The organism is Chitinophaga dinghuensis, from assembly GCF_003259435.1.
GTDB classification, from domain to species: domain Bacteria; phylum Bacteroidota; class Bacteroidia; order Chitinophagales; family Chitinophagaceae; genus Chitinophaga; species Chitinophaga dinghuensis.
This window is the reverse complement of record NZ_QLMA01000002.1, coordinates 1-57,671: the sequence shown is the minus strand read 5'-3', so window position 1 is coordinate 57,671 and position 57,671 is coordinate 1. Positions and strand designations below refer to the sequence as shown.

44 protein-coding genes and 3 tRNA genes (1 of these 47 running past the window's edge) are annotated in these 57,671 nt (G+C 44.2%); 21 read left to right on the top strand and 26 right to left on the bottom strand.

Going from position 1 to position 57,671, the window contains the following annotated elements:
• From CLV59_RS05445 to CLV59_RS05435, 3 genes are all read left to right on the top strand, one after another.
• Positions 1 to 468, top strand: partial view of a DEAD/DEAH box helicase gene (locus tag CLV59_RS05445; protein WP_111591010.1) — the final stretch only. Its footprint begins 3,273 nt before the window's first position; only the last 468 of its 3,741 coding nucleotides appear in the window; its start codon lies beyond the left edge, outside the window; its stop codon occupies positions 466 to 468.
• Between the two features lie 168 nt (positions 469 to 636).
• Positions 637 to 1,818 (top strand): hypothetical protein, encoded by a 1,182-nt coding sequence (locus CLV59_RS05440; RefSeq protein WP_111591009.1) that lies wholly within the window; start codon positions 637 to 639, stop codon positions 1,816 to 1,818.
• A complete protein-coding gene (locus tag CLV59_RS05435; protein ID WP_111591008.1) occupies positions 1,796 to 2,389 on the top strand; it encodes a hypothetical protein in 594 nt (197 codons plus the stop codon). The genes CLV59_RS05440 and CLV59_RS05435 overlap by 23 nt, the downstream gene beginning before the upstream one ends.
• Positions 2,390 to 2,441: 52 nt before the next feature.
• Here the strand turns inward: CLV59_RS05435 and CLV59_RS05430 are convergent, their stop codons facing one another.
• The 3 genes from CLV59_RS05430 to CLV59_RS05420 all read right to left on the bottom strand — a co-directional run bounded on the left by CLV59_RS05430 (position 2,442) and on the right by CLV59_RS05420 (position 4,810).
• Positions 2,442 to 2,978 carry a DUF3267 domain-containing protein gene (locus CLV59_RS05430; RefSeq protein WP_111591007.1) on the bottom strand — a complete coding sequence of 179 codons (537 nt, stop codon included), beginning with the start codon at positions 2,976 to 2,978 and terminating at the stop codon, positions 2,442 to 2,444.
• Positions 2,979 to 3,000: 22 nt separating this feature from the next.
• Positions 3,001 to 3,876: a tetratricopeptide repeat protein gene (locus CLV59_RS05425; protein ID WP_111591006.1), complete on the bottom strand. Its 876-nt coding sequence runs from the start codon at positions 3,874 to 3,876 to the stop codon at positions 3,001 to 3,003.
• A 139-nt stretch (positions 3,877 to 4,015) separates the two neighbouring features.
• Complete coding sequence (locus CLV59_RS05420; protein WP_111591005.1) at positions 4,016 to 4,810, bottom strand: tetratricopeptide repeat protein; 795 nt, start codon at positions 4,808 to 4,810, stop codon at positions 4,016 to 4,018.
• Between the two features lie 220 nt (positions 4,811 to 5,030).
• Between CLV59_RS05420 and CLV59_RS05415 the strand changes: the two genes are divergently transcribed.
• The 8 genes from CLV59_RS05415 (at position 5,031) to CLV59_RS05380 (ending at position 13,896) form a co-directional block, all read left to right on the top strand.
• On the top strand, positions 5,031 to 5,372 hold the full coding sequence (locus CLV59_RS05415; protein WP_111591004.1) for a DUF7674 family protein: 342 nt from the start codon (positions 5,031 to 5,033) through the stop codon (positions 5,370 to 5,372).
• A gap of 128 nt (positions 5,373 to 5,500) precedes the next feature.
• Positions 5,501 to 5,578 (top strand): potassium-transporting ATPase subunit F, encoded by a 78-nt coding sequence (locus CLV59_RS29405; protein WP_111591670.1) that lies wholly within the window; start codon positions 5,501 to 5,503, stop codon positions 5,576 to 5,578.
• A gap of 7 nt (positions 5,579 to 5,585) precedes the next feature.
• Positions 5,586 to 7,304: a potassium-transporting ATPase subunit KdpA gene (gene kdpA / locus CLV59_RS05405; protein WP_111591003.1), complete on the top strand. Its 1,719-nt coding sequence runs from the start codon at positions 5,586 to 5,588 to the stop codon at positions 7,302 to 7,304.
• Between the two features lie 21 nt (positions 7,305 to 7,325).
• Entirely contained in the window at positions 7,326 to 9,371 is a 2,046-nt protein-coding gene (gene kdpB / locus CLV59_RS05400; RefSeq protein ID WP_111591002.1) for a potassium-transporting ATPase subunit KdpB, read from the top strand.
• Between the two features lie 24 nt (positions 9,372 to 9,395).
• Entirely contained in the window at positions 9,396 to 9,959 is a 564-nt protein-coding gene (locus CLV59_RS05395) for a K(+)-transporting ATPase subunit C (protein WP_111591001.1), read from the top strand.
• 17 nt (positions 9,960 to 9,976) lie between these two features.
• Positions 9,977 to 11,059: a porin gene (locus tag CLV59_RS05390; protein ID WP_111591000.1), complete on the top strand. Its 1,083-nt coding sequence runs from the start codon at positions 9,977 to 9,979 to the stop codon at positions 11,057 to 11,059.
• A gap of 9 nt (positions 11,060 to 11,068) precedes the next feature.
• Complete coding sequence (locus CLV59_RS05385; RefSeq protein WP_111590999.1) at positions 11,069 to 12,193, top strand: sensor protein KdpD; 1,125 nt, start codon at positions 11,069 to 11,071, stop codon at positions 12,191 to 12,193.
• Positions 12,190 to 13,896 carry a sensor histidine kinase gene (locus CLV59_RS05380; RefSeq protein WP_111590998.1) on the top strand — a complete coding sequence of 569 codons (1,707 nt, stop codon included), beginning with the start codon at positions 12,190 to 12,192 and terminating at the stop codon, positions 13,894 to 13,896. The genes CLV59_RS05385 and CLV59_RS05380 overlap by 4 nt, the downstream gene beginning before the upstream one ends.
• Here the strand turns inward: CLV59_RS05380 and CLV59_RS05375 are convergent.
• Entirely contained in the window at positions 13,872 to 16,481 is a 2,610-nt protein-coding gene (locus CLV59_RS05375) for a PAS domain-containing hybrid sensor histidine kinase/response regulator (protein WP_111590997.1), read from the bottom strand. The genes CLV59_RS05380 and CLV59_RS05375 overlap by 25 nt on opposite strands.
• 318 nt (positions 16,482 to 16,799) lie before the next feature.
• On the opposite strand from CLV59_RS05375, the gene CLV59_RS05370 reads away from it, so the two are divergent.
• Positions 16,800 to 17,501, top strand: coding sequence for a porin family protein (locus CLV59_RS05370; protein WP_111590996.1), 702 nt, complete (start codon positions 16,800 to 16,802; stop codon positions 17,499 to 17,501).
• A 70-nt stretch (positions 17,502 to 17,571) separates the two neighbouring features.
• Here the strand turns inward: CLV59_RS05370 and CLV59_RS05365 are convergent, their stop codons facing one another.
• Both CLV59_RS05365 and CLV59_RS05360 read right to left on the bottom strand, forming a co-directional pair.
• Entirely contained in the window at positions 17,572 to 18,348 is a 777-nt protein-coding gene (locus CLV59_RS05365) for an enoyl-CoA hydratase-related protein (RefSeq protein ID WP_111590995.1), read from the bottom strand.
• A 30-nt stretch (positions 18,349 to 18,378) separates the two neighbouring features.
• Positions 18,379 to 20,409, bottom strand: coding sequence for a S9 family peptidase (locus tag CLV59_RS05360; protein ID WP_111590994.1), 2,031 nt, complete (start codon positions 20,407 to 20,409; stop codon positions 18,379 to 18,381).
• Between the two features lie 115 nt (positions 20,410 to 20,524).
• On the opposite strand from CLV59_RS05360, the gene CLV59_RS05355 reads away from it, so the two are divergent.
• Positions 20,525 to 21,601 (top strand): carbohydrate-binding family 9-like protein, encoded by a 1,077-nt coding sequence (locus tag CLV59_RS05355; RefSeq protein ID WP_111590993.1) that lies wholly within the window; start codon positions 20,525 to 20,527, stop codon positions 21,599 to 21,601.
• Positions 21,602 to 21,606: 5 nt separating this feature from the next.
• Complete coding sequence (locus tag CLV59_RS05350) at positions 21,607 to 22,686, top strand: family 10 glycosylhydrolase (RefSeq protein ID WP_111590992.1); 1,080 nt, start codon at positions 21,607 to 21,609, stop codon at positions 22,684 to 22,686.
• A 90-nt stretch (positions 22,687 to 22,776) separates the two neighbouring features.
• Here the strand turns inward: CLV59_RS05350 and CLV59_RS05345 are convergent, their stop codons facing one another.
• Together CLV59_RS05345 and CLV59_RS05340 are read right to left on the bottom strand one after the other, a co-directional pair.
• Complete coding sequence (locus CLV59_RS05345; protein ID WP_111590991.1) at positions 22,777 to 25,065, bottom strand: GH92 family glycosyl hydrolase; 2,289 nt, start codon at positions 25,063 to 25,065, stop codon at positions 22,777 to 22,779.
• 59 nt (positions 25,066 to 25,124) lie between these two features.
• Complete coding sequence (locus CLV59_RS05340; protein ID WP_111590990.1) at positions 25,125 to 26,339, bottom strand: glycosyltransferase family 87 protein; 1,215 nt, start codon at positions 26,337 to 26,339, stop codon at positions 25,125 to 25,127.
• A gap of 321 nt (positions 26,340 to 26,660) precedes the next feature.
• Here CLV59_RS05340 and CLV59_RS05335 point away from each other — a divergent pair, with 321 nt between their 5' ends.
• Both CLV59_RS05335 and CLV59_RS05330 read left to right on the top strand, forming a co-directional pair.
• Positions 26,661 to 28,136 carry a retropepsin-like aspartic protease gene (locus CLV59_RS05335; RefSeq protein ID WP_111590989.1) on the top strand — a complete coding sequence of 492 codons (1,476 nt, stop codon included), beginning with the start codon at positions 26,661 to 26,663 and terminating at the stop codon, positions 28,134 to 28,136.
• A 16-nt stretch (positions 28,137 to 28,152) separates the two neighbouring features.
• Positions 28,153 to 29,976 (top strand): ABC transporter ATP-binding protein, encoded by a 1,824-nt coding sequence (locus tag CLV59_RS05330; protein ID WP_111590988.1) that lies wholly within the window; start codon positions 28,153 to 28,155, stop codon positions 29,974 to 29,976.
• A 235-nt stretch (positions 29,977 to 30,211) separates the two neighbouring features.
• On the opposite strand, the gene CLV59_RS05325 is transcribed toward CLV59_RS05330, so the two are convergent.
• The 6 genes from CLV59_RS05325 to CLV59_RS05295 all read right to left on the bottom strand — a co-directional run bounded on the left by CLV59_RS05325 (position 30,212) and on the right by CLV59_RS05295 (position 34,622).
• A tRNA-Gly gene (locus CLV59_RS05325) sits at positions 30,212 to 30,284 on the bottom strand.
• A 53-nt stretch (positions 30,285 to 30,337) separates the two neighbouring features.
• The gene (locus tag CLV59_RS05320; protein ID WP_111590987.1) at positions 30,338 to 30,730 is read right to left on the bottom strand and encodes a VOC family protein; all 393 of its coding nucleotides are present in this window, start codon (positions 30,728 to 30,730) and stop codon (positions 30,338 to 30,340) included.
• Positions 30,731 to 31,138: 408 nt separating this feature from the next.
• Positions 31,139 to 31,738, bottom strand: coding sequence for a hypothetical protein (locus CLV59_RS05310; protein WP_146616132.1), 600 nt, complete (start codon positions 31,736 to 31,738; stop codon positions 31,139 to 31,141).
• A 66-nt stretch (positions 31,739 to 31,804) separates the two neighbouring features.
• Positions 31,805 to 31,878 (bottom strand) — tRNA-Asn (locus tag CLV59_RS05305).
• A 101-nt stretch (positions 31,879 to 31,979) separates the two neighbouring features.
• Positions 31,980 to 33,041 carry a glycosyltransferase family A protein gene (locus CLV59_RS05300; RefSeq protein WP_146616131.1) on the bottom strand — a complete coding sequence of 354 codons (1,062 nt, stop codon included), beginning with the start codon at positions 33,039 to 33,041 and terminating at the stop codon, positions 31,980 to 31,982.
• A 51-nt stretch (positions 33,042 to 33,092) separates the two neighbouring features.
• A complete protein-coding gene (locus CLV59_RS05295) occupies positions 33,093 to 34,622 on the bottom strand; it encodes a rhomboid family intramembrane serine protease (protein WP_111590983.1) in 1,530 nt (509 codons plus the stop codon).
• Between the two features lie 195 nt (positions 34,623 to 34,817).
• Here CLV59_RS05295 and CLV59_RS05290 point away from each other — a divergent pair, with 195 nt between their 5' ends.
• Positions 34,818 to 35,786 carry a terpene synthase family protein gene (locus CLV59_RS05290; protein ID WP_111590982.1) on the top strand — a complete coding sequence of 323 codons (969 nt, stop codon included), beginning with the start codon at positions 34,818 to 34,820 and terminating at the stop codon, positions 35,784 to 35,786.
• A 76-nt stretch (positions 35,787 to 35,862) separates the two neighbouring features.
• Here CLV59_RS05290 and CLV59_RS05285 read toward each other — a convergent pair whose 3' ends face one another.
• From CLV59_RS05285 to CLV59_RS05260, 7 genes are all read right to left on the bottom strand, one after another.
• Positions 35,863 to 36,534: a nucleotidyl transferase AbiEii/AbiGii toxin family protein gene (locus CLV59_RS05285; protein WP_111590981.1), complete on the bottom strand. Its 672-nt coding sequence runs from the start codon at positions 36,532 to 36,534 to the stop codon at positions 35,863 to 35,865.
• Entirely contained in the window at positions 36,489 to 36,800 is a 312-nt protein-coding gene (locus CLV59_RS29400; protein ID WP_394336929.1) for a DUF6922 domain-containing protein, read from the bottom strand. Before CLV59_RS29400 ends, CLV59_RS05285 begins: the two co-directional genes overlap by 46 nt.
• Before the next feature lie 96 nt (positions 36,801 to 36,896).
• A tRNA-Asn gene (locus CLV59_RS05280) sits at positions 36,897 to 36,970 on the bottom strand.
• Positions 36,971 to 37,111: 141 nt separating this feature from the next.
• Complete coding sequence (locus tag CLV59_RS05275; protein ID WP_245950804.1) at positions 37,112 to 38,722, bottom strand: ArnT family glycosyltransferase; 1,611 nt, start codon at positions 38,720 to 38,722, stop codon at positions 37,112 to 37,114.
• 70 nt (positions 38,723 to 38,792) lie between these two features.
• The gene (locus tag CLV59_RS05270) at positions 38,793 to 39,134 is read right to left on the bottom strand and encodes a Rieske (2Fe-2S) protein (protein ID WP_111590980.1); all 342 of its coding nucleotides are present in this window, start codon (positions 39,132 to 39,134) and stop codon (positions 38,793 to 38,795) included.
• Complete coding sequence (gene hflX / locus CLV59_RS05265; RefSeq protein WP_111590979.1) at positions 39,134 to 40,324, bottom strand: GTPase HflX; 1,191 nt, start codon at positions 40,322 to 40,324, stop codon at positions 39,134 to 39,136. The genes CLV59_RS05270 and hflX overlap by 1 nt, the downstream gene beginning before the upstream one ends.
• A gap of 53 nt (positions 40,325 to 40,377) precedes the next feature.
• Positions 40,378 to 42,423 (bottom strand): M13 family metallopeptidase, encoded by a 2,046-nt coding sequence (locus tag CLV59_RS05260; protein WP_111590978.1) that lies wholly within the window; start codon positions 42,421 to 42,423, stop codon positions 40,378 to 40,380.
• Positions 42,424 to 42,541: 118 nt separating this feature from the next.
• On the opposite strand from CLV59_RS05260, the gene CLV59_RS05255 reads away from it, so the two are divergent.
• The 3 genes from CLV59_RS05255 to CLV59_RS05245 all read left to right on the top strand — a co-directional run bounded on the left by CLV59_RS05255 (position 42,542) and on the right by CLV59_RS05245 (position 44,447).
• Complete coding sequence (locus CLV59_RS05255; protein WP_170137653.1) at positions 42,542 to 43,729, top strand: DUF5009 domain-containing protein; 1,188 nt, start codon at positions 42,542 to 42,544, stop codon at positions 43,727 to 43,729.
• A 202-nt stretch (positions 43,730 to 43,931) separates the two neighbouring features.
• Positions 43,932 to 44,171 carry a hypothetical protein gene (locus CLV59_RS05250; RefSeq protein ID WP_111590976.1) on the top strand — a complete coding sequence of 80 codons (240 nt, stop codon included), beginning with the start codon at positions 43,932 to 43,934 and terminating at the stop codon, positions 44,169 to 44,171.
• A 21-nt stretch (positions 44,172 to 44,192) separates the two neighbouring features.
• Entirely contained in the window at positions 44,193 to 44,447 is a 255-nt protein-coding gene (locus CLV59_RS05245) for a hypothetical protein (protein ID WP_111590975.1), read from the top strand.
• Position 44,448: 1 nt separating this feature from the next.
• On the opposite strand, the gene CLV59_RS05240 is transcribed toward CLV59_RS05245, so the two are convergent.
• From CLV59_RS05240 to CLV59_RS05220, 5 genes are read right to left on the bottom strand one after another with little or no spacing between them, the layout of a single operon-like run.
• The gene (locus CLV59_RS05240) at positions 44,449 to 46,344 is read right to left on the bottom strand and encodes a monovalent cation:proton antiporter-2 (CPA2) family protein (protein WP_111590974.1); all 1,896 of its coding nucleotides are present in this window, start codon (positions 46,342 to 46,344) and stop codon (positions 44,449 to 44,451) included.
• 1 nt (position 46,345) lies between these two features.
• A complete protein-coding gene (locus CLV59_RS05235) occupies positions 46,346 to 46,951 on the bottom strand; it encodes an NAD(P)H-dependent oxidoreductase (protein WP_111590973.1) in 606 nt (201 codons plus the stop codon).
• Between the two features lie 20 nt (positions 46,952 to 46,971).
• Positions 46,972 to 48,822, bottom strand: a complete 1,851-nt coding sequence (locus CLV59_RS05230; RefSeq protein ID WP_111590972.1) for a chloride channel protein — start codon at positions 48,820 to 48,822, stop codon at positions 46,972 to 46,974.
• 16 nt (positions 48,823 to 48,838) lie between these two features.
• A complete protein-coding gene (locus tag CLV59_RS05225; protein WP_111590971.1) occupies positions 48,839 to 49,747 on the bottom strand; it encodes a transglutaminase domain-containing protein in 909 nt (302 codons plus the stop codon).
• 26 nt (positions 49,748 to 49,773) lie between these two features.
• Positions 49,774 to 52,371, bottom strand: a complete 2,598-nt coding sequence (locus CLV59_RS05220) for an NACHT domain-containing protein (protein WP_111590970.1) — start codon at positions 52,369 to 52,371, stop codon at positions 49,774 to 49,776.
• A gap of 600 nt (positions 52,372 to 52,971) precedes the next feature.
• Here CLV59_RS05220 and CLV59_RS05215 point away from each other — a divergent pair.
• On the top strand, positions 52,972 to 57,671 hold a 4,700-nt coding region (locus CLV59_RS05215), incomplete at its 3' end, for a beta strand repeat-containing protein (RefSeq protein ID WP_211323750.1).

The following is a 57,671-nucleotide window of genomic DNA, read 5'->3' as shown; positions in this document are numbered from 1 at the left end:
ATTGGTAATCACAAAGTACTGGTGTTCTCACAGTTCCTGGGTATGCTGGGTCTGATCAAAGAAAGACTGCAGCACATGAAGATTCCATTTGAATACTTCGATGGAAGTACTTCTACTATGGATCGTGAAAAGGCTATTCAGAACTTCCAGAACAATGATGATTGCAGGGTATTCCTGATTTCATTGAAAGCTGGTGGTGTGGGTCTGAACCTGACTGCTGCGGATTATGTATACATAGTGGACCCATGGTGGAACCCTGCGGTAGAACAACAAGCTATCGACCGTACTCACCGTATCGGACAAACGAAAAATATATTCGCATACCGAATGATCTGTAAGGATACCGTAGAAGAAAAAATCCTGCAATTACAAGAGAGAAAGAAATCGCTTGTAAAAGAAATCATTGCAGATGATAACGGTTTTGTGAAGAAACTGACCAAAGAAGATGTACTGTATCTCTTCAGTTAATCAATAATTAGCACCAGATAATTTTGTAATACAAAAACAAGGAAAGTTGAAATGCTTTATATGCATAATCAACTTTCCTTGTTTTTTTTATGCATTAAAATTGTATTAAATGGTATGATTTTGATATATCTTGCATACTCATTATAAACTTATAAACAAATCCTACCTATGTACCTAACCCGCTATAAGGGAGTTCTGGCTGGCGCCGCCCTTTCTTTCGCTATGATTACCGGATGTGGAAGCAAAAATGAAGAAGGTCCACAAAAACCCACTACCGTAGAAGAAGACAAAAGACAGTTAAACCAGACTCGTACCAACTTATTCAATTGCGTTAAAAACATTAAGGATGGTCAGTTCATGCAGTCTATACTGAATACCGTTGGTCTGAAAGATGGTGATATTGCAAATGAACAATGGTTGAATGACGTAACCGAGGCACTGGACCTTGCAATAGGCGATGTAGAAGTAGGACCTGACTCCCGCTTTGATTTTGCACACTATGCAGGTAAATATACCTGGAATCCTGCTACGAAGAAATTCGACAAAACAGCTTCCAGCGATATCGTAGTTACTTTCCCTTCTGATCCGGCAAGTACTAAAAATAATTACGAATTCACTATCACTGGTTATAAAGATGATAAATACCAGGTGAATGCGGAAAACGTTTATCTCCCTACAGCTGCCAAAGCTACACTGACAAAAGATGGTACTCAGTTGTTCCGTCTGGAATTCGCTGGTAGCTATGCAAAAGGTAACTTCCCTATTCCTCAGAATATCACCCTGAAGTTCAGCCTGGCTCCGCATGATTACCTCGTTAAAGTGGATAAAATCACCAACACACAGTTTAATGCCATCTTTGAAATGCAAACCGGTTCTGACTGTGTGACTGCATTCAATGGTAAATTCACTTTCGCAAATGATGACTACAACAACCTGTCACTGCATGACGACCTGGTATCTGTTGAAGGCGGCGTGAAAAAAGGCGACCTGGCTATCAAAGGTTCATGGGATGCGAAAGCATACTTCAAATTATCTTCTGATAAAGCTGTAGACGTAAATCCAACCTTCAGCGTATTTGCTTACAACAAAGATGCTGCTATCGGCGAATTCCGTTTCAAAGACAATGCATCTAACGGTCGTGACCTGATGGTATTCTACAAAGACAAAACTTCTGAGAATGCAATGGTGTACAGCGATCCTTTCATCTCTGATCTGAAAGGCCTGCTGAAACCATACTTCGGTACAGATGTGAATGATTGGTTCAATAAGAGAGCTGAATCTAACGGTAGCTTCTCTAAAAAAATTACCAAACTTAAAAACAAGCTGAGTGACTGGGTTAACAGCAAGTAAGAAAATATTCCTTTTAACAGCGATACTGGTTTGTACCAGTATCGCTGCTTTCTGCCAGGATACCACTAATGTAAAGTATAGGTATCAGCATGAATTAGGCATCGATATTGCCAACATCCTAACTTTCCTGAAGAAGAATCAGCAGTCTTATATGATCAACTACAAATGGCACTATCGCCATAATAAGGCTGCAAGAGTAGGTATTAACCTTGAATTAAGTAATGAGAAGTCCGAAGGACTTTACCCAGATGTCAGGTTAGGACATCAATGGGGACATGTAATCGACGACTGGTTGCTGTACGGCGGCGCTGATGCATCTGTTGCATATAGTAAGTCGAATACCACTGGTATCAGTGTCTGGCGTTTTGGTGTAAGTCCCGTAGTAGGCTTGCAATATTATTTCGGAAGACACATTTCGCTCGCCACTGAGATCTCTCTCAATAGCTACTACTATAAGCCCAATGATCCCAAGTCATTTGATCCCGATGCCAACAATCCATACTACCGTGTAAAAATCGGATCAGTAGGTATGTTAATGATCAGCTATCATTTCGGGAAAGTGAAGAAGTAATTATACAATAAACATTTTTGCAGGCCAGACTTCATGTCTGGCCTGTTTTATTTTATGCAATAAGTTTGATAATCCACAGCGGCAGGAATACGGCAACTCCGACTCCATAAGCGAAATCCAACCAAATGACAGATCCGATTGCCCCAATATAGATAATGACCACTATAGGGAAGCAAAGGATTTTCAACCATAGTGGCGTATTTTCTCCATGGACCACTATTTGCCAAATGGAATTGGCATCGCCGGTACTGGGGAATGCATGTATAGCAATGCTTACGCCCAGGTATATCATCAGGTAGTCAAGCATATTAGGCTCTCCAAACTGTGCAATAGGCAAGATAGCAGGAAATGCGATGAGGATGCCCAATATGGTATTCAGGAAAAATGGCCCTATACTGATCAATAATTGATGAACAGGGTTTTTAGGCTGTTCATGAATCACGTAACCAGCAGGATTACCAACCTGAAAATATTTCACCTCAAACACTGCTACCCCAAAAAGGCGACAGAATAGCTGGTGTGCCAGTTCGTGTACTACCACGCCAGGAAATGTGAGAATTGTAATTAGAATACTAGGTATAAAGAACATGTGTATGAATTATGAAGGGATACTAAAGGGTTGATGACTTACCATCTGTAGAATTTAACGCTGCATGGATTTTTTGTTGCATCGTCATGGCAAATTCATCTTCTGGAGAATCTTTTAATATAAGCGCAGCATAAGCTGCTGCCTCTTTATATTTCAACTGCAAAAAATAGCTGTTCAACACTATCTTTTGTGCCAGCATATGATGAGGATAAATGGCTAACAGCCGTTTGCCGAGTGTTTCATATTCCTGGTAATTATCCTGGCTTAAGGCATACCTGGCTCTTGTTAAGAGTAATCCTTCATTGTTGGATGCTTTGGCAAGACAGGAGTCTAAAAGCTTAATATACTTTGGGTCTGATTCTTCTACGTTATCCAACAATGTTACATGTTCGTCATCTAATCGGTAATGATTGAGCTCATCACTAAGTTGTTGCGCTTTTTTCAATAGTCCATTATCCGAAAAGGATACCTTGGATAATTTTTGAATCATACTGTCGGCTTCCGGAAGGTGTGATGAATATAATAACGCTTCAGTATAAGCAATTTCAACTTCCAACTCTTTACTATACTTCTGAGCAATAGGTTCCAGCAAATTTAAGGCGGACTTGTAGTGGTGTGTCTCCATCATCTTAAGCGCCTGGGCATAGTTCAGTCCCAGCTTCATTCTTGCTGGTAAGAGTGTCAGCGAAAAAATGAAGATTGCCAGCACCAGGAGCGCTCCAATTTTCACTTTTTTGTCGATTGGGTACTGACTTAATTTTTTCCGGCATTCGGTGCAGAGCTTAGTGCTATATCCATCTTCATATGAGGGACTGTGGCAACTGATGCAACAATTGGTGGGCGCCTGCATTTCCTGATCATGAAATGCTTCCATGCCCTCTTCCTGTTCGTATTCCATAGGTAGTTAAAAATGTTTTAGGGATGTGACAAGATAAATCATCATTTTGGGAAAGTGGAAAAGTAATTTGTCGCATAATGAAATAGAAAATGCCAGCAATGCTGGCATTTTCTATTTCATTATGCTGAGTAGCCTTTGGTTAACTTCTACTGGCGGAAATGAATTCGTGTCCATTAAGGCCAGGAGGTATTTGTGCCGCTTTTGTACTGTCTTGTTGCTGCTGGTATTTTGCGGCAGGTAGCAAGACGCTGGCCAGGCCATCATCTGGCAGCGATTTCAGAATAGCCACCGCTTCTGTCTGTACAGCGATGAAATTTTTCTGTTTAAAATAGGTGCGCATCAATTCCTTTCGTGCAGGTATATTCCTTGGATTAATGGCTAATATCTGCATTAGTAATGCGCTCCTTTCACTATCGCTAAGTTGGGTGTTGACGGATGCTTTGCAGAATAGCAGTCCTTCTGAATGAGGATGCATTGCAAGACTGGAATCTATTATCTGAATATATCTGGGATCAGTATATTTCACAGATAACAGTAAATTTTTCACTTCGACTGGAATACTATAATGAGCATACTCCTGCTTCAGTTCCCCGAATTTTTTAAGCTGGGCTTTATCCTGAAACTGTTCTTTTTCCAGAACCGTCATCAGGGAATCTGATGGCCAATAGCCACAATATACCATTGCTTCTGCCAAAGCCAGTTTTACATTCAGGTCCTTGTTGTTTTCCGCAAGAGGCATCAGTAGTGTGAATGCAGCCCCATACTTATGGGCTTTCATCAGCGCCAGCGCTTTCTGATAGCCCTCGTTCTCCATATTCTTCCTTCGAACCTGGATAACTGTTAATGAAATGATGGCTGCGATTACCAGCGAGCCAATGATTAGTGTTTTACGGATGGGAAATTGGTTGTTGGATCTGCCCTGATTTTGCTCCATAGGTAAAGAATATTTTGGTGACCGAAATTAAACTGACTTTTTCAGTTTTTGCATGTACCCTACCGTTTTTGCATGGTTTTAACTTGTGTTAAGTAGCCATGTCTCTCTAAAATAAAAATATAAAACAATGGTTATTAATTAGTTAGTTATTTTTTCCGGTATGCAGTACAGCATGTGGCATTCCGCTGGCAGGTGTAATAGAACAAAAACTAATATTACCATGTTACCTGATTCAAAGATCTCCCGGTTACTAGGCCATCAGATTGTAGGTCTTACAGTTGCGATGGAGCAACATAATGGGAGAGGTAAAGTCAGCAAAGTGATACACAGCTTTGCCGATTATACCGGACAGATGATTCGCCTTGGTCGAACGGAAGAAGTAAGGCGTTGTTTCACCATGGCAGCGGTACTGTATCATAATGGTAGCGCCGTGCTGAAAAATGCGATTGAGAGCGTGTATGTATACGCGTTATCACCCCTGATCCAGAATAATGTGAGAACGCTCCTTCCGGCTACATTACGTCAGATCCGTACGCATCACCTGCAAACTCCCGGAGTATAAAACATTTAAAATATAACAACATGTTACTCACCATTTTGCTACTGATTCTCGGACTGCTCTTTTTTGTGCTATTCTTTAAATCAGTAGACTATTTCGAAAACATTTAGACCTGCTTAACACTCACCAATATGACAGCACTCTTTGTCTTATCCATACTGGTATTCTTATACATGATATATGTACTGCTGAAGCCGGAAAAATTCTAACTAAAAGATGAACACAGAAATATTAGGCGTTATCGCCACCTATGGACTAACATTACTACTTGCCTGGCCACTTGCGAGATACATTGTCAAGGTTTTCAGAGGAGACAAGGTATGGTCCGATTTTATGTCGCCGCTGGAGAGACTCTTCTATAAGTTTTCCGGCATTAATCCTAAGGAGGAAATGGATTGGAAACAGCATATGAAAGCGCTGTTGACCATTAACCTGGTATGGTTTGTTTATGCTTTTTTTGCATTACTGTTCCAGGATAAACTGCCACTCAATCCGGATGGAAACCCAGGACAGTCGCCTGATCTGGCTTTCAACTCGGCAATCAGTTTCCTTGTAAACTGTAACCTGCAACACTATTCCGGCGAAACGGGCGTCACCTATTTCACGCAGCTTTTTGTACTGGCCTTCCTGCAATTCGTAAGTGCAGCCACAGGTATTGCGGCGCTTATAGTTGTATTTAAGGCATTTAAAGAGAAAACAGTTACCAAACTGGGTAACTTCTGGGAAATCTTCCTGAAAACGATTACCCGCATCCTGCTGCCGCTTTGTTTACTGATTGCAGTGATACTGATATTCAATGGTACGCCAGCCAGTTATGCCGGTAAAACCAGTGTAGTAACATTACAGGGAGATACAGTGAATGTTTCCCGTGGTCCTGCGGCTGGTTTCATTGCTATCAAACACCTGGGAACTAATGGTGGTGGATGGTTTGGCGCTAACTCTGCGCATCCGTTCGAAAACCCTAACTATATTGGCTATATCACAGAAATGGTGGCCCAGGTAGTGATTCCTATTGCAATGGTTTTCGCCCTCGGCATGTTCATACAACGTAGAAAATTCGCTTATGTCATCTTTGGTATAATGACCATTGGGATGATATGCCTTCTGATACCCACCATGCAGGCAGAAATGAGCGGAAATCCTGCCCTGGCGCATATGGGGGTACAACAACTAACCGGTTCCATGGAGGGTAAGGAAGTTCGCTTCGGCCCCGCAGGAACAGCCTACTGGAGTACCGTCACGACGATTATTTCCACTGGTTCCATCTGCGGATTCCACGACAGTATGATGCCTATGAGCGGCCTGATGGAATTGCTCGGCATGATGCTGAACTGCCTCTATGGCGGATGCGGCGTAGGTATTCTGAACTACTATATCTATGTAATTATCGCGGTATTCATTTCAGGATTGATGGTAGGACGTACGCCTGAATTCATGGGACATAAACTCGAGGCCCGCGAAGTAAAAATTGCAGCGCTGATTACCTTGTTGTCTCCTTTCCTCATCCTTGCCGGTACTGCCATTGCATGTTATGTATTTGTACATCATCCAAATGCAGATTGGGCGGTGAAACCGAGTAGCTGGCTGAATAATCCCGGTTATCACGGATTTTCAGAAATGCTCTACGAAATGACCTCCTCCAATGCCAACAATGGTTCCGGTTTTGAAGGACTCGGAGATGGTAATATGTTCTGGAATATCAGTACCGGATTTGTATTGATTTTAGGAAGATATCTGCCGATTATAGGTCCAGTGGCAATTGCAGGTATTATGGGCGCCAAGAAACATATTCCCGAATCTGCTGGTACGCTGCGTACGGATTCACTCACTTTTGGCGCGATGACATTTGCAGTGATTGTGATATTAACGGCGTTGTCTTACTTCCCTGCACTGGCATTGGGCCCGATTGCAGAGTATTTTTCGCTGTATAAATAATTATCCATAAGATATTTCGAGATGAATAAAGATAATAAACTGTTTCCGAGAGAGCAGGTACTGGAAAGTCTGAAGCAATCTTTCGTGAAACTGAATCCGAAACTGATGATCAAAAACCCGGTAATGTTTACCGTGGAACTTGGCACTGCAGTTATGCTTGTTGTGGCCTTATACGCCCTGTTTACCAAGAATACAGACCAGGGTAGCGCAGGTTACAACATAGCCGTTTTCCTGGTACTATTCCTCACCGTGTTGTTTGCCAATTTCGCGGAAGCGATCGCAGAAGCGCGTGGTAAAGCACAGGCAGAAAGCTTGCGCAAAACCAGAGAAGAAACGCCCGCCAAAAAAGTGGAATTGATCGGAGAGATTTTCACCAATGAAATCAAAATAGTATCCTCTTCTCAACTGCGTAAAGGAGATATTTTTGTTTGTGATCCGGGAGACATTATTCCTGCCGACGGAGAGATCGTTCAAGGGCTCGCCAGTATCGACGAGTCGGCTATTACGGGAGAAAGCGCGCCAGTGATAAGAGAAGCGGGAGGAGATAAATCCAGCGTGGTAGGCGGCACAAAAGTACTTTCTGATCATATAAAAGTACGCGTGACCACCGAACCTGGCGAATCTTTCCTGGATAAAATGATTGCCCTGGTAGAAGGTGCAAGTCGCCAGAAAACGCCGAATGAAATCGCGTTAACCATTCTGCTGGCGAGTTTCACACTGGTATTCATTATCGTTTGTGTGACCCTCAAACCTTTCGCTGACTACGCGAACACACCGATCACTATAGCGGCATTCATCTCCCTGTTCGTTTGTCTGATACCTACTACCATCGGCGGATTATTATCTGCGATCGGTATTGCAGGTATGGACAGAGCCCTGCGGGCGAATGTGATTACCAAATCTGGTAAGGCTGTAGAAACAGCGGGTGATATTGATGTACTGTTACTGGATAAAACAGGTACCATTACTATCGGTAATCGTAAGGCGACTAACTTTTATCCTGCTAACGGAGTGGATATGAACGCTTTCGTGCAGCTCTGCGCTATTAGCTCCCTCTCGGATGAAACGCCGGAAGGTAAGTCGATCGTAGAACTGGCCGGAAGAGATATCGTTTCCAAATTGAATACTACTGGCGGTGTGCTGGTGAAATTTACCGCCGAAACCCGCAGTAGCGGTATAGACCTGCCTGATGGAAATAAAATCCGTAAAGGCGCTTATGATGCCATCAGGAATCTTGCAGAAAGAGCCGGAAATCCTTTCCCGGCAGAGATTACCAGTCGCGTAGAATCGATCTCCAAAGATGGCGGTACGCCGTTGGTAGTAGCGCTGAACGGTAAAGTACAAGGCGTAATAGAATTACAGGACATTATCAAACCGGGTATCAGCGAGCGTTTCGACCGTCTGCGCAGGATGGGTGTGAAAACAGTGATGGTAACGGGAGACAACCCCCTGACAGCTAAATATATCGCCACTAAGGCCGGAGTGGACGACTTCATTGCAGAAGCCAAGCCGGAAGATAAAATGACGTATATACGTCGCGAGCAAACAGAAGGCCGACTGGTAGCTATGATGGGAGACGGTACCAACGATGCTCCTGCCCTCGCCCAGGCGGATGTAGGCGTAGCCATGAACAGCGGTACACAGGCTGCAAAAGAAGCCGGTAACATGGTGGACCTGGACAACGATCCCACCAAACTGATTGAGATCGTAGAAATCGGTAAACAGTTGCTGATGACCCGTGGTACACTCACCACTTTCTCCATCGCCAACGACGTAGCGAAATACTTCGCAATCGTACCAGCCTTATTTGTGGCCTCTATTCCTGCATTACAAGGTATCAATATCATGAAGCTGCATAGTCCTGAAACGGCTATTCTCAGCGCTGTGATCTTCAATGCGATCATCATCCCGATGTTGATTCCACTGGCACTACGAGGCGTAGCCTACAAACCAATAGGCGCCAGTGCATTGCTGCGCAGAAACCTGCTGATCTATGGTGTGGGTGGCGTAATTGCTCCATTCATCGGTATCAAAATTATCGACATGGCGATTGCCCTGTTTATGTAAGCTGATTAAATTAAAAAGAAAGTCATGAAAAAATATCTCTTGCCCTCTATAAAACTGACCGTACTGCTGGTAGTATTACTTGGTGGAATTTATCCTCTGCTGCTGGCAGGCATCGCGAAACTGGCTCCTGGTAAAGGAGATGGTGTAACGGTCATGCATAATGGAAAAGTAGTGGGCTTTGAACAGATTGGTCAAAAATTCACAGAAGATAAATATTTCTGGAGCCGCCCGTCAGCAGTTGATTACAACGCTGCCGGCTCCGGAGGGTCCAACAAAGCTGCCAACAATCCTGACTACCTGAAAGTAGTACAGGAACGTATCGACACTTTCCTGGTACATAACCCGGACGTGAAGAAATCTGAGATCCCTGCAGAGCTGGTAACCGCGTCTGCCAGCGGCTTAGATCCTCATCTCTCTCCTGCCGCCGCCAATATACAGGTTGCGCGTGTAGCTAAAGCCAGAGGCATAGCTACTGATAAACTGAAACAACTGATAGCCGACAATACCAAAGCGCCTGTATGGGGCATGTTTGGAACACCTACTGTAAACGTACTGAAACTCAATGTAGCTCTGGACGAATTGAAATAACGACGAACTGACTCTATATGAAAAAAGCCTTAATGGTTGCAGGCATATTGTCTGCGACACTGAACCTCTATGCGCAAGACTCTACTAAAACCGTTGAAAATGCAAAAGGAAGTTTCACCTTTTCCGGATATGCAGAAGCTTATTACAGCTATAATACTGGTCAACCATCCAACCATTTGGCTCCAGGATTTCTGTATAACTTCAACAGACATAACGAACTAAACCTAAACCTGGCAATGGTGAAAGCCAATTACACCAGTGATCGTGTACACGCCAACGTTGGCATCATGGGTGGTACTTATACGCAGTATAATATGGCTGCCGAACCAGAAGCGCTGCGATACCTCTATGAAGCCAATGTGGGGGTACGATTTGGGAAAGTATGGATTGATGCCGGCCTGATGCCCTCTCATATTGGCTTTGAAAGCGCCATCGGAAAAGATTGCTACACCCTTACCCGTAGCATCATGGCGGAAAATACGCCTTATTTCGAAGCCGGCGCCAAAGTTACCTGGGCGCCTAATGATAAATGGACTTTCGCTGCATTATACCTGAATGGATGGCAACGGATCAAAAAAGTGGATGGCAATCAAACGCCTAATTTCGGTACCCAGATTACCTTCAAACCCAATGCCCGTATCTTGTTGAACTGGAGCACTTATGTAGGGAATGATTTTCCTGATAGTACCCGTAAAATGAGATACTTTAACGACCTTTACGGTACCTTTAATATCACTGATAAATTCAGTTTTATTGCAGGCTGTGACTATGGCCTGCAACAAAAAGAAAAAGGCTCCAGCGACTACTCCACCTGGTACTCTCCTATTATAGTGGCCAGGTATGCATTCACAGAAAAGTTTGCAATGGCCGGTCGCGCGGAATACTATAATGATAAAAACGGCGTCATCATCGCCACGGACACCCCGAATGGATTTAAAACCACCGGCTTTTCGTTAAACGCAGATTTCACTCCTGTCAACAATATTATGTTACGCCTGGAAGGCAGACTATTTGATGGCAGAGACAAAACTTTCCTGAAAAAGGATACTCCTACCAGCACCAATGACGCTATTACCGCCTCGCTGGCAGTATGGTTTTAATAAATCATCATGACAGATAAAGAACAATCGGTCGCGCACTTCCTGCAGCTCGCTAATAAATCGGGCAGAGGTCAGTTTAAAATCTATATCGGTATGAGCGCCGGCGTAGGTAAAACCTTCCGTATGCTGCAGGAAGCGCATTCTATGCTCAGAAATAATGTCAATGTACAAGTAGGCTATATAGAAACCCATGGCCGTAAGGAAACCCAGGCCCTCGTAGAAGGACTACCCGTAATTCCCCGTAAGCAAGTGTTCTATAAAGGCAAACTGCTGGAGGAAATGGACCTCAATGCGATCCTTTTGTTGTCGCCAGACTGGGTAATAGTAGATGAATTGGCCCATACGAATATCCCCGGTTCCAAAAATGAGAAACGCTGGCAGGATGTAGTGGAAATACTGAATGCAGGGATTAATGTGATCTCTGCCGTGAACATCCAGCATATTGAAAGCATTAACCAGGAAGTGAAATCCATTACTGGCGTGGAAGTGCAGGAACGTATACCCGATAGCGTGCTGCAAATGGCCAATGAAGTAGTCAACATTGACCTCACTGCGGATGAACTAATCACCCGACTGAAAGAAGGAAAAATATACGACCAGTCGAAGGTAGAAACGGCCATGCGCAATTTCTTCCAGGCGGAGAAAATCTTACAACTGAGAGAGCTCGCTCTTAAAGAAGTAACTACTCAGGTAGAGCGAAAGGTGGAAACGGAAATCCCGCGCAGCCAGCAGATGCGCCATGAAACGTTTCTGGCCTGCATCTCTTCCAATGATGAAGTAGCCAGAAAGGTGATCCGAAAGACCTCCCGACTGGCTGCTTATTATCATGCAGACTGGTACGTTGTTTATGTGCAGACGCCGAGGGAAAGTGCAGATAAAATCGCCCTGGCATCTCAACGACATCTCATTAATAACCTCAAACTGGCTACAGAACTTGGAGCGGAAGTAATACAAGAGCATAGTGCCAATATTTCATCAGCTATCATTAACATTGCACTGGAGAAACATGTAACAACGGTATGCATCGGAAAACCGCATATCAGTTTGTTCCGTATCATCCTGCGTACAAACATGTTTAATCAGCTGTTGAAAACGCTTTCTTCCAATGATATAGACCTCATTATACTGTCATGAGTAACATTAGGCTGAAAACGAAGATCACCCTGGGGGTACTTTTCTTATATATCATGCTGCTCGTCGTCAGCGTGCTGGGCTACTACTACCTGAGCCGCCTAAACGAAAAAGCAAAAATTATCCTCAAAGATAACTATGAGTCTGTCGAGTATGCGAAGAACATGCTGGTAGCCCTGGAGGAACTGCCCCAGCATCGCGACTCTGCCATCCAGCTATTCAACTCCAGTTTACACCGGCAACAAGCGAATGTTACCGAACAAGGAGAGATGCGTGCTACTGCTGCCGTAGCTGCGGCCTTTAGCCGGGTCGCACAGGACTCCGCCTACGCTCCTGCTGATATTGCCGCCATCAAGAAGAATATCTACATCATTATGGACCTGAATATGGCGGCCATCGTGGGAAAGAATGAAAAAGTGAAAATGGCCGCCGATAAGGCGTTGTTATATATTGCTATCATCAGTGGTGTTTGCTTCCTCGTAGGACTCACCTTCGTTTATAATTTCCCCGGATATATTGCCAACCCTATTCATGAACTGACAGAAGGTATCAAAGGGATCGCCGATAAACAGTATAGCAAAAGGCTGCACTTCAAATCCGGCGATGAATTCGGAGAACTGGCCACTGCATTCAATACCATGGCGCAACGACTGGACGAATATGAGCATAGTAATATTGCTCGTATTATGTTTGAAAAAACGCGTGCAGAAGCTATTATCAGTAGCCTCAAAGATGCCACAATCGGTTTTGACACCCGGAATACTATCCTTTTTGTGAATACGCAGGCATTGCAGTTGTTGAATATGCAGGAAAAAGACCTGGTAGGACATCCAGCGGAAGAGGCAGGTAAATACAATGATCTGCTGAAATACCTGGTAAACAACCAGGAAAATACGCCGCTGAAAATTGTGGTGGATGGGAAGGAATCCTTTTTTACCAGAGAGGTGGCAGACATCAAGCATGAAAAAGAGCGTATAGGCTATGTCGTTATATTGAAAAATATAACCGCTTTCAAAGAGCAAGATATTGCTAAAACACATTTCATCGCTACTATTTCCCATGAACTGAAAACGCCCCTCGCCTCCTCCGACTTCAGTCTGAAGTTATTAGAAGATGATCGCGTAGGGCAGTTGTCCACTGAGCAGAAAGAGCTGGTAGACAGTTTGAAACAGGATAATCGCAGGATGATTAAAATTGTAAGTGAGTTGCTGGATTTATCGCAGGTAGAAAGCGGCAATATCCAGCTGCAGCCACAGCCAGTTGCAGCGCGGCAGGTGGTGGAATATGCTTTGGATACTGTTCAGAAGCAGGCGTCTCAACGGGAAATAGCCATAGTGCCGGTAGTTCCAGAGAGTTTACCTTTAATAGTAGCGGATGTGGAAAAGACTGCCTGGGTACTGGTCAATCTGTTGACCAATGCTATACGTTATTCCAAGCCTAAATCGCAGATTGATTTACAAGTGACCGCGGCAGAAGGAAACGTAGTCTTGTTCTCCGTACGTGATCACGGAAAAGGAATACCTGCTGCATTTACGGACCGGATTTTTGAACGCTTTTTCCAGGTGCCTGGCGTTAGAAGTGCCAAGGGTAGCGGACTAGGCCTCGCTATCTCAAAAGAATTTATTGAAGCGCAGGGAGGCCATATCGGCGTTACGAGTGAAGAAGGAAAAGGCAGTACTTTCTACTTTACATTGCCAACAGCCTGATTGGCGGCCATTTTCAATGCAGGCAGGAATGTATGCCAGGCCTGCATCAGATTCCCGACACGATGGGGAATAGTGGCCAGATTTTCCCGTGTCTGCGCATCGCGCTCAATAGACAAACTAAGGCTCATCGCTTCCTTGAATTGCAGTAAAGTGAACAACGTTTTCAGTTGGTGAGCCAGCATAAACACTTGCTCCCAGTTTTGTTGCTGAACATTTTGCTGTAATTCTTCCAGTTTGTTGGGGAATTCTGTGAGCATATCCTGATAGAGGCCCAGTATTTCCTGGTCATCCAGGCCTACTTTATCGCGAAGGTAATCGCTATCGGGGCCAGCAGGAATTACTTCCTGAACTGGTGCTACAGACGGCATGGGAGCAGGAACCCAGGAGCCGGTTGCTTTGAGGATTTTGGTGTACAATTCTTCTTGTTCGTATGGTTTGGAGATATAATCATTCATACCGATTTCCAGGCATCTTTCTTTTTCGCCTTTTAATGCGGAGGCAGTCATAGCAATAATTGCCGTAGTGATACCATTTTTGCGTATTAGTCGGGTGGCTTCATAGCCATCCATTCCTGGCATCTGTATATCCATGAGGATACAGTCATATTTCTGGAAAAGCAGCAATTCTACGGCAACGCGGCCATTTTCCACCATATGCACCCTGGCGCCTCCTTTGTTGAGGGCATGCCAGGCCACTTTCTGGTTGATCAAGTTATCTTCTACTACCAGAATTGATTTGCCCAGCAATGGTTTTCCTTTCAGTATATGGGGAGACAACTGTTCTACTTCCGGCGACAGGCTATTATCATACAGGAATGGTTGTACTACCCGGAAACGGGAACCTTTCCCTGGAGTGCTGTCCAATGTGATGGCGCCGTTTTGCATTTCCACGAGTTCCTTGCATATGGCTAGTCCCAGGCCGGTTCCGCCGAAGGTCCGGTTATTATCCGCATGTGTCTGGGTGAAGCTGTCGAATACGAATTGCTGTTTTTCCTGGGCGATTCCTATGCCCGTATCTGTTACCTCATAAACCAGGCTTACACTTTTTTCATCGGCGTCCAACGCGGAAACATATACGCTCACGCTACCTCTGGCGGTAAACTTGATGGCATTTTCCACCAGGTTGACTAATACCTGTAGCAGGCGGATTTTATCACCGATCAAACATTTAGGAATATTTTCATCTATGACCGTGATAAAGTCCAGTTTTTTCTCTTGTGCCTGATGTTTCAGGGGGTACAAGGCTTTTTCAATTTCTTCGCGGAGGATGAAAGGTTTCTCTTCCAGCTTGAGTTTCCCCGCTTTTATTTTAGAGAAGTCGAGGATTTCATTAATGATTACAAGCAAATTTGAGGCGGATGTCTGGATGGCATGTACAAATTCCATCTGATTCTCCTGTAAGCGGGTATCCTGCATTAAGAGTCTGGTCATACCCAGGATACCATTCATGGGGGTACGAATTTCATGGCTCATATTGGCCAGGAAGGTTTCCTGTGCTCTCTTGGCCTCTTCCGCTAACCGTTGTGTTTTGACAAGTTCTTTGATATAGTTCTTTCTTTCCGTCACATCATGGGCGGTACAACAGATACCGATCATTTCGTCGTATGCATTACGCAATGGGAACTTGGTGATATAATAATGTGTTTGTTCCCCGTTTATTTCGAGGGTATCATCCATGGTGGCGGGATGGCCGGTACTGATAACCTGGGCGTCCAGTCGTGCATAGCGGCTCACCCAAGGGTAAGGCAGATCGTCGTCTATCTGCCCGATGATATCATCTTTTCGTATACCCATTACATCGAGGAAGCGCCTGTTGGTAAGAATATAACGGCCAGTCATATCTTTAATAAACATCATGGAAGGAGTAAAATCAATCACTGCTTCCATTCTTTCCCGGATATAATCCCCGGAATAGTCGGCCTCCTTGCTACTATACAGATCGCGGACAACGCACTGGAATTCCGTCACGCGGCCATCATCATCTCTGATGGCGGATACCAATTGCTCTACGAATTTCCTTTCTCCACTGCGGGTAATGATTTCGAACTGGGTGGAGGAATAGTCCTGGTAGCCTTTCATCTGCTGTACATAGAAGGGCTGTAGCTGTTCGAACGTCTTTTTATCAAGGAACATGGAGTAATGTTTACCTACTACTTCCTCGGCGGAGTAGCCGGTAATATCTTCCACAGCATCATTTACGAAGGTGAAGTACCCTTCCGGAGAGGAGGTATACATGATAGGGCCGGCTTGTTGGGCCAGGCGTTTGTAGGACTGGGCATTTTTATGCATGCGGTTGGCCCTTTCTCTCAGTCGGGAAATATGCCAGGATATCTGGCGGGCTTCCACGCAGAGGAAAACGATGGCGAGGAAAACCACAAACATGATAAATAGGAAACTGTAACTGGTGTAGCTCAGGTCCTTTTGAATATAGACATGTAACTGTTCGCGGGAGATACTTTTATTGAGGAGCAGAGCGGCGGCCGCCTGTGTTCTCTGCCTGATGTTCCAGGCATAAAAGAGAAGCACGCACAGTACCAGTCCGATAGTAACAAAAAGCCAAATAACGCTATTAACAATTTTTTTCATTACCAAGAATGTTCAAAAACTCTTAAAAATTGTACAACAGTAAATTGTCAGCGTTGGCAGGGGTTAAGTCCCGAAAGACCGATTTTATTTCAAATTAAGGATTATTTATACCATTTTGCCTGTTCATTTTGTTCATTTTGCACAACCAAAGTAAAAGAGTAGCAAGGAAAGAATATGATTATCAATATGAGTTTTTATGTAACTTCCATCTCCGGAATGAGTAATTTAGGGGTTGTTTTTGCAATATTTTAACCAATCATTTTATAATCATTCCATTAAATTTGCCTAATATTCTTTTTCTTAAGTATTAAGATTTTTATGAAAAAAATAATTTTTACCCTTGGGCTCATAGCCGCTTCATTAGGAGTTTTCGCACAGGATGCTGGTTCGCCGATGAATAAAGCGATGAATTCTGTTACCCATTCCAGGGATTTCCTGATGATCCAGGTGGCTTATGATGGCTGGGCCGGATCTCCAGACAGTGTGAAAACCGGTTTCAACAGGGGCTTTAATATTGCATTCATGTATGACATGCCTCTTAAGAAGTCTAACTTCAGTATTGCTCCTGGTATTGGTATCAGCACCAGCGGCGTTATGCTGAAAGATCACAGCATGGATGTAGCAGGTCGTGTAAATGCAACAGACGTTACTTTCCCTTACACTACTACTAATAAGAGATATAAAGTAGCTACTACTTATATTGAGATCCCTGTTGAGCTGAGATATCGTTCCGTTCCGGACAATGCCAACAAAGGTTTCAAAGCAGCTCTCGGTGTGAAAATTGGCGCCTTAGTAGATGCGCACACCAAAGCGAAGTTCACTGGTCCTAACGGCGGTAAAACCACCGACAAGGAAAGAAACAAGGAGTTCTTCAACCCATGGCGTTTTGCGGCTACTGCCCGCGTAGGTTATGGTAACTTTGCCCTCTTTGGCAGCTACTCCCTGAATCCGTTGCTGAAAAACAGCGACAAATACGATATCAGATCTTACCAGATTGGTATCGCCCTGAGTGGTCTTTAATACCAATAAACGAATATAAAAAAACGCGTCCTGCCTTGGCGGGACGCGTTTTTTATTGGGAGGAGCTGCATTATTTTCCGGTAAATACCGGCTGGCGTTTTTCCAGAAATGCCGTCACTCCTTCTGTATTATCTGTTGAATTACCGGCAATTTCCTGGCAATAGGCTTCATATTCCAATACCTCATCCAGGCTTTCTGTCATGCCTTTGGTGAGCATTTTCTTCATGAGGGCAATTGCTTTCGTAGGGGCGTTGGCGTAATACTTCGCCTCTTCTGCCACTGCCTCATCCAGCGCGGTGGCTGGAACTACCTTATTCACCAGACCCATTTTCAGGGCTTCTTCTGCGCTCACTTTGGTGGCTTTGGTAGCCAGTTCGAAGGCCCGGTGATAACCTACAGTCCTTGGCAGGAAGTAGGAAGAGCCGGAATCCAGTACCAGTGCAATATTGATGAAAATCTCTATCATACTGGCGGTTTCGCTGGCAATGATGACATCGCAGGCCAGGGCCAGGGAACATCCTGCACCGGCAGCCACGCCATTCAGTTTGCAGATCACGGGTTTGGGCATGTTCCTGATGGCACGGATAATTGGATTATACCGTTTATGCAGAGATTCGCTCAAATTCCGCTTGCCGGCCTCCATGGATGCTTTAAGATCCTGACCGCTACTGAAAGCCTTTCCAGCTCCAGTGAGTACTACTACCCTAACGGCAGCATCCCTTTCTACTTTCTTTAATGCGTCCTGTAGCTCATAGCTGAGCGGATCATTGAATGCGTTGTATACTTCCGGTCGGTTCAGGGTGATGGTAGCGATACCATCCTTGATGTCAAGCGTTAAAGCAGTCATGGAGATTATTTTGGTGTGAATGAATGAAAATTAGAGTGTTTCTTTCAGCCAGTTGAAGAACTCACGCTGCCATACGATGGCATTCTGAGGTTTAAGTACCCAGTGATTTTCTTCAGGGAAATACAGCAACTTACTCTTGATACCTTTCAACTGTGCCAGCTGGAATGCCTGCAAGCCCTGCTCGATAGGTACGCGGAAGTCAATACCACCCTGGATGATAAGAATAGGCGTATTCCATTTGTTGGCGTGCTCACTTGGGTTGAAGTTCTTATAAGTGTCGGCATTGGCTTTATCCCAATATGCTCCGATATCCCAGTTGGCAAACCAGAGTTCTTCGGTAGTGCCATACCAGCTTTTCAGATCGAAAAGACCATCATGTGCAATAAAGGTTTTGAATCTGTTTTCGTGTACGCCTGCCAGCATGTACACAGAATATCCGCCATAGCTGGCGCCAACAGCACCCAGTCTGTTCTTGTCTACATAACTTTCTTTACTCACATCATCAATAGCGCTCAGATAATCGCGGATAGGTTGTCCTCCCCAGTCTTTACTAATTGCTGCATTCCACTCTACTCCATGACCTGGCATACCACGACGGTTAGGCGCTACCACAATGTAACCCTGTGCCGCCATTAGCTGGAAGTTCCAACGGTAAGAGTAGAACTGGCTGAGGGCTGATTGTGGACCACCCTGGCAATACAATAAAGTTGGATATTTCTTAGCAGGATCGAAATCTGGCGGATAGATCACCCAGGCCAACATTTCTTTATTATCGGTGGTTTTGATCCATCTTTTTTCCACTTTGCTCATGCCGATTTTATCGTAGGTAGCCTTATTTACAGTGGTCAATGGTTGTACGCCACCTTTCGCCAGATCTACAGTAAATACTTCAGCGGCGTGGTTCATATCAGTACGGGTAACCACCATGGTATTACCACTTTGCGCTACCATATCGTTGATATCAAAATCGCCACTGGTAACCTGACGGATATGTTTTTCGTTTGTAGCCGCTACCTCTTTCTGGAGCGTAATTTCCAGCAGTTGCTCGGTACCTTTGATGACAGCAAGGAAGTAGATTTTTTTGCCATCATTACTGAAGCGGGCAGAGGATACAGTGCCATCCCAGCCTTTGGTCAGGTTGGTTTTAACGCCTGTTGCACGATTCAGTACAATGATATCATTTTTATCCGCTTCATAGCCATCATGGGCCATACTCAGCCACAGTAATTGTTTACCATCGGGACTGAAAGACGGCGCTACATCGTAGCCCATCATGCCTTCAGAAAGATTGCTCGTCTTCCCGGAAGCAATATTATATTCATACACATCGGTATTGGTACTTATCGCGTAAGCTTTACCGAATTTTTTCTTGCAGATGTACAGAATGCTTTTTCCGTCTGCACTCCAAATCATGTCTTCTGCGCCGCCGGAAGGCATCTGAGGACAATCATAAGGCTCTTCTGCCATGATATCCACAGGAGTACCTACTTTCCCATCTTCATAAGTGGCAAAGAATACATGAGAGAATTTACCATCTTCCCAGGTATCCCAGTGACGATAGTTCAGGTTATCATAAATCTGAACGTTGGATTTAGGAAGATCGCTGTAGAAATCATGTCCGGATACTTTTTTGATTTTCACCTCTTTGGAGAAGAGGATATATTTTCCATCCGGAGAGATACGGATATTCTCCATGCCACCATCTACATTGGTTTTCTGAACGGGGTTTGAACCGTCGGCGTTCATTTCCCACCACTGTCCTTTAAGGGAATATCCGATTTTGTTACCAGGGAGTAATGCCACATCTCCTTCTGCGCCAATGGAATTGGTCAGTTGTTTGACATTACCACCGACAAGGGGAATAGAGAAAAGATTTTTCTCGCTTTTATTTTCTGCAAGGTTTACCTGAGAAACGCTATAGATAACAGATTTGCCATCTGCAGACACGGTTTCTCCACTCACTCTACCTAGCTGCCACAGCAGCTCTGGCGTCATCTTTTCCTGTGCTGATGCTGCCATAGTTGTAAATAATAATCCTGTCAGTAAAATTGGTTTATACATGTGCTGAAAGGTTGTTTAGAATCGTATAAATGTAACGATAAATGCTGGTCTAGGATTCATAATTAATAAGATTAACTTTGGTCTCCTCAAGTTAAACGTTGAAAATTGGTTGGTTATGTATAGATGTTATTGGTTGCTGGTACTGATAATGATGGGCAGTCTATTGCCCGGAAATGGCGTTGCTCAAACTTTCTCGGCTGCATTCAAACCCTTTGCCGGTACGCCTCGGAACTATGTTTGTATGCGTACAATGGACAGCATTAGAATTGACGGACATTTGGACGAAGATTCCTGGAAAGCGGCAGCATGGTCGGCAGATTTTACAGACATAGAAGGAAGTCGTATGCCTGCACCGAATTACCGTACACGTATTAAATTGTTATGGGACGAAAAGTATTTATACATTGCTGCCTGGTTGCAGGAGCCGCATGTATGGGGTACCTTAAAAGATCATGATGCGATCATTTTTCATGATAATGATTTTGAAGTATTCATCGATCCGGATGGAGACACTCACCAGTACTTTGAACTGGAAATCAATGCCCTCAATACGGTGATGGATCTGTTTATGAACAAACCATATCGGAATGGAGGCCAGGCTATGCTCAACTGGGATACCAAAGGATTACTGACCGCCGTAAGCGTAAATGGTACGCTGAATAATCCGAATGATATCGATTCCTCCTGGACGGTTGAAATGGCCATTCCATTCAGCGCGCTTCGTTTCTTCGGAGATAAGGATCATCCGACAGATGGTAATACCTGGCGGATCAACTTTTCCCGCGTAGAATGGGATACAGATATTCGCGACGGAAAATATGTAAAACGCGGAAACCCGGAACATAACTGGGTTTGGAGCGCTCAGGATATTATTAACATGCATGCTCCGGAAAGATGGGGATATCTGCAATTTTCTGATCGTAAGGCACACACGAATGCGCCAGCATTCATCATGCCTGCAGAAGAAGAAGTGAAGCAACAATTATGGCTGGCATACTATGCACAGCAGGAATATCGCGCTAAAAACGGACGATATGCTACTGCTGCGAGCCAGTTGAAACTGCCTGCAGGAAAGTATCCACTGCAAATAGAAGGCATCAGCAAACAGTTTACTGCCACTATTAAAGTGCCATCCTTACAAAAATCCATCAGTATTAATCAGGAAGGAAAAATCTCGTCAGATAAATTATAACGGCAATGAATAAACGTCATTTTATCAAAACACTCGGACTGGGAGGATTAGCAATGGCTGCGCCTAAATTGCCTGCCAGCGCAACAGAGAAAACTGCTTCTATCCTCGAAAGAAGAGATGTTTCGCACAGGGTGTGGATTAACCCGGATACTAAAGAGAAATATGAAGATCTCGTAAAGAGATACGCCACCTACAAAAAAGCGGGCATTGCGGATATTATGTTTGAAGCCGATAGCGAACAACATTTTAAAGCGGCAAAAGCAAATGGTATCAAAGCACATCGCTGGATGTGGACGATGAACAGAGGCGAAAAAGACCTGCTGGCCAGCCACCCGGAATGGTATGCTCAAAACCGTAAAGGCGAATCTTGCGCCAATCATCCTCCGTATGTAGATTATTATCGCTGGTTGTGCCCTAGTAAACCGGAAGTAGTGAACTACCTGAAATCGCAAGTAGAACAGATCTTGCAGAAAGATTATGTGGATGGTATTCACCTGGACTATGTACGTTTCTGCGATGTGATTCTTCCTGTAAATCTCTGGAGCCACTATGGTATTGATCAGTCAAAAGAATTGCCGGAATATGATTTTTGCTACTGCGATACCTGTAGAAAAAACTATAAAGACAAATATGGCGTAGATCCGCTGGAAATCGAACATCCGGACCAAAGCCCTTCCTGGCGCAAATATCGCTACGATCGTATCACGAATGTAGTGAGCAATCTTGCACAGGTAGCCAAACAACATAAAAAAGCTATTACGGCAGCGGTATTCCCAACACCGGAGATCGCAAAACGTATTGTACGTCAGGACTGGACTAACTGGCCTATGACAGCGATATGTCCTATGATTTATCATGGCTTCTACCGCGAAAAAGTTGCCTGGATCGGTGATGCAGTAGCAGAAGGTGTGAAAGGTTTACATGGGGCTTTCCCTTTATACGCCGGATTGTACATGCCTGATTTTCACAATAACTATGACGATTTCAGAGAAGCGGTGAAACTGGCTATCGATAATGGGGCTGCGGGTGTTTCTATTTTCGGAACCGTGACGCCGGAAGTATTGAGAGTATTGGCGGAGTCGTAAGTATAACAATCTACTGTTCTATAAAATAAAGAGAAAGGGCTGGTCAAACCGTAGGTTTGACCAGCCCTTTCTCTTTTAAAAAAAATATTATTAAAACTTGTTGAAAGGTCTGTCTGCAGCCGCTTTCCCGAAGTTTTCATTTGGCGTTTTACCCATGGTGAGTTCCAGTGTTCCACCTTTTACTAAATCACTGTGCATGATATAGCTTTTCGTATATGGTTTACCGTTAAGTTTCACACTTTGAATATAGATATTCTCAGGGCTGTTGTTAATCGTCTGAACAGTGAATTTTTTACCGTCTTTCAGAGAGATGGAGGCTTTGCTGAAAAGCGGACTACCAAAAACGTACATGCCGTTGGCAGGATTCACTGGGTAGAAGCCCATTGAGCTGAATATGTACCAGGAAGACATTGCGCCGCAATCCTCGTTACCAGCAAGACCTTCAGGCTTATCGAAGTAGAAATCCTTCATTACCTGTCTTACTTTCTCGGCAGTTTTCCACTGATCGCCTGCATAAGCGTACATATATGTTACGTGATGGCTTGGTTCATTACCATGTGCGTACATACCGATCAGACCAGAGATATCGCTGGATGCTTCTGCTCCCATATCGCCTTTTGCAATGAAAAGACTATCCAGTTTGCGGGAGAATGCTGCATCGCCGCCCATGAGGTGAATAAGACCTTCTACATCCTGTGGTACCAGCCAGGTATATTGCCAGCCGTTGCCTTCCGTGAAGTCGCCTTTTTCATGGATGGAGTTGAATGGATCATAAGGCGTTTTCCAACTGCCATCACTCATACGCGGACGTACGAATTTGATAGTACTGTCAAAATAGTTTTTATAGTAACCAGCGCGTTTTTTATAGTATTCGAAATCTTCGGTTTTGCCGAGTTTCTTGGCCATAGCAGCAATACACCAGTCGTCGATGGCATATTCCATTGCTTTGGAAACAGATTCATATTCTTTATCCGCTGGGATGTATCCTCTTTCCTTTACATATTTCACACCAAGATCATCGCGGGTAGAAGAGGCTTTCATGGCTTCGAATGCTTCTTCTGCACTGAATCCTTTATATCCTTTCAGGTAAGCATCTACGATCATTGGTACGGAATGATAACCCACCATACAGTTGGTTTCGCTTCCTACTAAAGGCCAGATAGGCAGTTTACCTTGTTGCTTGTAGATAGTCAGTAAGGAGTTGATGAAGCTGTTCACTTTTTCCGGGTGGAGAATAGTGCTCAGCGGCCCCCAGGAGCGGTAAATATCCCAGTTAGAGAATACGGTATAGTTGTCGAATCCTGGATTAGCATATACTTTTTTATCTGTACCACGATAAGCGCCATTATGATCATTGAACAGGATCGGGGCAATCATTGTGTGATAGAGGGCAGTATAGAAAGTACGACGGATAGCAGGATCGTTGGTCTGAATATCCACGCGGGAAAGTTCTTTATCCCATTTGGAATTGGCGTTATTTACCACTTTGGCGAAATCCCATCCTGGCATTTCTGCACTGATGTTGGCAAGTGCATTTTCGCTGCTAACAGGGGAAATACCTACTTTCAGCAGTACTTGTCCTGGTGATTTAGCAAAGCTGACTACCGCTTTCGCGCCAACTGCTTTTACTTCATTGCCACTCACTTTTTTATCTCCATCGAAGAAGGAAACATCTTTCAGCGGAACATTACTTTTGATAGCAAACCAAAGGCGCTGATCCACTGCCCATCCTTTGGAGTAGCGATATCCAACGAGGGTATAATCGTCTACCTTATGGAAATAAGATTCTACGGCAGCATCCCAGCCGATACCTTCTTTCAGGTCCACAATGATATTGGCCTGTTGATTTTGTGGGAAAGTATAACGGTGAAGGGCTACACGTTCTGTAGAAGTTAGTTCAACATCTGTATTATAATCGTCCAGGTGAACGGAGTAGTAGCCTGGTCTTACTTTTTCTTTCTGATGCGAGTAATGGGAGCCGTATCCGGATGTAGGATTTTCCTGTGTACCGCGATTTGTACGTACATCGCCGGTATATGGCATAATAAGTACGTCTCCGAGGTCGCCGATACCGGTTCCGCTCAGGTGCATCTGAGAAAATCCAATAACAACGCTATCTGAATAGTGATAACCAGAGCACCAATCCCAACCTTTTACAATATTGGTAGGGCCTACCTGTACTGCGCCAAATGGTACGCTGGCGCCTACAAATACGTGTCCGTGGCCGCCGGAGCCGATGTATGGATCAACGGCTGCTAGCGCTTTACTCTCTTTGAATGTGTTGGCAGCTGTCGGTTTATTCTGTGCGCCTGCCTGAATGCCGCAACATACCATCGCAGTGAATGCGAGGGTGCGACCTATCTTGAATCCCGGTAACATAAACAAAACCTTTAGAATTGGCAAGATACGTCGCTATGTTGTATAAAATTTGCTAAATTTTATGCGTGCGTTAGCTCCTGTAACCTAGAATCCACCGGAGTTGTAGCGGATTTAGTGATGGAAAGAAATTGTCTGGTGAGGATCTCGTACACAATCATCAGATATAAAACCAGGCAGGGCAAGGCTTTCAGCGCATAGGGAACAGCCAAGTTTTTTCTGAACCATGGCGTCAGCACATCTGAATGAGAGAAGCTTACCAACAAAATGGCAAAAAACAGGAATATATTTTTCCACCTGGCAGGCGTCTGAATCACATACCAGATACAGATTGCAGGAACTGCAATGATATAAGTAGGCGATTCAGAGCTACTGCTAAATAACACAGGGAATAATAGTACAGAACATAGGATATAATATCGATAATTGGCATCGTTACGGAAACGAAGCATTAAATATTGTGCAGCAAACAAAATAACGCCCGGTATCAGTACCGTTAAGTCATTCAGATCAGGTAAACGCAATACCCGCTTGATAAAACCACCGGCGGAGATGTCCTGGAAACTAGCTAAATCCGACTGGTTTTTAGCATTCTTATGTACCAACGCCATCAACCATTCCTGGTAAGAATTAATTACATAAGCAGGCGAAGAAATAGCCATTGGTAATACAAAAAGAAGACCTGTCCATAGGAAAAGTCCTGCTATAAAGCGCTTCGGATGACTACTGAAGAAGAAGAATGCCAGACCCACAATACCATAAACTTTGGTAAGGGTTCCTAATATGATGCAAAGAGTGGCGAGATAATCTTTACCCTTGATCGTGAAAGCAAATGTCAGAATCAGTAGGGCGAGAATGAACTGATTGAGCTGAAACCAGCCGCTGGCGCCCAGCAATTCCTGGCTACAAAGTAGCAAAATGATATTCTGTTGTACCCGTTGCAGCGGTAGTTGCCTGATGGCATAGAAAATTGCTCCCGCTCCGGCAACAGACCATAAGAGTGCTCCGATTTTTATAGGCAGCACCGCAAATGGTGCAATCAGAATACTGAAAACCGGACCATACAGGTTCACATCAAAGTATTCAGATGGGTACTCAATATAAAGCGGTTGCTGATGAACCAGGTGGAAGAATACCTGGCGGAAGATGAGGAAATTATTATACTGACCTCGGGAAATTTCAGTGATAGCGCCCAAAAAAGCAAATCCAAACCAAAGTAGTGTAATTAACCAATCTTTCTCTCCAAGAAAAGTCAACACATTCCTTTTTGCACGCATGTCAGTTAAGTTGTATAGAAAAAAAACTACAGTACAGAATCTAGATACAACTTAATGACGCACAACCCGTGTCTCCCCCTCTACTCTCCTCTCAAAATTTTAATCATTATGGGAAAACCAATCGCGGGAACGTTTATTAATAATAGTAATTGCTAAAAATGTAATGATTACCATTACAATACATATTGCAAAAATAGCAGCTAATATCATGGGAAATACATTTAGACATAACAATCCAATTACAAGATATATTATATAGCTGGAATATTTACCTAATTTCACCGCATAAACCAACCGTTAAAAAAAGACATCGTGAAAAAAATGACCCTGTACACAGGCATATTGTTATGCCTGGTGCTTCGCGTGCATGCACAAAACGCAAAGGAATTCCTCCGTTCATTGGAGGAGGCGGTACGCAATAAAAGCGTAGAACAAGCCAAACCTCTCCTGTCGCCAGTATTCCATATCGGCTTCTACCCTGCTCCTTATGCCTACGGGATGTTGGACAGAGCGATGCGGAAAGACAGTCTCCAGAAACTCGTACTGAAAAAAGAAGAAACCCTGCCTTCGGGAAAAAGGCTGCTGGTGAAGTATTACAACGAAGGCCAGAAGCCTTTCGAAACCTGGATGTACCTGGACAGTGCCAATAAACTCACCAAAGTACAGTACTACGACCTCCTGGCAGGCGTGGATCTGGATAAACCATCCGTATTGGCAGCAGTTGTGCCGTTTACATTTCGTCGTGGACAGATAATCGTTACGCTGACATTGAACGATAATCCTAAGCCGCTGAAATTACTCTTCGATACTGGTGCAGATGGTATGGGACTGAAAAAAAGCGTGGCAGATGAATTAGGCATTTCCCCTTCCAGGCAACAAAAAACCAGTGTAGTTGGCGCTTCTGCCCAGATAGGCATTGCCAGCGGCATTACTATGCATCTCGATACATTATCTATTCCTAACAATAACAGCGCTATTTTCCCGCAATTCGACGGTGAACTGGATGGACTCTTCGGCGCTAATTTCCTGCGTAACTATATCACTGAAATTGACTTCGACAAACAAGTGATTCGTTTGTATACTATCGGAAAATTCAATTATCCTGCAGAAGCCGCGCTCATACCGTTGGATTACGCTGTTGGCGTACCAGGTATTCACAGCAAAGTGACACTGAATAACGGCAAAGTACTCGAGGGCGAATTTCATTTCGATACAGGCGCTGGCTACCCAATGATCATTTTCGGCCCCTCTGTACACAGAAACCAATTGGAAGAAAATTTCGAAATAAGCTCCCGTAGCACCACTACCAGTATGGGACATTCATCTCCTGTTGTAAATGGCGTATTCTCCGCAGTAGAAGTCGGTAAATGGCAACTGGGCAGCTTTACGGGCACCATGCAGCAATATCGTGACGGAGATGAGAAATGGTCGCCCAGCGGCGACGGTAGCTTCGGCATTGAGCTAATCAACCGCTTTAACTGGGTAATCAACCTGGCCGATCATCAGTATGCAGCCATTCCTAACAACAATTTCTCTATGCCTGCCAATTTCTGGATGAAAGAGGTAGAATGGGGATTTGTAAATGGAAAGATGGTCGTGAAAAGGTTCATGCAAGGCACCAGTGCGGCCGACAGCGGCATCGCTGAAAACGATGAGGTAATGACCATCAACGGCGTGAAAGCAGACATGTTCAAAGAGATTAGCAATATTAAAAAGTACCAGGAATTGTGGAAAAATCAGGAACTGAAAGTAGAGGTGAATAAATTTGGTAAACCCTGGAAAATAGATATTCCTTAATTCGTAAATTCAGGTCATGAGAAAAAGGGAAAACCCACGCATGACCTTTAAGGAAAGGCTGGCAGCATTACGCAATCTGCCAGCCTTTTTCCGTATGGTTTGGCAAACCAGCAAAGGCTTGACCATTGCCAATATCATTCTCCGTATAGCCCAGTCTGCGATGCCATTATCGCTCCTCTATATTGGAAAATTAATCATCGATCAGGTAGTTCAACTGAGCAAATCTCCCACCAACCACGATACAACCCTGCTATGGCAATTGGTAGCGCTGGAATTCGGACTGGCCATTGTTTCTGATGCTTTGAGTCGCGCTATTTCACTAATGGATAGCCTACTCGGCGATCTTTTTGCCAACCATACTTCGGTAAGAATAATGGAACATGCGGCTTCGCTGGATTTGGATCAGTTTGAAGACTCCGAGTTTTACGATAAGCTGGAGCGTGCCCGCCAGCAGACCATAGGAAGAACGGTGTTGTTATCCCAGGTGCTGAGCCAGGTGCAAGACCTTATAACCATGGGCTTCCTGGCAGCAGGTCTCATTGTATTCAATCCCTGGTTGATTTTATTGTTATTGGTAGCGGTGATTCCTGCCTTCCTGAATGAATCCCGCTATAATGATAAATATTATCGGCTTACCTGGGGCCAAACCTCCGACAGGCGTGAATTAGATTATATCCGTTATCTGGGAGCAAGCGATGAAACTGCCAAAGAAGTGAAGGTGTTTGATCTCTCTGGTTTTTTAATCAGTCGTTTCAAAGTCATCTCCGATAAATTCTATAAGGACAAGAAAGACCTGGAAGTCAATCATGCTGCCTGGGGTACCTTCTTTGCGTTGTTGGGAAGTGCTGGATATTATGCTGCTTACATCATCATCATTGTACGTACTATCAATGGCGCATTAACGCTTGGCGACCTGACTTTCCTGGCGGGATCTTTCCGTCAGTTGCGCACTACATTCCAGGGAATATTGATTCGTTTTTCTGCTGTTACGCAAGGCGCCGTTTATTTAAAAGACTTGTTTGATTTCTTTGAGATAAACAGTCGCATGATACGCCCCGCCCAACCATTGCCATTTCCTCGTCCAATCATGGAGGGCTTCACCTTTGAGAATGTTGGTTTTCGATACCAGGAGTCGGAGAAATGGGCGATCCGGAACCTGAATTTCACTTTACATGCAGGTGAGAAAATGGCATTAGTGGGTGAAAATGGCGCTGGTAAAACTACATTAGTGAAATTATTAAGTCGACTATATGATCCTGTGGAAGGACGGATTTTATTGGATGGTCGTGACTTGAGAGATTATGATATCAATGATCTTCGTTTAAACGTTGGCGTTATATTCCAGGATTTTCAGCGATATCAGATGACGGTATCGCAGAATATTGCAGTTGGTAACATCCGGCATGCGGATAACCAGCAAATGATTGATGACGCGGCGCATCAGAGTCTTGCCTGGCCATTGATAGAGAAGATGCCAAATGGTTATCAGCAGATGTTGGGACGCCGGTTTAACCATGGGATTGAATTGAGCGGAGGAGAATGGCAAAAAATTGCGCTTGCGCGCGCATATATGAAAGACGCGCAGTTGTTGATATTGGATGAGCCTACCTCTGCATTGGATGCGCGTGCAGAATACAATGTTTTCCTGCATTTCGCGGAGCTTACCCGTGGCAAGACGGCAGTACTGATCTCGCATCGGTTTTCTACAGTCCGTATGGCGAACAGAATTCTGGTATTAGATAAAGGAACATTACTGGAGATTGGCAGTCATGATGAGTTACTGGAGAAAAATGGGCGGTACGCAGAACTGTTTCATTTACAGGCGGCTGGTTATCAATGATAGTAAGGAGGAGCAGCTTCAGGGGGAATGAAGCCTGCTCCTAAACTCACTGATTAACACCCCGTAGCGTTGCATCGGGGGACGTCATCCTACGCTTGCCTTGCAGGACAACAAATATCTTCATCGGACGTATATCCGATAGGGTTATAACAGCATATCTAAAAGGTTTGTTGAGTTTAAAGGCCACCAAACTTGATATGGTATTGGTTTTAAGTTTTCAATAAACACTGCACTGAGCGGAAGACGGGACTCGAACCCGCTACCTACAGCTTGGGAAGCTGTCGCTCTACCAGGTGAGCTACTTCCGCTTTTGTGATAATAAAGATAGTATTTCTGGCGTAAAGTTTAATGGCTAACGGTATTATATCAACGTCAACTGCCAGGAAACACCGAATCTATCATTGACCCAGCCAAATTTTTTACTGAACGGATAGCTATCTAGTGGCATTAATACGCTACCTCCTTCAGATAAGGCTTTGAATAAAGTATCTATCTCTTCATCTGTAGTGCAATTCACATATAAAGACATAGAAGGCGTAAATGTAAATGCATGATTTACATAACTGTCGATACACATCACTTGCATGCCGTTGAGCGTAAAAAGTGCATGAAGAACAGATCCTTCTTTTCCCGGACCTTCAGGGCCATAGCGTTTTATGTGTTCAACAGAAGAGTTCTTAAAAAGGCTTGTATATAATGCAATAGCTGCATCCGCCTGGCCTTCAAACATGAGGAATGGTACTATTTGTTGCATGGTTAAGCTTTTGTTTAAAATTAGGGTTTATCTGGTGAATTGTCTAACCATTCCTACCTAAAGTTTTCTGTCAAGCGCTACTATAGCAATTACTGCTTTGTAACAATTGTCACCATTCAGCGAAATGGCATACACTACCTTTGAAAAAAAAGAAAATGAATGGCATATTACGAAACTGGAACTTTATGCGAATGCTCCGTTTAATATTGGGTATACTGGTACTGATACAAGGAATATCCAGCGGAGATTGGTTATTTATAACAATGGGTGGATTATTCGCATTGATGCCTCTGCTGAATGCGGGATGTTGTGGAGGGAGTTGCCAGGTGAATAGCAAGAGTTGTGATACGAAGAGCTGATAAGTATTTGCAAACGTATTCTTGATAGAATATGTTCAGGTTCTTAGACTCAGCTGCCCAGACTGATCATTTGTGAGAGCCAGGTATCTTTCAACGTTTTGACAAGATGGTCGAAATATTTATCCGAGGCCAGATTGGTGGCTACTTCCATCTGTGCTGACCAAAATGGTACTGTAATATTGGCATCGTCCAACAAACTAAAAATTGAAGTTTGGGTGGAGAACTCTTTTGTTCTTTTCTGCCTGACAGGCAGACCACGATTTCTCAAAAATAAATTGTGAGCCAATGTGCGGTGTACATAATCTCTTGTGGAGTCTGACACTAACTGTGGGTTAATTACTAATATCGCATCATGCGGATACATTTTGGATGCGATCTGAATATTCTCGTCTGTGAAATAACTGATATCTCCCAGATGTACCAGCGATGTGGTGAGGTCATGGTTTTTAAACTCCTTGTCGAATGCATATTTCAGGTCTTGCGCTATTTTCCTGCTAGACATTGGTCCTGTAGAGATAATCAACAATTTTCTGATATTCCTTCCGGTGGTATTTTCTGTAAGGTTGGTTGATGCAACGTGTGCATCTGTTTGTGCGTAGGTATGCAGGATGCCTGTAGCCAGCAACAGTGACAGTATTATACTTTTCATGGTATAGTAGGTTGTAGGGCGCATAAAATAAAAAGGCCTGCATTACTGCAAGCCTTCCATTTTTCGCTCCCCCTGCTGGACTTGAACCAGCGACCCTCTGATTAACAGTCAGATGCTCTAACCAACTGAGCTAAGGAGGAATTTGTATAACTCCCGGAGAATCTGCCGTTTGGAGAATTCCGGGTCGCAAATGTAATAAATGTATTTACAATTCAAAGAAATTTTTTTGAAAACTTGGGAATTAGTCGAGTGTAATGGTTTGTTGAGGATCGGCGGTAAATACAAAACCTTGCCCAAATCCATCAGGATTGACGCGGTTTCCATGTGTTTTGTTGGATTCATAAATTCTTTTGCCGAGATAAATAGCTCTCTGTAATAAAAAAGTCTCACTGAGCTGCCCACGAGGAATAGGTGCAAACTCCCGCTCATCTTGCGTTCTGAGATGGCCATTTTGAAGAATAGAGAGAGACAGCCATTTCTCATTATTCTTTTTGTACAAGATGTATTGATCTCCGGATTTCTCATAACTACCGCAATACATCCTACGGATAGGGGTTTTCAGTAATTCTTTGCCATCGTAAGTAAGTAGTGCCGGATCTACCTGTACTTTTTCAAAGTTGTTGTTTTCTTGTAGATAAATAATCTCTGGAAGATCCCCGTGGCAAATAAACAACTGTTTTAGTTTTTTCTCTGCCAGGCCGCCGCTGATACGCATCTTATCGTCGTGTCGGATGGCTTGGAGGAAAGCTTCATCCCGAATGACCGATTTCTCTCGTCCGAGGGCCTGCAGCCGTCGCTTGAAATCCTGATCTTCATATCCATACTCTTTTACTCGTTCGTCATATCCCCGTAACGTGTAGAAGTCGTCTCTATACACACATACCCGCCCCTGTACATCCCATCTTTTCTTCTCCGGGCCAATAGGAGGAGGTATCATGAAAATATTACTGTTGCGGCTATATTGTTCGTTCACATATGCTGCAAAGCCTTTGCCGGTGAAGTTGTCGGCATCAATCCCACAGAGTATATCGCCATGAGCCAGACGAAATGCCATGTTTTTTGAGTGACTCATCTGAAAATATTCCGGACTGTCAGTATGATAGTATTTCAGGATGCCTTTTTCAAGATACTCTCCCAGTGAGGAAAATACCCATTCATGCAAATCATCTGAAGAGTTATAGTTGAGTAGAACAAATTCAATATTGCCATAGGCAAGGTTATCCGCTATGTTTTGGGGAAGCGTGATCTTCAAATGCTCCGCACGATTCATACAAACCGTACAAAAGGAAAGTCGATACGACATTTTACTAGACTTTAATGGAACAGAGGGTTTTAGCTATAACATTAGCTAAGGTTATTTGGTTTTATACGCCTTCAAAGGCAACAACCCGAGCAGTACCCCTGCGATCAGTCCGCTGATATGCGCCGCATTGCCCACATTGGGCATCACCAATCCCAGCAGCAGGGACAGTCCTACAAAAGCGACCAAAATGACCCAATAAGGCCCTATCCTATCCTTCGGGATGGCCTTGCGCAGCAACATGCCAGCAATTATGCCAAACAGCCCGAAAATGGCTCCGGAAGCGCCCATTTGAATACTGTCTTTATCCCAGTACATGGATACGACTGATGCCACTAATCCTGTGATCAAATAGAGCCCAATAAATTGCTTTGGTCCGATCAGTTTTTCCAACATGAGCCCCGCAACTCCCAATGCCATCATATTGTACAGGATATGAAGCCCGCCGGAATGGATAAATATAGCTGTGAAAATGCGCCAATATTGTCCTTCCATTACAGCTGGATAGTACAGTGCGCCATTATGTAGCAAGGTACTGGCAGGTACTGATGCGAGAGGTACTCCCAGTAAAATCATGATGAGATAAATAACCAGGTTGGTATCTATCAGCATGGCACTCCCCGGATAATCTCCTTTTGGATGCAGGAACTGGATAACCTGGTAGAAAGTATCCTCTGGATAAGGGTTACCAGAGATATATTGCTTTAAAGCTACCGGGTCATATGGTTTATAAAGCACTATACCTGTAAAAACTACCAGCCCTATTCCAAAACACAATGCAATCCACATCAACGATTCATGGCTGCTAATATGGGTTGTAGCGGGTTTTAATAGTATCGGTGTCTCCTGAAGAGCGGGATACCTTCTTTTGATGGCCCTGGTGTAATAATCGGCATATTCAGAGGCGGGCTCTCGTTCAAATAAATGTCCTGTTTTGGAAAGGTTGTTCCTGATGAACTCCGGAAGCGCCGCTTTATGTCCATTGAATGCCAGATCCTTTGCGGTATCTGATGAATAGTTGCTAAGATCGGAAGAGTAGCGGAGGCAATACCATACTGGTGGTATTCCTGTTGTGTCGCATGCTTTATCACATAAAGGAAATGCGATAAAAGAAGTGTAATGGAGCGTGGATTCATATCGGCCGCTGGTAGTGGCGATATGATATACGGCAACATGAGAAGTATCTGGTATATAGTCTCCGACGTAGTAATTACGGTTATAGGCTTTACCGTTGATTTGTCCGGGATACCTTACCTGTATCTCCCTGTAGGATATGTTTTCCAGGTATTGTTGCATCAGGAGCGTAGGGCCGAGGAACAACAATGTTGTAAAAAACAGTAGCCAGAAAGATGATTTATCCTTGAACTGAATTGTTTTAAATCGTCGTCGGAAAAGAAGAGCCAGTACTATTGAAAATAAACCTGGCAGTACCAGGATAATGACGTCGTGTTTGAGAGGAAGTAAATGCAGTTTGATGTCCAGTAACCATCGTAGAAAAGAATAACCCAGGATAAATGCCAGCGCGGTTAATAAAACCGGTAAAATAATGAACCTGAATTTACTTGGATGGGTGACTGCTGACATATGGGCTACACGTGTCTTACAAATATAATTACTGGATTGGCTCCAACAAATGGTAAATCTGCGGTTTATCCGCTAAAATGATATCGAAAATGAACTTTTTCCGCGGAAATTGGTATTTACTGCAACAATCTAGCAATCGATGAGTATAGCCCAGATCTGGCATGTTTAAAACCATATTTTATTTTACCCGAAATTATGCATCTTCATAGCATCCCCCGACTTTATTGCCCATATCCCATTTGGGCTAATCAGACGTTAACGGATAAAATTGCCATTCACACGCGGGCATGGCTCCGGAAATTCGCCTTATTAAACAATGAGGAGCAGTTTGATTTTTATGAAAAGCACAGCTTTGCGGCGCTTATTGTCAGCAGCTATCCCTTTGCTTCTGAAAAGGCATTGGAGATTTGGTGTGATCTGAATACCCTGTTATTCCTGGTAGATGACCATATGGATGAAACTACCACCTTCAGTTCCCCTGAGGAGATGTTGTCTTTAGAAGGGAAATTCATGGAAATACTGAATACAGGGACATATAACGGTACGCAGAAAACGCTTTGTGCATTCAATGATTTCTGGCAGAGAGTCCGGGAAATCAGTACCATCGAATGGCAACAGGTTTTTATCCAGAACATCAGGGATATGTTTGCGGGAAGTCTATGGCAACTGAAACATATTTTAATGGAGGAAAAACCTGCACTCCGTGATTATCAGTTGCTCCGGCAGTACCTTGGCGCAGCTCATCTGGCTACAGATTCACTTACTATGATGGCGGATGTGAATCTACCGGAAGAGATTACCTCTTCTGTGCTTTATGCGAGAGTAACAGGCCATTGCCGTAATGCGATCTGCTATAGTAACGACTTGTTTTCTTTATCGAAGGAAATGAGTCGTTCTAATGATCGTGCTGCTTTCAATCTGGTAACTGTTCTTAGTGACACTAAGGCTATTCCAGTGGAGGAGGCGATCCGGGCAGCGGTGAGGGTACATAATGAGGAAGTGCACCAATTTGAATTATTATCGGCGGTATTGCTTTCTCGGTATCCGAATAATAATAAGGCTATTCGAAGATATTTGGAGTCGTTGCAGTATCTGATGACAGGGAATATACATTGGTCAACGAAGTTGACGGGGAGATATCCACATATTTATGAGGGGAATTAAAAGGAGATATTATGTATCATCCTTGTTCAATACTCTAAATGGCCTTGAGGTTTGGAAGCGATAGAACCATTATTCACTATTGGGCTATATTATATTCAGTTGCGATTCTCTGCATTTCAACTTTAATCATTTCCCAATTTTTATGTTTAAAACAAATTGGGTCTGGCATCAAGTCGGCAATAGTAAAATCAGAAAGTCCTTTAATGACATCCTGAACTGCAAACCAAGGATACTTTTCTTTATAAATTTCTATTAAATCAGAGAATCTATATGACTCCAAAATATCGGATAAATCCCAGAAGTCCTTCTTTCGTCCTCCTCTGGATATTGTATCCAGTTTCATGGTTGCAATATCCTCAATGGTAGCTAGTCTTATACCATCCTCAATTATAGGGGGATATAAAAATGGGGCATCCCAATATAGTATATCACACTTAATGCTTGTTTCTTCATTTTGCCCAATGAAAAGGTATAAACCTTGATTATTAGCAAGATTCGAAGGACCTATAAATGGATTTGTTTCCTCGACATACGAAAACTTGAGCCTTAATACTTCTAAAATGAAATCAAAAGGAATTTCGCCATATGGTCCATCGCAGAACATATCTATATCCACAGATTCCCTATGGCCTCTTAATAAACTTAGGGCAGTACCACCTACTAATCTGAAGTCAGATAGTTCTGGCAGGCTCATTAACTTACTTAAAACATTGAATAATTCCTCGCTCGTGGTATTTCGGTAGAGCATTTATAGTCACTATTGTGAAGGTGGAAAAGTCTGCGTGAGATCACTTGTGCACGAGGTAATAACCGGTCAGAATTAGTAAGGATGTATTTTACTTTATCTCTACCATAATATCGGATTACCTCTCTAATATCACTAGAGGTGCCTCTTTCCATTGCTCTAACAACGGTAAACTCTGGGTACCTATCAAAATCTAGTTGCTTGAGGTCAATGTCCCAAAATGCTCTTTTCGATAAAGATGGTTTCGATATGTTAGAATTGGATTGCACAATTCAAATATACAAAAAAATGCACGGACTCTCTTAGGTTGAGGAGGCATATATTAACAAAAAAGGTCTGCATATAATGCAGACCTTTTTCCTTCGCTCCCCCTGCTGGACTTGAACCAGCGACCCTCTGATTAACAGTCAGATGCTCTAACCAACTGAGCTAAGGAGGAATTTTTCCCGTACCGTTTGTGCGATTTGGGATTGCAAAAATAGGTAAATTTTCATTTCTGCAAAATCTTATTTCATATTTTTTGAAAAAAAATATGAAATCGACCGGAAATTGCCTCCCATGGCCAATTTGAAAAATTTATTTAATATGCTTCCACCAGGAATCTTTCCTCTAAAACCCCTGCCCGGGTCGCTTTCCTTACAAATGGTAAATCCAGTTTACTCACCCAGAATTGTGGAAATTTTTGAATAGTATGATATCGGGAGATGGTAGCCAATCCTTCTGCATTGGTATAGTAAAGCCCCGGACCACAAAGACTGTCACATACGCTTACCGGCGCATTGGCGTAAAATTCCAATGAATAGGAATGCGCCTTATACATCCGGACAGGCTGCCCCGCAAATTGTTTATTGGCCACCGCAGCTACCGTAGTGCCGCTCTGGTACTGCATCATATCCGGATATAGTACGGTGTTCAGGTACAAATTCAATAAAATACTAATCGCCACAGAACGATAAAACACTGCCTGGCGCGTCGTTTTACCCATCCAATAGTGAAGCAGAATATACAACAAGATCAATGCGCCGGCAGGAATCAGCCAAAGGAAATGCATGGCTGGCTTATATAACAGGTCTATTACTATTCCTAAAATCGCCACCAGTATAATAATCGTGTACTGTGTTACCCGGAAAAACTTCAGCCCTTTTTCTGTCTCCAGCGATAGTATATACTTCGCTGTCAGTATAGCGAAAAAGGGAAATACAATATTCAAATAATGCGGCAACTGAAACCTGGACAAGGAAAACAACAGAAAAGTGGCCAGCGCTCCACATATACATTGAAAGTCTTTTTCTGTTTTGAAGCGACGGAAAAACTGAATCACAGCTGCATATAACATCACTGACCAGGGCAGGAATGCCCATAAAACAGTATGAAAGAAAAAGAAAGGATCTCCGGAACCCTTGATGGGCCCCGTATTCATAAAACGCCCAAACTGGCTGTCCCAGAAAAAGAAGCGTAATCCGGATACTGCGTGTCTCCCGAAAACTAATTTCTCCGGATGCGCATCAAACTGTTGGTATAAGGCATAGAGCTCAGGAGTGATGAACAGAAACGTCAATACTATTGCTACTAACCAGCGCCAATGCAGTAATTCCTTCCAGTTGCGGGTAAACAGCATCTGCCCCCCTATAGCAGCTCCTATGGGCACTATGGCGAAAATTCCCTTGGTCATGATAGCGCAAGCCGCAAATATCGCCCCTGGTAATACTTGTCGCCGGTGAAAATGATACACTGCCGCGATGATAAGTCCCGTTAAATAAGGCTCTGCTCTTACATCATTGTTGGAGAGTACCAGATGCTCGGCGGTTAGCAGTATGCAAACGCTCCATCGGGCGATATCTTCTCCATAAATATCCCGGGCAAAACGATAGGTATACCACGCTCCCATCAAGAGAAACAATATGGCTGGCAATTTATACGACCAGGTATGTATGCCGAAAATCTGGAAACTGAGGGCGGTCACCCAAAAAGGGAAATGGGGCTTATCCAGCCAGTCATGGCCTTCCAGAAAGAGATTCAGGTAGTCGTGCCGAAGCGCCATGTTTTTGGAAATAACGGCATATAAGGCCGCATCGGGCTCCAGCAGGGGAACAAATAAGGCACTAAACTGCAGCATGATCAACAGCACAATGATCCATTGCCATACTTGCCGCTCGGAAATGTTGGCAGGTCGGAAATTAGTTGTAGGCATGATGAAAAATTACTTTTCTATCGCCATACCATCAACAGTTATCACTACACTTAACAGAATGATAACTGCCTTACCATAGCCACCCACTTTTCTCCATGCCCAGGAAATAACCGTCCTCGCGCTGCTCCACAGGATATGTTTTCAGGTAATATCCCTCTCCGCTCACATTTCGACCATTCTTGATACTAAAACGATAACGGTGCAACGGACAAACTACATTCCCCGCATTGTCGATAAACCCATCGGCCATGATACCACTGGCATGAGGACACTTATACGCAAAAGCAAAAAGCTGCCCGCCAAATAATGTGCAGCACAGCTTTTTGCCATTTACTTCCAATATTTTTATATCCGATTCTGTAACAGGCAAACTGGTCTCATCCAGCTTATACCATGTATATTGTTTGGACATTAATAGAAGAATTCTGTTTTATATGGATAACGTTCACGATATAACTGTGCTACTTTATCCATAATGGTTTTACGCAGTTCTTCGATATTCCTCCTTTCAATAGCCGCGACAAACACAGTATTACCATTGGTTTTGGTATCCCAGTCTATCTTCAGCTGACGGAGTATATCCTGCTTAACTTCTACATCCAGCCATTCATCAAAGGTGTTGGCTTCATAAAGATCCATCTTGTTAAAGATGAGGATGGTCGGCTTTTCGAAGGCTTTCAGTTCCTGCAAAGTACGGTTTACCACTTCAATCTGCTCTTCATATTGCGGATGGGAAATATCCACTACATGCAGCAGAATATCGCTTTCGCGTACTTCATCCAGGGTGGACTTGAAGCTTTCTACCAGGTGATGCGGCAGTTTACGGATAAACCCTACGGTATCACTGAGCAGGAATGGCGTCTGTTCAAAAACGACCTTCCTGGTGGTGGTATCCAGGGTGGCGAAAAGTTTGTTTTCTGCAAATACCTCACTTTTGCTGAGCATGTTCATGATGGTACTTTTGCCCACGTTGGTATAACCTACCAGGGCTACGCGAATAAACTCTCCTCTCTCCTTCCGTTGTGTCAGCGCCTGTTTGTCAATTTCAGCCAAACGTTTACGCAACAACGAAATTTTATCCTTTACGATACGACGGTCCGTTTCGATTTCCGTTTCCCCCGGACCCCTGCTACCGATACCGCCTCCCTGACGCTCCAAGTGACTCCACATACCACGCAGTCGAGGCAGAATGTACTGGTACTGAGCCAGTTCTACCTGCACCTTCGCCTGCGCAGTACGGGCGCGACGGGCAAAAATATCCAGGATCAGGTCACTACGGTCAATGACCTTCACCTTCAATACCTTTTCAATATTCGATATCTGTGAACCGGTCAGTTCATCGTCAAATATGACCAGGTCTATATTTCTGCCAGCAATAAACTGATGTATTTCTTCCAGCTTTCCCTTCCCTACAAAGGTGGCTCTGTCGGGATGTGCCAGTCTTTGAGTAAAACGCTTTACAGTCTGAGCCCCCGCCGTTTCGGCAAGGAATACCAGCTCGTCGAGGAACTCCTGTACCTGACGTTCGTTCTGGTCCTTCGTGATTACACCTACAATCACGGCCCTTTCTTCCTGTTTTACTATCTGTTTTTTCTCAATCAAAGTATTTCTGAATTTGTCCGCAAAATTAATGAGAAAAAGCGGATTTCAGGTTATTACCAGATACGTACGCGGAGACTATCAGGTCTGTACATACCATCGCCTGGTTTCAGCCCATAAACATCATAGAAGGCGTCCACATCGCTGAAAGGTCCGTTTACCCGGAATTTAGCCGGAGAATGCACGTCTGTCAACACTCTTCTGGCCAATTCTTCCTTCTTGGTATGACTCAGCCAGCCCAGGGAGTAACCCAGGAAATAACGTTCAGATGGCGTCAGACCGGAAATTTTCTCATTTTTCTTGAACTGCTCGGTTTTCTGGAACGCATCCCATCCGAGGAGAATACCGCCCAGATCGGCAATATTTTCGCCCAGTGTAGCCTTTCCGTTGATGTGCAGGCTGTCTACCACCACATATCCATCAAACTGCTGTACCATCACGGCTGCACGTTTGTTGAATTTTTCTTCATCTTCTTTTGTCCACCAACTTTTCAGGTTACCCTCGGCATCGAACTGACGACCTTCATCATCGAATCCATGAGTGATCTCGTGGCCAATGGTGGAAGCGCCGGCATAACCGTATACCAACGCATCATCCAGCTCTTCATCGCGTTTACCCGGCACCGTGAAGATACCCGCTGGCAGTACGATTTCATTATTGCTTGGATTATAATAGGCGTTGTAAGTCTGCGGCGTCATATCCCACTCAGTACGATCTACTGGTTTGCCCAGCTTGCTGATCTCGTGATTATGCCACCAGATCTGAGCTTGCAGACTGTTGTCAAAGTAGCTCTGGTTCTTGATATCCATGGCGGAGAAATCTTTCCATTTATCCGGATATCCTACTTTTTTCGTGATTTTAGACAGTTTGTAAAGGGCTTTCTGCTTGGTGCTGTCGCTCATCCAGGCAAGGTTCTGGATGCGAACTTTCAGTGCGGCGCGAATGTCCTCTACCAGATTTTCATATCTCTTTTTAGCGGTGGCATTGAAGTATTCTTTTACGAATAATTGACCCAAAGCCTCTCCCATCGCGGACTCCTCATTGTCCAATACCCGTTTCCAACGTAATTGTTGTTTTTCCTGACCACGCATCAGTTTACCATAGAAGGCAAAGCTGCTGGCGCTAATAGTATCACTGAGATAAGGCGCTGCACTGCTGATCACCTGCCATTTAAGGTAGTTTTTCCAGGTCTCCAGTTTTTCAGATTTCAATGCATTGCTGAGCGCTGTATAGAATTCAGGCTGGCCAACAATTACAGTATCCGCAAATTTGGCAATACCCTGATGCTGTAAATAAAGTGCCCAGTCGATATTTGGCGCCATTTGCGTCAGCTTGGTCACCGCCATTTTGTTATAGTTGGCGTTTGGATCGCGAAGCGCTTCCAGTTTCCGACTGTTTTTAGCCAGAATGGTTTCCAGCTTTACAATGTCGGTAGCCGCTGCATCAGCAGTAGCTGCCGGCATACCAGTAAACTGCAGCATATGAGAGATATGCCCCGGATAAGCCGCCCGTACTTTTGTGGTACGCTCGTCTGTATTGAAATAATAATCCCTGTTTGGCAGCCCCAGACCACCTTGCCAGAAGGTTACCGCCATCACTTCGCTGTTTTTTGCATCTTGTGATATGCCAATACCGCATAATACATCTGCAAAGGAAGACAGCTGCGCACTCACTTGGGCCAGTTGCTGTAAATTGCTGATAGCGTCAATCGCTTTCAGTTGACCTTCAATTGGTTTTATACCGTCTGCATTCAATTTTACGGAGTCCATACCAGATTGCCAGAAAGCGGCAATCTTTTTGGAAATAGCATCCTGTGGATTAGCTACCGCTTTTTCATTGATGGTACGCAGTCGATTATATAATTCTTCTTTTACGAGATTGCCGATTCCCCATTGGCTATATTGCGGTGGTATCGGATTCGATTTGATCCAGCCACCATTGGCATAATCAAAGAAATCCTGTCTTGGGTTAACGGTTGTATCCCTGTGGGCTGCCAGCGGGTCTTCGGATGTGGTTTTATCCGCCGAAGAATTCCCCTGATTACATGCCATAAAAAAAGCCAGCGCGGAAATTCCCATTCCGGCGAAGACATATCTTTTCATAAGCAGAAAAATAGTTTGAAACTGAAGGTACAACTTTTGACCATTGACCTTTGCCCACTCATGGAGAATTGTTGACATTGGTCAGATGATATTGTATTTTGAGGTAGCAATTCCCATTATGATAAACAACTTAAAACAAGGGCGCATCCTATCCATAGACGCCTTCCGCGGTATTACTATCCTTGTCATGATATTCGTTAACAATGTGGCCGGCGTCAGCGGCATCCCACATTGGCTGCAGCATGCACATGCTGACGAAGACGCCATGACCTTCGTGGACGTTGTATTCCCTGCTTTCCTTTTCATTGTTGGGATGTCTATTCCCTTCGCTATCAATAGCCGCCTGGCAAAAGGCGACTCCTTCTGGCAACTGCAATGGCATATCATCTGGCGCACCATCGGACTCCTGGTACTGGGCCTTTTCATGGTGAATACCGGCCGCCTCAATCAGGACGCTACCGGTATGTCCATGTCGCTCTGGGCCTTACTTTTTTATGGCGCTGTGATCCTCGTCTGGAACGTATATCGCTTTAAACAAGCCTGGATTGCCTGGTGCTTTAAAGGCATTGGTATCGCTTTATTGCTATATCTCGCCTGGATTTACAGAGGCGGAAAAGATGGTAATCACCACCTGGAACCGCAGTGGTGGGGCATCCTCGGCCTCATTGGATGGGCGTATCTCTATGCCTGCATTATCTATCAACTAGTGAAAGGCGTTTCTGGAGGTATTTTCCTGATGATTGCTATATGTATCGCCTATTATGCCATTTGTCAACAACCGTTTATACGTGACAGTGAGTATAGCTGGATTGGCGGTCAGACTGGAAACGCCATCCATACGGCAATTGTACTCTGTGGCCTACTGCTGTCGCTGTTTTATTTTGATGAAGACCTTGACCTGAGAGGAAGTAAGTTGGTATCCAGAGTAAGCGGATTTTTTATTATTATGATGATAACAAGTACTTGCTTGCGGCCACAGTACAAGGTTTCAAAGATTTATGCAACGCCCAGCTGGGCGCTCAGTAGCGCCGCTATCTGTTTGGTGGTATTCTCCATTTTGTATTACCTCATAGATGTAAAACAAATCAATAAATGGACATCATTTTTCAGACCAGCAGGCGCTAATCCTTTACTGACCTATATCCTCCCGGATATTGTTTATTTCTTACTCATCTTCTTAGGAATTGAACTACCAGATGTGCTGAGCCATGATGTACCCGGAATCCTCTGGAGTGCTTGCTATGCGGTGCTAATGCTGTTCCTGGTAAAAGGACTCAATAAATTACACATACGGCTGCAACTATAAGCCGCCGGAAAAATAATGGATATAATCCTTTCTGTATCGACGTCTCAAATGTCGACACAGAAAGGATTATTCGTTTGTAGCCCTAATAAAAATTTTTTGAACAAGATCCCTTCTCCATTCGTTTACGTAAGTAATAAAGACAGGATGCAGAGACGTAACCACGTATTAATACAACGCAATTGATTATCCCAAATTAACTCCCATGAAAAAAATTGCCTTCATATTCACAGCGGTAGGCGCAATTTTGGCTATCTTAGCGCAGTACGCCGATTCCAACGACTGGGTATGGTCATCATTATTTCACACACTCGGTTTCATCGGATACATATTTATCATCAGCGGACTAGCTTATCTGTCCATGTGGTATATCCATGAACTTTCCAGAGATGAGAAGAACAAGATCAGGCATTATTACCACCAGCAAAAACAGAATGAAGCATAATTCGCACAGCGATAACCCAATATGCATACCGCAAATTTTACATTGAAGTTTGAATACAAAGGACAGCCACATATACTGGAAGTTCGTACCTCTGAACTCCCATTTAAAACAGTTTATAAAGTAGATATCGCAGAACAGGAAGTGACCTTCGAACCAGATGAAGAAGGTTATGTACGCGCAGTTTCCAGCAAACCCTTACATGATTCGCCCAAACAGGTGGATGTGAATCTGCTGCATAAAGTAGCAGAGCTGATTATCTCACATGTGAATAAATAATCTATTTTTTGACAGGAACGTCGGGTTCTCCAGTGGCTTCATCACGGATACCGCTGGAATCCCAGCCTTCACCCTCATCCAGCCAGGTTCTGATCTTATCGGAAGCAATCAGTTTTTCCATTTCTTCAATACGCTCTTTCAGCGCACTGACAAACTCTTTCTTATCATCACGGGTAGCAGAAAGACCCTTGATACTTTTTTCATCCTGACGAAGGAATGTTCTGGCCGCCCGATGGCTGTGATAGGCGCGCACGCCCAGCATTTCCAGGGCATCCGCCCCCAACCGCAGCGATGTATCCACCGTTTCCCGATAGATATGCAGTACCCCCAGGTCCATTAACTCAAAGGTGTCTTCAATATCTTTTGCACGTACCAGCATCTGCAAATTGGGAAAGTATTTCTTCACCATTCTTACAACAGAAGTGGTCTTTTCATAGTCATCCATGGCAATGATGAGCACCTTTGCTTTTGCAGCTCCGGCAGCCACCAACAGGTCATATCGGGACGCGTCTCCATAATATACTTTTATACCCAACTTGTGCAGCGCATCCACTCTGTCCGAGTCCATATCCAGGATAGTAGCCTTAATACCATTCGCCCGAAGGAAACGGCCGGTAATGCTGCCGAAACGTCCAAAACCAGCAATGATAACAGGATTGTGTTCATCTTGTATTTCATCGGCTTTGCGTGTAGACTTCTCCGTTATAGTGAATCTGGGTTGAACCAGTTTCTCATACAACAGCATCAGTAAAGGCGTCATCGCCATACTGATAGCTACTACTGCCGTGAGTATACCAGTGGTCTGTTTGTCAAGAATATTAGATTGTAGGGAGATGGACAGTAATACAAATGCAAATTCTCCAATATCGCAAAGCGCGAAGGAAAACAATAGGTTCTGATCCGTACTTAACTTAAATAACTTGCCAAGGCCCAGTAGTACAAGGGTCTTGATAGTCATCAAACCTATTACCAGTCCAAATATAAGCCAGGGTTGTTCCCTTATCAAACCGAAATCGATAGAAGCCCCTACGGCAATAAAGAATAGCCCCAGCAGTAGTCCCTTGAACGGTTCAATATCACTTTCCAATTCATGACGATATTCGCTATTCGCCAGTACCACACCTCCCAAAAACGCGCCCAGCGCAGAGCTGAGTCCAACGAGATTCATCAGCACGGCAATCGCCACTACCATCAGTAATGCCGTGGCAGTAAACAATTCCCTTACTCTGGTTCGGGCAATGATGTGCATAATAGGCCGCACCAGATAACGTCCGGCGAAGATAATAGCAGTAACAGCGCCCAACACCACGAGTGTCTGACCCCATGCAGGAAGATTATCCCGCAGAGATGGTGAACTGTGCTCCGAAGCCACTGCATTTACCGCTAATAACGGAAAAATAGCCAGCATCGGGATGACAGCAATATCCTGGAAAAGCAATACAGCAAAGGAACTCTGTCCGGCGGCCGTTGGCATCCACCCTTTTTCATTCAGCGTTTGTAAGACGATGGCCGTAGAGGAAAGCGACATGATCATACCTATGGCCAGCGCGGCACTCAATGGTACTTTCAATAATAAGGCAGCACCTGCAATGGCGGCAGTACTCAGCACCACCTGCAAACCTCCAAGCCCCAATATGGCGGATCGTAGTCGCCAGAGTAAGGCAGGCTCCAACTCCATACCAATCAGAAATAACATCATTACCACTCCAAATTCAGCGAAATGCATGATGTCCTCCCCTTCCTTTCCTATGAAACCCGCTACAGATGGTCCTATAATAACGCCGGCCAGCAGATAGCCCAGCACCGCTCCCAGTCCCATTTTCTTAGCCAATGGCACAAACAGAATGGCTGCCGCCAGGTATACCATCGACTGAAAGAGTAACGAATGCTGATCCATATTATGCTTTTTGAATAGGTTCCTGTATAAGTTCGTTGAGATCCTGAATTTGATCAAGCGTAGTCAAATCAAAGTCGGGAGAAGTTAGTTTCTGAAGAACAGATTTCAATCTTTGTACCTCTTCTATGATATCAGATTTATCCATTCTATGCACGCCATAAATGATATAGGGAGATATGTAATTCATATTACAGAGTATAGCCGTTTGCGTGAATGGAAGTAAAAACTGCTGCAAGGGGAATCCGTGTCTCCCCCCTTTTCTATACTCCGACTCCCGACTACCAGCTGAAATGATGTTGGACATATATTTCCCTTTCAACGCATTGCCAGTATGGCCATATGCCCATCCATGTTCCAGTACTAAATCCTGCCACTGACGAACAATGGCCGGTGCATTATACCAATACATCGGATGTTGCATCAGAATGATTTCGTGCCTCGACAACAACTCCTGTTCCCGGGCAACATTTACATCCAGATCCGGATAATGTTCATACAGATCATTGAAAGTAATATCTGGCAAACTCTTTATCATCGGCACCAAATGGGCATGCATCCTGGATTTCTCCAGCGCCGGATGCGCAAAGTTGATGAGTACACGGGCCATACAGGACAAAAATTATGAATTTATATATCTGAATATTCTTGCAGTAATTTACGGTATTGGTTGAGTATCCTGGATTTAGATATCATTCCCAACAGTTTCTTATCCTTTACTACCGGCAGATGCCAGGCATTCACGGCATCGAACTTCTTAATAACAACCTCAATATTGTCATCAATGTTCACAACAGCAAGCGGCGCTTTCATGAGCTGTTTCACCGTCATGGTATCATACATCTCAGGATTAAATATGATAGGTCTGATATTATCCAATGCAATAAGACCTTCGAAGTTTCCTTTTTCATTCACGACCGCAATATTGCTGCTATCGCCCACTTTGATTAAGTCAATTAACTGACGTAGAGGAGCATTGATAGGAATTACCTGCACATCGGTTTCCAGAATGCTTTCCATTCTGATAAGAGAGAGAATGTTCCTGTCGTGCGCACGGGTGAATACTTTTCCTTCAGCAGCCAATGCTTTCAATTCGGGTGAAATAGGCGAGAACCATTTACTGATAAGGAAAGAAACCGTAGCCACAATCATCAGCGGAATAAAGAGATCATATCCTGAACTAGACTCCGCAATCAGGAAAATAGCGGTCAATGGAGCATACATCACGCCGCTCATCACGCCCGCCATACCTACCAGTACGAGGTTGGTAACCGGAATATCTTTGAAGCCAAGCTGTATACATAGCAGGGCGAAGAAATATCCCAGGAAGCCTCCAGCAAAGAGAGAGGGTGCAAAGTTACCGCCATTACCACCACTCTGAATGGTGATAGCGCTGGCAAATGCTTTAAAGAGACATATGACCCCAGTGAAGATCAGTAACATTTGGCTTTGAGCTGGGATATAGCGAAAGAAGCTATTCAGTAAAATCGTTTCCCCGTGACCGTTAGCGAGGGCTTTCACTACAGTGTATCCTTCCCCGAACAACGGCGGCATGGCTACGCAAAGTGCAGAAACAAGTACCCCTCCCAACATGGCCCTCCGGACGGCACTCCATTTTAATTTATGGAAGAAATGCTCAATTTTCTGCGAGACCACTACATAGTACCTGGCATAAAATCCACAAAGCAGACTCAATACCACATAAAAAGGAACATTATGGTAGTTAAATGCAGTGCGGGACTCAAAGTGAAATAAGACTTCCTCTTGTAGAATGATTTTAGATAATAAGCTACCGCAGACGGCAGCCACTATCAACGGCATAAAGTCCGAGAATACAACGCCTGTAAGCAAAATTTCAAACGCGAACATCATACCGGCAATGGGCGCATTAAACGCAGAGGCTATCCCCGCAGTGGCGCCGGCTGCCAGCAGAAGCGTACGTTCTTTGTAAGGAAGATGATAATTCCGGGCATAATTGGAACCAAGCGCAGCCCCTGTAACCGCAATGGGACTTTCCAATCCCGCAGATCCACCCAATCCCACCGTAATTGCACTCTGTAAAACCTGCGAATACATTTTTACAGGCGGAATCAAACTGGAGTTCTGCGCTATTTCATGAAGAATGGCAGGAATCCCTTTGCGCGACTGCCCCTTAAAAAATACCACCACGATAATGGTAGTCAGTACAATACCTAAAAAAGGAAAGATAGCGTAGAAAAAGACTTGCGTATTAAAATGGACTTTATCCGTAATAACATAGTGGATATAGTGTACCAGCATTTTCAGCACAACGCCGGCCATACCAGCGCCACATCCTACGAGTATACCAGAAAGAAGCAAAAACTGATTCCTGGAAAGTTTACTATGCAGCCAGTGAATGACGATCTCATAACTCCTCGCTTTCTTTAAACTGTACTTCTCAAAATCTCGTTTGAATTTAAAAAAGCCGTGGTATTTCCGGAGTTGGTTAAAGTGACTCATGTCGCAAATTTAGGGATCAGAGCTCAATGAGGGCATAAACTTTATCATTCATGTATGGTCCGCCCGGATGATTAGCAGTATAATCCAGGTTGATCCAGTATTCGCCTTTCAGCTCGTGATAGTAAATTTCCTTAATGGGAGGCTTGGGGAAAAACAGGATTATAACCTGTTTGATCACCTCAAATTCCTCCTTATTCCCACAATATAGCTCCGGGTAAGCATGTCCTTTAATCAGTACTATCCTGGTTCTGGCCCCGATGGATTGCAGACAGGAGGTCATCAAAAGGGAATGGTCATCGCAATCGCCCCCCAGTCCATTTTGAATGGTTTCCTGTGGTGTCGCGAAGTATTCATCTCTCCTGGAGTCCAGTACATATTTAAAATGAGTGTTGATATACCGGAAAAGTGACAAAAAACGCACGATTTTTCCATATTTGAAGAAATAGGGATCGTAATAGTCGAGGCTATGTTGAACAGAGAAGTTGCGGACAATGGAATCATTGTAGTTGATCTTTTCCCGCAGCCCGCGAACAGTTTTGTCGCGGTAGCTTTCAACTCTCCTTGGATACATACTAAGGATGTCCAATTGTTTACTGTCTTTCGCGCCCCAGTTTCCCTGCACCATCCCTTTATAATCGCCGATGACGTTTTTGAGGGAATATCCATCTACAGAGCGGTTCACAAAGAGTGCAACGCATACCAGGAGAAAGGCAGGTATAATCAGCGGGCGAAAAACCCACCTAAGGGCAAACACGATGGCCAGGCTGATGAGCGCCGCGACGATCAGGTCCACGTGGAGGCCTCCGGCCATGATAGGTGGCAGGAACCTGTTAATCACCGGAGCCAGTACGCTAACCGTAAGCAGACTCAGGAGATTGAAAATTAATTGCTGTGAAAATGAATATTTGCTTTCGTCAATTGCCATCTATGTTGCAAGAAAGCAAAAATCTGTCAGAATTTGCGCGCAAAATTCAGGGCTTCATGCTTAAAGGACGTGTTTGCTTTAATGGAATCTATTTGCGTTTGGGTATCGGCAATTTTGCCAGCCATATTTAATTGTGTGTATAGTTTTTTCAGCAAATTCAGATTGCGCAGCGCAATTACCTTAAAATCCAGTTTTTGTGCTGTTTCTACGGCATTTTCTGCGGTACGCAGGGCGCGCATCAGGTCTTGTTCTTTATAATAGTAATCGGCAGAAATCATTTTCTGCAGGGACTCTACATATTTACTGGCGAAGTAATTAGCAGAATAGTTTTTCAGCACTTTGTCCGTATGCCTGCAAAGTCTTTCTGCCTTTTCCATGTCTCCCAGCCTTGCCAATGCATGTGTTTGCCAGCAGAGTAGTTGCAAACGGAAGGAATCCGTTTTACGATATACCAATGAAGGGTAGGTATCGAATATCTGCCGGGTAAACTGGAGAAGATGTTCAAAATCTTCCAGCAAAGAAAGGGCATAGCCCATATTGCGGATAACGATTTCCTGCGGAATGGAGGTACAGAGTTGTTTACTGGCCGCGGCCTGGAGATAATGCGGATAACTATAGATTTTCTGCAATACCTGTTCGTCTACGATGCCAAATTTCATACGCTCATAAATGAAGAGGAGAATTTCGTGAGGAGTAACCCAGAGCTCGTCTTCCAATTCTTCAGGAGCATATATTTTTTTAATAGCTAATAAATGCGCTTCACATTCTTCCGCTTCCAGTTGAAGCAGAGAGATGGTGAAGAGCATGCTGCGTATTTTCAGTTTATCCTCTTTGGTATCAGCGAGTGGTAATAATGCCCACAGCACCTTTTTCTTCCGGAAGTGGATAAATTCATCATTAATGAAGTTGCTGATCGGATTCTTCTTGAAGAAGCCGGCGGGGAAAATGGATCTTAGTTCCATCTGGTCGTTGCCATCCAATTGATAATGGAGAACGAGATATTCCAGGAGGTGTGATTTTTCAATCAAAGACAGCGGCAGATGCAGCATTTTCAGGATGCCATCTGTTTGTTTATGATTGATGGCGAAGCGCAGCAGCCATTTGAACACCCCTACTCTGTACGGAGATGCCGGCAGATAGGAAGCGATTTCCTGCAAAACCGGTTCGTTGACCTGCTGACTGGTTTTCTGAAGGTAATGCATGGCCACAAAGTATTCCAGGAGGAATACATGCGCAAAGCGGACTTTCACATGATACATGATTTCCTGGCTAAGGTTTTCCTCTACGAGGATATTATCAGCGAGGAGTTCTTTATATGCAGGGAATAGTTCAGAGTTTTGGTCCAGCAATTCCAGTTTTTCCACATACATGCCATTTCTACCTAGGTCCAGTAGGGAAAGGAGGCGCTGTATGATCTTTATTTTGAAGGTACTGGTGGGAGAAATGAATACCTTATTTTGTACGAATCGGGAAATAATTTCATACAGACTCAGGTTTTCATCTACAAAGGTGGTTTTTGGATCAGGGTTTAGCTGACAAAACAATTGCAGGTAGTATGGATGCCTAAGTTTCTGAAGGAATGCTTCAGAGAACTGGTTAATAATGTCTGTGGGGTATTCATGTCTTTCCAGGACTGTTTTTATTTCCTGGTCATTGAGTTGTTTGACGTTGATATTGGTTTCTTCATCCATTTCGGAGCCAACGTACCAGTAACGGCGGAAGGCTGCATAGTCGTTCGGACGCTGAAACAGTTCATTCCAGGTACTGCTTCTGATGGAGAGGATGACTTTAATCCAGGGGAATTGGTCGTTGGAGTAGATAAAGTCTTCCAGCTTGGAGTAAATGAGTCGTAATTTTTCTGCGGAGACGGCGATTTCATCGAAACCGTCTATTATTAATATAAGGCGTGAGCCTCTTTTTTCGAATTCTGAGGTGAAGTATTCGCGGAAGTTTTCACCATTGCCGTGATTGAGTTGATTATCCAGCCAGGTGGAGAGGGAGAATCCTTTCAGCAGCAGGCTTCCTGCGGCGTGAGCGTGGATGAACCAACAAACGTCTTCCCCGAATTTTGCTTGTTTGTTATGCCAGAAATGGTCTGCCATATGGACCAGGGAGATGCTTTTTCCCCATCCTGAAGGTGCAATTAAAGCAGTAGCGGTGTAATTGCTTTCCAGGAACTTCTCAATATGGTTAATAATATATTGTCGTTTCACGGTATTCTGGAAGTTGATACCGGAACGGTTTTGCAAAGTCAGCATAGTATAATGCGACACTGCGGAGGCTTTGGTTCTCAGTTCTATCCATTTGGCTTCTTTCATCCCTCCATTGGCGGCAGCAATGGCTTGTGGGTTGCTCAGCATATAATGATGCTGCTGGAAAGCCTCCCAGTCTTTGTATCCACAGTATTGCGCTAATGTATTGAGGGTAAAACGAGAGAAGCTGTGTTGAGCAACAGCAAAGCCGAACACTCTTTTAAGAGTGGTCTCACTGATTAATTGAGTTGTCTTTTCCAGTATGGACTGGCCGAGATGTTTACATTCTCCTGGCGACATGACTTCTACCCCAAATTTCTGCAAAACTTCCTTTTGCAAGGTTAGAATAAAGTCATAGGATATATCTATCATAGGGGACAAGAATGGATTTTGGAAATTAGGTACAAAAGTTAATTACGTAGATATCAAACGTTTAGATTTTCAGAAAGTTAAAATGAACAGGACCGGGACAGTCATGGGAAAATGTTATATATGTGTAATTAAATAATGTGTTTGAGGGATCGCTACCTAAGTTTGGGTAGAATACGTCTTAAATTATTGCATGTCAATGAAGTAACATATAGACCAATCTGGTCAAATTATCCACTGCGATTAGGACACAGTTAACCTCGCTGTTGCTAACTTTTTTCAAAATTTTCTAAAAAAAGTATCGGATTCGATACATGAAATGAACAAAATGATTTTCATGTTCAATTGAATGAATAAAATGAACAGATCAATAAGAAAATGAACAGGCTGAACGGGTTTTAATTAATGAACAAAAAGACATATACATAAACGCAGATAGCACTATACTTTCGCATAACTGATTGTCAAAATATATTACTGAGGCAGAAGGAATCCCAATTCAACCAGAATCCCAAGCCCGTCTACATACTTCTTAACCGCTGCCTTCCTCGGAGTTTATTGAACGCAATAAACAAGACTTCTTATTATCCAAATACTGATGCTATGCATTCAAAAGCTACTCCTAATAGCCCTTTTAGTGCTCCCTTTGTTATCCTGAGAACCCGGGACGGATCGCATCCGAAACCCAGGAAAACCCCCCAATTTATTAACTGGTGGAAATGCATCATTTCCGCCTTATTGCTTATTGCATGTTGTAGCACTAACGTAAACGCACAAACGTACTATCAACGGACATATGCCTCTTCTCAAGGGAGCGGCAGTGGAGGCATTTGCCTTGGTTGTAGTGTTACAAATGCCCCGGCTGCAGTAGATGCTGCCCCGGCAGGATTGAACACTGCTTCCACGATTACAGTAGGCGTGGGCGTAGCTTCATTTGAATATCAAGACCTCATCTTCGCTAATCCCATACCGGCTAACCAAGGCGTGATTCTGAAAATAGGAACACCCGCCAGCCTCCTGAGCGTAACATTAGGCACGATGACAGCACAACCTATGAACGGTGCTTCTACCGCTGTAGGTACTGCTGCTAATCTAAGTAGTGCGCTTGCCACCCTCCTGACAAACAATAACCAGCTGGAAATTTATGTACCTGCTCCCGGAGGAGCCGGCACTTATGATCGCGTTCGCGTACAGATCTCTGGTACGGTGAGTGTTGGTTCCAGCCTTTTAGTATATGCTGCTTATTATAATACACCAGCTACCAGTTCACTGGCATGCGATCAACCAATTGATGTTATTGGCGGACCTAAAAGTCTCCTCGATATTGCCAGTCTGGTAACCCTCGGAACAGTGACCAACCCTGGATATGCCATTGACGGGACTTCTCCCAATGGCGATACCACCACTGCTGCCGTTCTTAGTACACTTGCCAGCGTGGCCGCCTATACCCGCTTAAATGTAATATTCCCAGGCTTAGCTAAAACTGGAGATTCTGTACGCATCATCTTTGGAAGTGGTGGAGGATTACTCGGACTTTCCGCATTACAATCCCTCACATTTCTTACTTATAATGGAACAACGGTAGTTGACAGTATTAATGGAGGAAGTAGTTTACTTACACTTGGTCTGTTGTCTGGCCCCGGGTCCAAACAAACAGCCACCTTCGCCTCTTCCGGGCCCTTTGATCACGTGGAGGTCCGAGTCGGGTCGATTGCCAATGTGACGAATAGCCTTAATGTATATGATGTCAGACGATTCATTCCTAGTCCGATTGTTTCAGCTGCTGTAGCTAATCAATCTACATGTCTGAATACCCCAGCCACATTCTCTATTCAAAGTCCCGATGCAACCCTGAACTATACCTGGTATAATGGTTCCGGTGGAATTGTCCAGGGCCCCGCGTCTACCTCAACTTATTCACCCCCTGTTAATACAGCCGGTACCTTCAACTATTCTGTTACTGCAAATAGAACATTGTGTACGACAGGTTCCCAGCCAACACCACTTTCATTGCTGGTGAAAGCATATACCACCGCCGCTGACCTCAACTTCCCGGATTCAGCCTACAGTTGTATGGGAGACACCGTGCGGATCACGCCATATTCTACCACACTGACTAAACCCGTATTCAAGTGGTGGCAAGATGCTGCAAAGACAACACCGATCACTAATGGTCTGGTAGTGGGTGGTACTACTTTCCTGATCGACTCTACCGGGAAACTGACCATCATAGGTTTACCTGCGGGAACAAACAATTATTTTGTCAGCGCATCCGATTCTACCCATTGCGATAATCTCGCTAATACGCTGAAACAGGTAACTGTTATCACCACCTCTAAAGCGCCAGTACCAACATTGGGTTCCTCCAATGTTTTTGCGAGTGTAAATCAACCAGTAACATTATTAGCTACCCCTCCAGGTGGCGGTACTGTTTACTGGTATTCAGATACAACACAAGCACCAATAGGAAGTGGTAATACGATAACAGTAGGACCATTCGCTACTCCTGGCATATATAAATATTATGCGTCTGTCAGACTTAGCTCCAGTGGCGCTTGTGAATCCTACCGCGTAGTAGACACCATTACAGTAAGTGCTCCGCCGAATACTACCTGTAACATGCCTAATTCTACTGTTACTGGTACAACACTGGGCTGTATACTTTGTAGTGTAACCAACCCTAATAATGCCATTGACACTTCCTTGAATGTCACCTACAGTACATTAAATATACCTGTGGGACTTTTAGGAGGAAGCGTCTACCAGCAGGTAATCTTCCCGACTACCGGAGCTGCGACAGATAGCCTGAGACTCACCTTCGGCTATAATGGTTCATTAGCTACTGTTGGACTCCTGGCAGGTGTGGAAATTACTGTTGCAAATGGTACTACCGTTATCGATAGAGATACACTCTCTAACCTGGTAACACTGAACCTGCTCAGTAGTCCTTCCAAATTTACAGTGACCATTCCTACAGGTGCACCATATAATACGGTACAGGTGAAACTTACAGGCGTTGCTAACCTGCTCTCTTCCATCAATTTCTATGGTGTGAGAGCTGTTGCGCCAAATCCAACCTTTACCAATAGCAGTACCTGCGTAGGATCAAAAGATACTATTACTGCAAGTGGCCTGGGCGCCAACACGCTGAAGTGGTATACTGATTCTACAACTACGGTTATTGCTGGTACTGGTACTACCTTCGTTACTCCGGTACTGACAACTCCTGGTGTAATCACTTATTACGCACAGGTGACCGCTGCTGATGGTTGTACCAACCCTGACAGAATCCCTGTACAGGTGAACGTGGTGAATCCGCCAGCTGCTCCAGTTGTACCAGGTACGATTGTAATCAGCACTGGACAAACAGCAAGTCTTACTGCTGCTCCTGTTACTGGTGTGACTGTTAACTGGTACACCGACTCCACTACAGCTACGCCTGTAGGTACAGGGTCTCCGTTGGTAGTAGGACCATTCTCTAATCCAGGTACATATACTTATTGGGCATCGGCTTCTGTAAATGGCTCTTCCTGTTCTTCAGGTCGCGTACCAGTTACTATTGTTGTTACAGGTCCTGTAGTACCTCCAACAGCATGTAATGTTGCTACCAGCCAGAATTCAGGTACTACCCTTGGTTGTATCCTCTGCTCTGTGCAGAACCCAACCTTCGATATCGATAGTTCCTCAACTAACTTCACTACGCTGTCTATACCAGTAGGTCTGTTAGGCGGTTCTGTTTATCAACAACTGATCTTCCCGAATACAGGAAATGCAACAGATAGTATCCAGGTAACCTTAGGTACTTCTGGCGCCCTGGCAAATGTAGGTCTGCTCGGTGGTACTGTACTGACTGTATATAATGGTACTACGAAAGTATCCGCAGATACGCTTTCTAATCTGCTTACCCTGCGCTTGTTAAGCGGTAACCAGCAGTTTGTGGCTACTATCCCAACAGGCGGCGCCTACGACCGCGTAGAAGTACGCCTGACAGGTGTAGCTAATCTGTTGAACTCTATTAATATTTATGGTGCAAGGATCATCTATCCAAACCCAACTATCAACACGGCAAATGATACTGTCTGTGTAAATACAAAAGCTACACTGACAGTTACTCCTGCACCTGGTACAAGTGTTCACTGGTATGCAGATTCTACCAGCACTACTATATTAAGTTCTTCTAATACTTACACAACAGATACGCTGAAAACACCAGGTACAGTTACTTATTGGGTAGCTGCTTATGGTGGTCCACAGAATTGCGAAAACCCTAACAGAGTTCCTGTTCAGGTAGTAGTGAAAGCATTGGGTGCTCCTACAGACATCGTTCTGGCAGATACCACCACTGCTTGTACCACCGGTAATGCAGTACTGGCTCCAACGGCTAATCCTGCATCCGGTATCACTAACCCAACCTTCAGCTGGTATTTTGATGCTGCTAAAACACAGCCAATCACAAATGCTACTGTTGGCGGAACTACTTACGCAATCGACTCAACAGGTAAACTGACGATCACCGGACTGGCGGTCGGCACATATACTTATTATGTAGCAATCGCAGGTAGCAATCGTTGTCCAAATGCCGCCGGTAATCTGAAAGCTGCGGTGGTGAATGTAGTAACTGCACCAGCTCCTCCAGTAGTGGCAGGTGCGGTAGTTGTAGCCACTGGTCAGACCGCAAGTCTCACCGCTACTCCAGTTCCAGGTGCAACGATCAACTGGTATGCAGATTCTACTACCACTACTGTTCTTGGTTCAGGAACTCCATTTGTAGTAGGTCCGTTCTCTAATCCAGGTACTTACACTTATTGGGCAGCTGTCTCTATTCCAGGAGCGTGTTCTTCTGCAAGAGTGCCAGTTGTGGTAACCGTTACAGGTCCTGTGGTACCACCTACAGCATGTAACGTAGCTACCAGCCAGGTATCAGGTACTACGCTTGGTTGTATCCTCTGCTCTGTGCAGAACCCAACCTTCGACATCGATAGTTCAACTACGAACTTCACTACGCTGTCTATACCAGTAGGTCTGTTAGGTGGTTCTGTTTATCAACAACTGATCTTCCCGAATACAGGAAGTGCAACAGATAGTATCCAGGTTACCTTAGGTACCTCTGCAGCCCTGGCAAATGTAGGTCTGCTCGGCGGTACTGTACTGACTGTATATAATGGTACTACGCAAGTATCCGCAGATACGCTTTCTAATCTGCTTACCCTCCGCTTGTTAAGCGGCAATCAGCAGTTTATCGCTACCATCCCTACAGGCGGCGCCTACGACCGTGTAGAAATCCGTCTGACAGGCGTAGCAAA

Excerpts from the sequence above, each read along its gene's own strand:
- CLV59_RS05380 (WP_111590998.1), top strand. The coding sequence starts at position 12,190 with ATGAGTAACATTAGGCTGAAAACGAAGATCACCCTGGGGGTACTTTTC.
- CLV59_RS05330 (WP_111590988.1), top strand. The coding sequence starts at position 28,153 with ATGAGAAAAAGGGAAAACCCACGCATGACCTTTAAGGAAAGGCTGGCA.
- CLV59_RS05250 (WP_111590976.1), top strand. The coding sequence starts at position 43,932 with ATGAAAAAAATTGCCTTCATATTCACAGCGGTAGGCGCAATTTTGGCT.
- CLV59_RS05440 (WP_111591009.1), top strand. The coding sequence starts at position 637 with ATGTACCTAACCCGCTATAAGGGAGTTCTGGCTGGCGCCGCCCTTTCT.
- CLV59_RS05385 (WP_111590999.1), top strand. The coding sequence starts at position 11,069 with ATGACAGATAAAGAACAATCGGTCGCGCACTTCCTGCAGCTCGCTAAT.
- CLV59_RS05240 (WP_111590974.1), bottom strand. The coding sequence starts at position 46,344 with ATGGATCAGCATTCGTTACTCTTTCAGTCGATGGTATACCTGGCGGCA.
- CLV59_RS05225 (WP_111590971.1), bottom strand. The coding sequence starts at position 49,747 with ATGGCAATTGACGAAAGCAAATATTCATTTTCACAGCAATTAATTTTC.
- CLV59_RS05310 (WP_146616132.1), bottom strand. The coding sequence starts at position 31,738 with ATGAAAAGTATAATACTGTCACTGTTGCTGGCTACAGGCATCCTGCAT.
- CLV59_RS05245 (WP_111590975.1), top strand. The coding sequence starts at position 44,193 with ATGCATACCGCAAATTTTACATTGAAGTTTGAATACAAAGGACAGCCA.
- CLV59_RS05255 (WP_170137653.1), top strand. The coding sequence starts at position 42,542 with ATGATAAACAACTTAAAACAAGGGCGCATCCTATCCATAGACGCCTTC.
- CLV59_RS05395 (WP_111591001.1), top strand. The coding sequence starts at position 9,396 with ATGAAAAAATATCTCTTGCCCTCTATAAAACTGACCGTACTGCTGGTA.
- kdpA (WP_111591003.1), top strand. The coding sequence starts at position 5,586 with ATGAACACAGAAATATTAGGCGTTATCGCCACCTATGGACTAACATTA.
- CLV59_RS05430 (WP_111591007.1), bottom strand. The coding sequence starts at position 2,978 with ATGTTCTTTATACCTAGTATTCTAATTACAATTCTCACATTTCCTGGC.
- CLV59_RS05300 (WP_146616131.1), bottom strand. The coding sequence starts at position 33,041 with ATGTCGTATCGACTTTCCTTTTGTACGGTTTGTATGAATCGTGCGGAG.
- CLV59_RS05290 (WP_111590982.1), top strand. The coding sequence starts at position 34,818 with ATGCATCTTCATAGCATCCCCCGACTTTATTGCCCATATCCCATTTGG.
- CLV59_RS05355 (WP_111590993.1), top strand. The coding sequence starts at position 20,525 with ATGTATAGATGTTATTGGTTGCTGGTACTGATAATGATGGGCAGTCTA.
- CLV59_RS05370 (WP_111590996.1), top strand. The coding sequence starts at position 16,800 with ATGAAAAAAATAATTTTTACCCTTGGGCTCATAGCCGCTTCATTAGGA.
- CLV59_RS05360 (WP_111590994.1), bottom strand. The coding sequence starts at position 20,409 with ATGTATAAACCAATTTTACTGACAGGATTATTATTTACAACTATGGCA.
- CLV59_RS05420 (WP_111591005.1), bottom strand. The coding sequence starts at position 4,810 with ATGGAGCAAAATCAGGGCAGATCCAACAACCAATTTCCCATCCGTAAA.
- CLV59_RS05230 (WP_111590972.1), bottom strand. The coding sequence starts at position 48,822 with ATGAGTCACTTTAACCAACTCCGGAAATACCACGGCTTTTTTAAATTC.
- CLV59_RS05270 (WP_111590980.1), bottom strand. The coding sequence starts at position 39,134 with ATGTCCAAACAATATACATGGTATAAGCTGGATGAGACCAGTTTGCCT.
- CLV59_RS05320 (WP_111590987.1), bottom strand. The coding sequence starts at position 30,730 with ATGCAACAAATAGTACCATTCCTCATGTTTGAAGGCCAGGCGGATGCA.
- kdpB (WP_111591002.1), top strand. The coding sequence starts at position 7,326 with ATGAATAAAGATAATAAACTGTTTCCGAGAGAGCAGGTACTGGAAAGT.
- CLV59_RS05350 (WP_111590992.1), top strand. The coding sequence starts at position 21,607 with ATGAATAAACGTCATTTTATCAAAACACTCGGACTGGGAGGATTAGCA.
- CLV59_RS05375 (WP_111590997.1), bottom strand. The coding sequence starts at position 16,481 with ATGAAAAAAATTGTTAATAGCGTTATTTGGCTTTTTGTTACTATCGGA.
- CLV59_RS05340 (WP_111590990.1), bottom strand. The coding sequence starts at position 26,339 with ATGCGTGCAAAAAGGAATGTGTTGACTTTTCTTGGAGAGAAAGATTGG.
- CLV59_RS05220 (WP_111590970.1), bottom strand. The coding sequence starts at position 52,371 with ATGATAGATATATCCTATGACTTTATTCTAACCTTGCAAAAGGAAGTT.
- CLV59_RS05425 (WP_111591006.1), bottom strand. The coding sequence starts at position 3,876 with ATGGAATACGAACAGGAAGAGGGCATGGAAGCATTTCATGATCAGGAA.
- CLV59_RS05235 (WP_111590973.1), bottom strand. The coding sequence starts at position 46,951 with ATGGCCCGTGTACTCATCAACTTTGCGCATCCGGCGCTGGAGAAATCC.
- CLV59_RS05295 (WP_111590983.1), bottom strand. The coding sequence starts at position 34,622 with ATGTCAGCAGTCACCCATCCAAGTAAATTCAGGTTCATTATTTTACCG.
- CLV59_RS29405 (WP_111591670.1), top strand. The coding sequence starts at position 5,501 with ATGACAGCACTCTTTGTCTTATCCATACTGGTATTCTTATACATGATA.
- CLV59_RS05260 (WP_111590978.1), bottom strand. The coding sequence starts at position 42,423 with ATGAAAAGATATGTCTTCGCCGGAATGGGAATTTCCGCGCTGGCTTTT.
- CLV59_RS05275 (WP_245950804.1), bottom strand. The coding sequence starts at position 38,722 with ATGCCTACAACTAATTTCCGACCTGCCAACATTTCCGAGCGGCAAGTA.
- CLV59_RS05365 (WP_111590995.1), bottom strand. The coding sequence starts at position 18,348 with ATGACTGCTTTAACGCTTGACATCAAGGATGGTATCGCTACCATCACC.
- CLV59_RS05285 (WP_111590981.1), bottom strand. The coding sequence starts at position 36,534 with ATGCTCTACCGAAATACCACGAGCGAGGAATTATTCAATGTTTTAAGT.
- CLV59_RS05345 (WP_111590991.1), bottom strand. The coding sequence starts at position 25,065 with ATGTTACCGGGATTCAAGATAGGTCGCACCCTCGCATTCACTGCGATG.
- CLV59_RS05415 (WP_111591004.1), top strand. The coding sequence starts at position 5,031 with ATGTTACCTGATTCAAAGATCTCCCGGTTACTAGGCCATCAGATTGTA.
- CLV59_RS05390 (WP_111591000.1), top strand. The coding sequence starts at position 9,977 with ATGAAAAAAGCCTTAATGGTTGCAGGCATATTGTCTGCGACACTGAAC.
- CLV59_RS05335 (WP_111590989.1), top strand. The coding sequence starts at position 26,661 with ATGACCCTGTACACAGGCATATTGTTATGCCTGGTGCTTCGCGTGCAT.